Source organism: Vibrio sp. 1751 (assembly GCF_033339895.1).
GTDB classification, from domain to species: Bacteria; Pseudomonadota; Gammaproteobacteria; order Enterobacterales; family Vibrionaceae; genus Vibrio; species Vibrio alginolyticus.
Window position 1 is genome coordinate 1 of sequence record NZ_JAWOVM010000021.1, and the last position, 57671, is coordinate 57671.

Genomic DNA, 57671 nt, shown 5'->3' on the forward strand with positions numbered 1-57671 from the left:
TGCCGTAGCTTGCTTTTTGTTCTGCAGTTTCAAATTTAATTTCAGACATGAATGTCGCTCTTATTAGGAGTGATAAAAGTAACAGGATATCAGTTTCGAGCTTAGGTTTAAATGATTGCGACTGAATGCTTAATTGAGGCGGCCAGGTTGTGACTTATCTCTTACTCCAAGTGAAATTTCTGCTAATTTAATCCCAATTCCATTTTAGTTTGGTGAAAAACATATACTCTCCGCGTCGGTATTTTTATACTGACCGTAGAAGTATTAAGGGACTCATTACAATGAATCGTCGCAGAAAGAAAAAGCAGCAAGTCGACTATGTCGAATTGGTTAAACAAAAATTCGCTGCTATCGACTGGAAGCAGCCGTTCAACAAAGAGCAATGGTTGGAGCGTATACAGCCTGTTAAGCCGTTTTGGTTGCGTCTGCCTAAATTTCATCAGCGTGCTTTGATGGTCTTAGTGCCATTGATTCTGGTACTCCTTGTTATTCCTTTGCCAAATAAAACAGATCAACCAGTTGAGCAGACTGAGGTCGATCATCAACGCGTAGCGATTGAGCTGAACGCGCAGAGTTTAAGCCAGCAGAGAACCTCTCAGAACTCTGGACCGAAATCTGAAGACTGGAAAGAGTACACGGTTAAAAATGGTGATACATTAGCGCAGGTTTTCAGAAGTAATCAGCTCTCTATGGCGGATCTTAGCGCTCTGGTCAAAATAGAAGGCAGTGATAAGCCGCTAAGCCAAATAAAGCAGGGACAGTTGATTCGCTTTAAGCTTAGTGACGAAGGCGAGTTAGATATGCTACAGCTGGAAAAAAGCGGGCGGTCCGTTATGTTTTTCCGTTTGTCGGATGGGACCTTTGGGCGTAACAAGTAAACGCTTCAAATGAAAAGACGCGAATATATCGCGTCTTTTTAGTTAGTTTTTTAATTCGATTAGTTTTCATAGTAACCAATCGAATTGAAACTTATAGCGCTACGGATTCTTTCCGCATATCCACATGAGGGATACCATCTTCAAGGTAGCACTCTGAGATAACCTTGAATCCATGACTTGCATAAAACTGGATGAGGTGTTCTTGAGCACCTATATCTATTGTCTGCCCTGGCCATAATGTTTCGCATTGTGCCAATGCCTTGTCCAATAACTTATGACCTAAGCCACCGCCTCGCGCGGTCTGCTTTGTCACCACTCGACCAATACTCACATTGTCATACGTAGTGCCTGCGGGCAGTAATCGTGCGCAAGCAACCAGTTCATCACCGTGATAGCCTATTAGATGATAAACGCCTTCGAGTGTGTCCTTACCATCAAGTTCAGGATAAGGGCAGGTTTGTTCAACAACGAATACATCCACACGCAATTTCATCATTTCATACAGCTGTGTGGTTGTTAGCTGAGCAAAGGGCAAAGTAATCCAAGTGAGCATGTTGTCATCCGTAATGAGAATAGAGTGACTGACTTTACTTTGTTTTGAGCTCATACTCATTAACAAAGGTTAATTAGCACTGGTTTTCCCACCAAATCTGGTGATAATGTGCCCTCTTTCCATCTCACCTGAGGATATCCCCGTGAGCAAACAAACATTCGATCAAGTAGGGCTTAACCCAGCGTTACTTGCCACACTTGATTCCCTGAACTATACCCACATGACGCCAATTCAAGCTTTGAGCTTGCCTGCAATCCTAAAACATCGTGATGTCATCGGGCAGGGTAAAACGGGCTCAGGTAAAACCGCTGCATTTGGTTTAGGGGTTTTATCGAACCTCAACGTCAAACGCTTTCGTGTCCAGTCATTAGTATTGTGTCCAACGCGTGAGCTTGCAGACCAAGTAGCGAAGGAAATTCGTACTTTAGGTCGCGGCATTCATAATATTAAAGTGCTTACTCTCTGCGGTGGGATGCCTATGGGGCCACAAATTGGTTCGCTGGAGCATGGTGCGCATATCCTAGTTGGTACTCCTGGTCGTATTTTGGATCACCTTGAAAAAGGCCGAATTGATCTTAGCGAACTGAATACCTTGGTGCTAGATGAAGCTGATCGCATGTTGGACATGGGGTTCCAAGACGCATTAGATGCAATCATCGATGCAGCGCCAAAGCAGCGTCAAACTCTACTTTTCAGTGCTACTTTTCCAGAAAAAATTGAGCAAATTGCGCAGCGTATAATGCAGACACCGGAAGTGATTAAGGTGGAATCGACGCATGATACCTCAAGCATTGCGCAGTACTTCTATAAAGTTGAAGGCTCGGAAGCACGTGATGAAGCATTGGCGAATTTGCTGCTGACTCACCAGCCAGAGTCCGCGGTGGTTTTTTGTAATACCAAAAAAGAAGTGCAAAGTGTCGCAGATGAGTTGCATCACAAAGGATTCAGCGTTATCGATATCCATGGGGACTTAGAGCAGCGTGAACGCGACCAAGCATTGGTGCAGTTTGCTAACAAGAGTGTGTCTATCCTTGTTGCAACAGACGTTGCAGCGCGTGGTTTGGACGTTGATAATCTTGATGCTGTCTTTAACTTTGAGCTATCGCGCGATCCTGAGGTTCATGTGCACCGTATTGGTCGTACAGGTCGTGCGGGTAGTAAAGGTTTAGCGTTCAGCTTTTTTGGTGAGAAAGACGGTTTACGTGTAGCTCGTATTGAAGAATACCTAGAGATGGACGTGGTACCAGCAACATTGCCTGCCAAATCAAATCAGCAGCCATACCAAGCGAAGATGGTTACGATTAACATTGATGGCGGTAAGAAACAGAAAGTACGACCGGGTGATATTTTAGGTTGTTTGACAGGAAAAAATGGTATTCCAGGCTCTCAAGTCGGAAAGATTCACCTGTTCCCTGTACGCGCTTATGTTGCCGTCGAAAAGTCTGTGGCTAAAAAGGCTCTACAGACCATTAGTAACGGCAAGATGAAAGGGCGCCAATTCCGGGCGCGAATTCTTAAATAGCTCAAATAGCAGAGAAAAAGCTCTTCGTTTGAAGAGCTTTTTTCTTTTTTGAGTTTATTTGAGAGTGTGATCTTTGGTTAAGCGCGCTTTGATTCGGCTCAAACTGATTGGCGTAATGCCGAGGTAGGCCGCAATTTGACTATCGGTAATACGTTGCTTTAAATCTGGGTAATGAGCGCAAAATAATTGATATCGTTCTTCTGGAGAGTAGAGCAACATAAAGCGTTCTTTGTTCTCTTTATTAACCAGTTGGTTTTCGAGTAGCTTTAAGTAAATGGCGTGCTTTTCTGCTCGCCAGTGATGCAACGTTTCAATTGGCAAGCAAAATAGCTGACAAGCGCTCAGCGTTTCCAATAAGTAAGGCGAAGGTTGGTCCTTTATTATGCTCTCAAACCCGATAACCCAGTCCTTCTCCCAATAAAATTCTTTACTGAATTCTTTGCCGTGCTCAGTAAGATAGCTTGCGTGGCATAACCCCTCAATGATGAAGTAAAGGTGTGAGCTAAACTCCCCTTGGTGATTAAGAATGTGGCGTGTAGGCAGTTCGAGCAACTCACCATTTTCAATAAGTTGGTTTGCTTCTGTCTCTAAAAAGCCATGTTTGACTAAGTCTGAAAAAAGATCGCTGTGCATGTGATAACTCAGAAACGGTTTTCTTTATTTTAACGGGTTTTATTGATAACAAAAAAGCGGCTCATGAGAGCCGCTTAGTGTTGCTGTCAAATCAACCTTATTTATTCAAATCGATTTGATAAATCGCGAAACCAATGTCATCTGTTGACACGCGCTTCATTGGGTATTGTCCTTTCTCTTTGATGAACTGCGCCGCTTTATCGCTAGGGGAGGTTTCGAAACGAATATCTAGCTTGTTATCGGACTTAATCGGTGCGAAAGACCAGTTGTTGTCAGCGCTTGGTGTCACTTCTCCTTTTTCTTCACTCACGCGAGAAATATAAGTGGCGACGACAGAGCGGTTTTCATCTGGTGCGTCAAATGCAATGAAATCTGGGCCTGTACCAGGGAAAGTATTGCTATAAGCACGGTAGTTATTGGTTGCGATGATGAAATCTTGCTTCGGATTGACAGGCTTACCATTGAACGTCAGATTCACAATGCGCTGAGAATCTGGATTAATCACTTTACAATCCGCATCGTACTTCGGCGGTTGGGTAACGTCGATTTGGTAGTTAACCCCATCAATAACATCGAAGTTGTACGTACGGAAATTATCCCAATCAATCAAAGATTGCGGTTTAGGATTGTTGATGTCGATGTGGTTGAATTGACCCGCACTGCACTCTAGCCATTCGCGAACTTCTTTACCTTTCACTTTCATCGCAACCAAGGTGTTTGGATATAAGTAAAGATCGGCCGCATTACGGAAGGTGAGCTGACCGGATTCTACTTCTGTAAAGTTATTCGGATCGTTCTTACGACCGCCGACTTTAAATGGTGCTGCCGCACTCAGTACTGGAATGTCAGAAAGGTCTGGGTCGCCTTGAATAAAGCGTTCTACGTAGTCTTTCTGAGCAAGGTTAACGATTTGAATGGTGGGGTCGTCCTGCACTAATGCCAAGAAGCTGTACATGACATCATTTGCTTTGCCGATTGGTTGGTTTACAAATTCACGAGTGCCTTTGTGATCTTCTTCTAACGCTTTCACAATATCTGCATCGGCTTTAGCTAATGACTTCTTATTTACTTTATCGAAGATAGGGCGTGCTTCTGCTTGGCCTTCGACGACTTGCCATCTGCCGTCTTTCTCTTTTAGCATCAAATCCATCACACCTACGTGACTTCCCCAGCGGCCCGGCATCACGGACGTTACACCATTGATGGTCCCTTTATCTATATCAACACCAGGTAGGTTTGCGAAGTCTTTCCCTGGGAAGACTGCGTGAGAGTGGCCAAAAGCAATCGCATCAATACCTTCAACTTCTGTGAGGTAGTAAACAGAGTTTTCAGCGCCTAGTTTGTATGGATCAGTAGAAATGCCTGAGTGTGGAATCGCCACAATAACGTCTGCGCCTTCTTTCTTCATCTGAGGAACCAGCTTTTTCGCTGTCTCAGTGATGTCTTCAGCGAAGACTTTTCCTTCTAGATTCTTCTTATCCCATACCATGATTTGTGGCGGGACGAAGCCGATGTAACCCACTTTGATTTCGTGGCTTTGACCATCAGTGTCTTTGAACGTGTGCGTTTTAATTAGATAAGGTTTGAAGTAGTGCTCGCCTGTCTTCTTGTCGAAAACGTTAGCACTAACATAAGGGAAGTTCGCACCGTCGATAGAGTTTTTCAGGAACTCAAGGCCGTAGTTGAATTCGTGGTTACCAATGTTACCCACATCGTAATCCAACTGGTTCATCGCTTTGTATACCGGGTGGATTTCGCCAGCGTTAATCCCTTTCGCCGCCATGTAATCGCCCATTGGGCTGCCCTGAATTAAATCACCGTTATCTACTAGTACCGTGTTTTCTGTCTCGGACTTAGCTTGTTTCACTATTGTCGCTGCGCGACTTAAACCGATTTGCTGTGATGGTTGGTCTTTGTAGTAATCGTAATCCATCACGTTGGTGTGAATGTCGGTGGTTTCGATAATACGAAGCTTGATGGTATCGGCCATTGTTGGGCCAGCAAGCGTTAGCATGCCACTTAATACTGCGAGGGAAATAGGATGAACTGCCACTTTCATTTGGTGCTCCAATTCAATGATAAGGGGAAATCGCACTGCGTAATGTATCAAACACAGATGCAACTCGATGATAAAGATACAGAAAACTGTGAACATTAATCAGTTTACTGAACCTTATTCATATTAACCGCCGACTTTTTCACGCTTTTGAATGAGACCAAACAAAAACTTCTTAGCAGATTTTTGAATAAAAAATGAAATTTTAGAATTTCAGGTAATATAAACGCCCCGCCATAATGCTTGCATGACGATATCAATGGACGATGAGCAAGCACATGGCAACGAACGATTCAGTCACTTCTTTTCCTAAACCAAAGCCCCGGTTAGTTTCTGACAACCCAGTCGCTGGTGTTACTCGTTTTGCAAAGCAATCGCTACAGCCTGGTGAAGTCGCCTTAGTAGGTGCAGGACCAGGCGATCCTGAACTTCTGACGGTGAAAGCACTGAACTGCTTGCAGCAAGCTGACGTGGTTTTGTACGACTACTTGGTGTCTGAAGAAATCATGGCATTGATTCCAAGCGATACGATTTTGGTGTGCGTTGGGAAGCGAGCTGGGCATCACAGTGTGCCGCAGGAGAAGACGAATCAGCTTTTGGTGGATTTTGCCAAGCAGGGCTACAAAGTAGTGCGCATTAAAGGTGGGGATCCGTTTGTATTTGGTCGTGGTGGTGAAGAGTTAGAAGTGCTTGCTGATGCCGGCGTTCGTTTTCAAGTTGTCCCTGGCATTACCGCAGCAGCTGGCGCAACCGCTTATGCTGGTATTCCACTGACTCATCGTGATTATGCGCAATCGGCCATCTTTGTGACTGGCCACTTGAAAGAAGAAAGTGATGAGATGGATTGGTCCACGTTGGCGCGTGGGAATCAGACTTTAGTGATCTACATGGGGCTGATGAAATCACACTATATTCAGAATCAACTCATTAAGCATGGCCGTTCAGCGTCGACTCCGATTGCCATTATTGAGCGTGGCACGCAGATTCAACAAAAAGTATTTACGGGAGAACTCTCCCAACTCTCTGATTTATCGAAGGAAGCACAATCGCCATCTTTGATTGTTGTCGGAGAGGTAGTGCGACTGTCTCAAAAGTTAGACTGGTTTTTGTCTAGTACTGAATTCAACAAAAGTGCTATTGCCAACTCCATATAATTTCAGACCAAAGATTAGAGACGTAATGCGCCTTCAAGCTTAAAAAGGAAATACAAAACATGGACCAACAACGTTTAACTCACCTTAAACAACTCGAAGCGGAGAGTATCCATATTATCCGCGAAGTTGCGGCTGAGTTTGATAACCCAGTCATGATGTATTCGATTGGTAAAGACTCATCAGTGATGCTGCACCTAGCGCGTAAAGCTTTTTACCCAGGTAAGATTCCATTTCCATTGCTGCATGTCGACACCGATTGGAAGTTCCGCGAGATGATTGAATTTCGTGATCGCACCGCGGCCAAATACGGTTTTGAGCTTTTGGTACATAAGAATCCAGAAGGTCTAGCCATGGGCTGTAGTCCGTTTGTTCATGGTTCTTCTAAGCACACTGACATCATGAAGACTCAAGGCTTAAAACAAGCGCTGAACAAGTACGGTTTTGATGCGGCCTTTGGTGGTGCGCGCCGCGACGAAGAGAAATCACGGGCGAAAGAGCGCGTGTATTCATTCCGCGATAAGAACCATACATGGGATCCTAAAAACCAACGTCCTGAGCTATGGAAGACGTACAACGGCCAGGTCAATAAGGGTGAGAGCATTCGTGTATTCCCGCTGTCTAACTGGACTGAGCTTGATATCTGGCAATACATCTATTTAGAAAACATCGAGATCGTGCCGCTTTACCTCGCGGACAAACGCCCAGTTGTTGAACGCGATGGCATGCTGATCATGGTTGATGATGATCGTATGGAGCTTCAACCGGGTGAAGTGATTGAAGAGAAGAGTGTGCGCTTCCGTACCCTTGGTTGTTATCCATTGACCGGGGCCATCGAGTCTGAAGCAAACACTTTAACTGGCATTATTGAAGAGATGCTAGTGGCAACGTCGAGTGAGCGCCAAGGCCGAGCGATCGACCACGATCAGTCAGGATCGATGGAGCTTAAGAAACGTCAAGGTTACTTCTAAAGGATCTAAGGAAAGATAATGAACAGTGCAGTTGAAGCTCAATTAGCCGAGCTTGGTATCGAAGGCTATTTAACACAACACCAGTACAAGTCGTTACTTAGATTCTTGACTTGTGGCTCGGTGGATGACGGTAAAAGTACATTAATCGGTCGCTTACTCCATGACTCAAAACAAATTTATGAAGATCAGCTAGCGGCAGTGCATTCAGACAGCCAACGTGTGGGCACCACGGGTGAAAAACCTGACCTTGCGTTGTTGGTCGATGGCTTACAAGCTGAGCGCGAGCAGGGGATCACGATTGATGTAGCTTACCGCTATTTCTCGACGCAGAAACGTAAATTCATCATTGCAGATACTCCTGGACACGAGCAGTACACACGTAACATGGCTACAGGTGCATCGACATGTGACTTAGCTGTGATTCTGGTTGATGCACGTAAGGGCATTCTCGATCAAACTCGTCGTCACTCTTTCATTTCCAACCTGTTGGGCTTGAAGCACTTTGTTGTCGCGATCAACAAGATGGACTTAGTGGATTACTCCCAAGAGCGCTTTGAAGAGATCCGCGATGAGTATCTGAAGTTCTCTGAGAATCTGACAGGGGATATTGATATTCAAATCATCCCGATCTCAGCGCTTGAAGGGGACAATGTGGTGGATAAAGGCCAAAACCTGACTTGGTTTAAAGGCCCATCATTGCTTGAGCTTCTTGAAACGGTCGATGTGGATCAAGAAAAAGGCGCGGGTGAATTCCGCTTCCCTGTGCAATACGTTAATCGTCCTAACCTCGATTTCCGTGGTTTTGCGGGGACCATTTCTTCTGGTTCGATCAAAGTCGGTGATGCCATTAAAGCATTGCCATCGGGTAAAACGTCAACTGTGGCTCGTATTGTGACCTTTGATGGTGATATCGAAGAAGCTCGTGCCGGATTAGCTGTCACTCTGACGCTAAGCGATGAGATCGATATTAGCCGTGGCGATTTGATTGTTCTAGATAATGCTCAAGTGGAAACCACAAACCATTTGCTTGCCGATGTGGTATGGATGACAGAGCACCCCCTGCAACCGGGTCGTGACTATGACATCAAAATCGCAGGTAAGAAAACCGTAGGTCATGTTGAAGCGATTCGTCATCAATATGACATTAATAATCTCTCGACTCATAGCTCGGCAGAGCTGCCATTGAATGGTATTGGTTTGTGTGAATGGTCTCTTAATGAGTCAGTCGCGCTGGACAATTATCAAGACTGTGCAGATACCGGTGGCTTTATCATTATCGATCGTCTGACAAACGTGACGGTTGGTGCCGGCATGGTTAAAGAGAGCCTCGCCGTGGTTGAGCGCGATTTGACGGGCATCTCTGCGTTTGAAGTTGAGCTTAATGCGCTTGTCCGTAAACACTTCCCACACTGGGAAGCAAAAGACGTCAGCCAGTTTCTGAAAAAGTAACTGGCTTACCCAAGTACGATAATTTCAGGCTCTGTCTGCTGTTGTACTTGGGGCGTCGCTACCTAACTGAATTGCGAAATGTCGTTAGGTATTCTCCTAATACCAGAATGCTTCGGTGGAGCCCAAGAAAACCGAGCATTCTGATGTTCTTTTCGCTTGCGCTGATTTTTGTCTGTTTACTCGTTTGTCGGTGTTTCATGGATAAATGAGTCGTTGTTGTGCCCTTTGGGGCTATTTGGTAAGGAAAGGCTATGTGGGAACAAGGGTTTGTGTTAGCGATTTTGCTTGGCATTATCACTTGCTTGCTTGTCACGAAAATTAAGCCTAGTTACGTCTTTGCGGGTGCCGCTTTTATTGCATTCATGGCTGGGATGATGGATTCAGCCACTATCGCATCCAATTTTACCAACTCTTCATTGTTAACCCTGGTTCTATTGATTCTTGCATCCTGTGCTCTAGAAAAAACACTGCTGATCAGTTGGGTGAGCCGAAGTATCTCTGAGGGTCAGTTAGGCAGCGTGATTGCTAAGCTCGGTGTGTCGACCGCCTTGCTTTCTTCATTTACGAATAATACCGCTGTGGTTGTCTCATTGATTGGGGCGATTAAGCGTAATCAGCAGCATGCACCTTCGAAATTACTTATTCCCTTGTCTTATGCCGCCATTTTTGGTGGCACGTTAACTTTGATTGGTACGTCGACTAACTTAATCATCAACAGCTTTGTCGAAGACGCAGGCTTACCGAGCCTGAGCTTTTTTACACCTACGATGATAGGTTTGGCTGTGCTGGTGGGAGGGATGCTGATTCTTATCCCACTGAGCTACTTGCTACCGAATTATGATGATCAAAGTCAAGAAGATTTACCTTACTTTCTTGAGTCTCGCGTTGAGCCAGGCTCACCGCTAGTTGGGCGTACGATCAGCGAGAATAATTTACGTGCGCTGCGCAAACTGTTTCTTGCAGAAGTGGTGCGCGATGGTGTTACTGTTTCTTCTGTGGGACCGGATTTTGTGCTCAATGCAAAAGACCGCCTGTTATTTTGTGGCGATGTTGAGAGCGTCGCGACCCTGCAAGAAATTCCGGGCCTCAAGTTGTTTGGTCAGCAGCACTTAAATGGGCAAAACTTTATCGAAGTTGTGGTGAGCTCGTCGGCGACATTTTGCTACAAAACCCTCAAAGAGAGCCGATTCCGCGACCGATTCGATGCCGTTGTTGTGGCGATTCGCCGAGGCCACGAACGCCTAGAAGGTGGCTTGGGTAGTATTACCTTAGCGCCTGGGGACACGTTAGTTCTGGTTCCAGGAAAGCGTTTTGAGTCTGAACGCCGAGCTCATCGTAAAGAGTTTGTTTTAGTGCATGACTTGGACTCTAGCGCTCGGCTTGATACGAATAAGTCTTCCATTGTATTACTGGGCTTTGCAGCCGTAATTGGATGCGCTCTATTAGAGTTAGTACCGATTATTAAAGGTCTAGCTGCGTACCTTATCGCGCTTATTGCGTTTGGTATTGTGCAGATTTCAGAACTGCGCCGCCGTTTTCCGATCGATATCGTCGTGATTGTCGGTTCCGCTTTGTCTATTGCTCAACTGATGATCTCTTCTGGATTGTCAGAAAGAATGGGAGTGATGTTTATTGAAGCGTTTAATGGCTGGGGAGTATTTGGTGCCTTGGTGGCGACTTATATCATGACATTGGTACTCACTGAATTGGTGACAAACAATGCCGCGGCTGCGCTTTCTTTTCCTATCGGCTATAGCATGGCGGTGGGTTATGGCGTGGATCCGATGCCATTCATCATGGCGGTTTTGTTCGGCGCGAGTGCGAGCTTTATCTCTCCCTACGGTTACCAAACTAACCTGCTGGTGTACAGCGTAGGAAATTACAAATTGACCGACTACGTGAGAATTGGAGTGCCAATTTCGATTGTGTACTCTGTATTAGTACTTACTTTGATCCCGGTCTTTTTCCCGTTTTAATTCCGATATTTACAAGGATACGTTATGACTGCCGAAACGACGGTAAAAGATGAAAACATTGTTTGGCACCAGCATTCGGTTGATAAACAGTTTCGTGCTGAATTAAAGAAGCAAAAACCTGCCGTATTGTGGTTCACTGGTTTATCTGGAGCGGGTAAATCAACCGTAGCAGGGGCGTTGGAAAATCGCCTTGCAGCACTGGGTTACCACACCTATTTATTGGATGGTGACAATGTACGACATGGTTTGTGTAGCGATTTAGGTTTTTCTGAACAGGACCGTCGCGAGAACATTCGTCGTATTGGTGAACTGGCGAAGTTGATGGCAGATGCGGGTTTAATTGTTCTGTCGGCGTTTATTTCACCGCATCGTGCAGAGCGGAAGTTAGTACGCGATTTATTGCCAGAAGGCGAGTTTATCGAAGTGTATGTCAATGCATCTCTAGAGGTTTGCGAAGGTCGAGATCCTAAGGGTTTATACCGTAAAGCCCGTGCGGGAGAGATTCCTAATTTCACTGGTATTGATTCGGAATATCAAGCGCCAGAGAACCCTGAAATCGATTTGCCCGCGGGAGAAAAGAGTGTCGATGAGCTGGTGGATTTGTGCTTAATCGATCTTAAACAACGCGGTGTGATCCGATAAAAAAGCATTTAGATCATAGGTGACCTAAAGCTCTTTGAGCAGCTTGAGAAGTATTTGGATCATAGGTGATCAAATGCTTCTCAAGCTGGCTAGACGGTATGATGAACCGTACTTTTAGCTTCACTATGGACACTAAACCTATGATTTAACAGTGCAAGCATTTGATCGTAGTATTCGGCATGTGGTTTGTTTCCGAGTAAGGTACAGAGCTCATTACCTGTCGGTGTGAAGCGGTAATATAAAAGGCGGACACCTTTACTGTTTACGTTCAGTGACAAGTTTTTACCTTGGTAGGTGAGGACCAACGGTGTCTCGATACTAATTTCGCCAGATTCAAGTTCGGCACTGTGCAGCAGCCCTAATTCAATTAAGAGCAACAAGCTTGAATACGGCAGTTGAAAACTTCCCATATTTAGGCTGTTGGCGACGTCTCGCTTGCCGAAGCTAAATATGCCTCCTTGCGCTTTGTAACCAATCAGCAGTTTTCTGCTGTGATCCCCTCCAAAACTGCACGCTAAAGAGGCGGATCTTTGCAGAGTTTGTGCTTCCTTTGGTGACATATCTTTGAGGGTTTTCAACGCTTTCATGGACGTTGAGCCCGGATTTGTCACTTCACGCTTCATCACTTGAGCCCATAGCTTTTGCATCGCGCTGTTATGGATGTCTTGAGCCATCTCAAAAAATCGATGCAACCAATCTTGGTCTGGCTCTCCCGCTGTCTCATCTCGGCATGAACTGTGCGCTAATTTTAAAATCTGTTCTAAGTTTTTTTGTCGCTGTTCTTGGCGTCTTTGCTCTCGCAATTGGGCTCTTTCAAACGCAGATTTGGCTGGCGGTTCGGTTTGCAGTAAGGCGTCAAGACCGTGTATTTGGGCTATGGTTTTTACCTTACTAGCACTGTCTTTTATGTAGCCTTGTTTCTTTTCTTGTTGCGTATTTTTTTTTGTGTCTGACTGATGTTCGATGACAACAGGTTGCTTTGTCGGGTCTGCCATTCGTTTTCCTACCAAGAACTGCGCGGTTCGCACGTTTAAATTTACACCTTATCTGACCAAGCGACCAGACAGGAGTTCTCAGTTTTTGAACGAATAGGGCTATTCAAAATGATAATGAGTTGTTAAAATTGTTATCGTTATTTTGGAGGGGCTATGAAGTTCTCAGAAGCAGGTAAACTCAAAAAGCACCTGTCGATAGCGTTTCTTTTGGTTATTTATGTGGGCGTATTAGCGTATTTATCTCGTTATATCGTGTAGCACAAAGCTAAAAAAGGCGCCAGTGTGACGCCTTAGGTGTAGCGAGGCTTATCGACGACTTAAATTACATATCGTCGTAGGCTTCTATTTCTGATCCCTCAATAACGTAAGCCGTTTCTGCCAGTTCGTGGTTTATCGTCTCGGTTTTCAACGTTCCAACCACATATATGACATCCCACAACTCTTGAACAGGCGCGCCTTTCGGAAACTTCACGTAAATGATCTGGTTTGGAGGCGGTGGTGGCACGTGAATACAAGCTCCAAAATATGGCACCAATAAAAATTCGGTGACGGTATCGGCATCACCTTCAAGTGGGATAACAAACCCCGGAATTTTAACTTGGCTTCCGTTCAGTTCTGGTCGAACATTACCAATCTTGGACTGCTGCGCTGCGCCACCACTGTGATCAGATGCAGGCATGCCTATACTGTCGAACAATTTACGCTCTTTTTCTGGAACAAGGTCAATCCAGTCAAGCTTCAATGGTTCTTCGCTGGCCATAACAGGCGCTGTGAATGCGACGACCAGCAAGCAACTTGCGAGTATTTTTTTCCACATTTTATTAAATCCTTATTGTCATTCCGTCACTCAGTGACTGTCGGTAGGCGCGGAGTGCGGGAATGAAACCAATCACAATACCAGCGCATTGTACGAAACCTAATAGCATCCACTCATAAGTAGATAAGATGCTTAAGGTGAGATGTATTCCATAGTGCTGTTGGATGATCGGCTGCGCGATAGCAAGAATGGCATACAGCCCAGTAACGCCAGTAATAATACCAGCAGCAGTAAGCAAGCTGGCTTCACTAATTAAGAGTGAGAAAACATGACGAGGCCTTGCTCCCATGGCACGCAAAATCGCCATTTCACGGCGGCGTTCCTGTAGGCTAGTTAATAGACTGCTTAACATACCTAACAACCCTGCGATCACGACAAAACCAGATACTGCCATTAGGGCTTGCTCTGCAACCGACATCATTCCCCATAACTCATGCAACGCAACGCCGGGCATAATGGCGCTGAGCGGCTCTTTGGGGTAGGTGTTAATTTGTCTTTGCAGGGCGAAAGTTTGAATACGAGATTTCAAACCAACGAGCATAGCGGTAATTTGTTTGGGCTGAAAGTCTCTGTTTTTGAGATCTTGTGCCTTGGGTGTCGGGCCCAAACGCGCACCACTTTCCCATCCGACGTGAATGGCTTCGATGGCTTCCAATGATACATGGACAGTTTTGTCGACTGGTGTTCCTGTAGGTGCAAGGATACCGACAACTTTAAATGGCAGATTGTCATGACGGCTAAAGCCAACGTCGCTAATGCCGTGGGCAATGATGATTTCGCTACCGATATCATAACCAAGTTGTTTAGCGACATCAGAACCTAGCACGGTTTCAAATAAACCATGGAATTCTCTACCCTTGCTAAATGTTAGTGGTTGCTTACTTCCAAACTTGTAATGCTCAAAGTAACTGTGATTGGTTCCCATAACTCGGAAGCCTTTATGCGAGTCGCCAAGCGAGATTGGAATAGCCCAATCGACTGAACGATGATTGGCAAACTCTTGGTAGCTTTTCCAATCGATGTTGTTGGTCGCATTACCAATACGAAACACAGAATAGAGCAATAGGTTCACTTGCCCAGAGCGTCCACCAATAATGAGGTCAGTGCCTGAAATTGTATTAGCGAAGCTATCCTTGGCTTGAGTTCGGATACGCTCGACGCCCAAGAGGAGTACCACTGAAATCGCAACGGTCATGATGGTTAGAATTGCCGTCGCTTTGCGGTTCATCAAGCTTTTCCAGGCGAGCTTTACAACAGCACTCATGATATGGCTCCTAGGCTAGATACTTGATTAATGTCGGGTAGATTGAGCGTGCGATCGAATAAGGGTTCGAGTGTTGGGTCGTGGCTAACGAATACCAGTGTGGCATTGGCTTGATTCGCTTGCTCCATAAGGAGCTCAATAAATGCTTTACGATTGTCATAGTCTAAAGCTGAGGTTGGTTCGTCAGCGATCACTAACTCTGGATGTCCTATCAGAGCTCGAGCCGCAGCCACACGTTGTTGTTGACCAATACTCAATTCAGAGACAGGGCGTGTATGAAGCTCGTTTGGCAGGTGCAGTCGTTCTAGTAGGGCCTGAGCCTGTTCATTTAACGTTTGAGATGAGGCACCTAAATGGGCACGGTCACGTCGTATTTTACTGAACTGACATGGCAATAATACGTTTTCAAGTACGTTAAGGTACGGCAATAAATTGAACTGTTGAAAGATGTAGCCAATATGATTGGCGCGAAAGCGGTCTCTCTGACTGGCACTTAAACTAGCAAGGTCAGTATCGAGTACAGATAGAGAGCCTGAAGTTAATGTGTTAATCCCCGTCAACAAAGCGAGCAAGGTCGATTTACCGCAGCCACTTGGACCTTTGATAAACACATGCTCGCCTTGTGTAATGTGTAATTTAGGGATGTGGATGGTTGCGTTGATTGAACCGGGCCAGAAAAATTGGGCATCCTCTAGCTCGACAACATTTGGTGTGGTTTCAGTCATATTAAATCACCAAAGCTTTGGCGTGTAAGTAGGTACTTACACGCCACTCGTGTTATTTGATTACGATTTGGGTGTTATCTTTGCTTAATTTAATTGCTGATTGCATGGTATCAGTGAATATATTGACGCTGATGGACTCTGTAGTTGGGAACTGGTTAAACCAATCGGTTTGGATTTGGCTAAGCTGATTAACTTGTTCGCAACTGAAGCGATATTGCACCGAAAATTCACCGTGACCGCCATGATCGTGCGCCTCATCATGATCGTCATGGTGGTCATGTTTATCATGATGTTCATTATGATCATGGTGTTCGTGCCCTTCATGATCGTGATGTGCATGGTCATCATGGTCGTGCTCACTATGATCATGTTCCTCATGAGTTTCGCTTAGGTTGTGGCTCACGTAAGCTTCTTCAACATTACAATCAGCTTGTGAGTTAATAGCGAACAATGCGTTGCTGTCTTCGAGTGTAGCGACGGCTTGTTTAAGCGCTTGCTCTTGTTGCGCGTTTTTTGGAGCATGTTCGAAACCCACAACATCAGCTCCAGGAGCTGTGATCTCTACTAACAGATCTTTGCCATCTTGGGCGATATTAAACTCGACGTGACCATGCACATGAGCACCATGCTGGCGGTATTCGTTTGCATTCGCTGCTGTCGATAAAGTGAGGCCAATAGCAAGGGCTAAAACGTGTTTTGATGACATTGTATTTTTCCTAATTTTACTGGCATTAACCAAAGGCGGTATTGCTCAGATTCGAGTTTCACTAAGTTATTGTTCCCTGACACACTAGGTGCGGAAATGAACTCAATAATTTTGAGTGTGGAATAGTTTGGAAATTAAGCAAAATAAGGAGGGGCACGAGCAGCGCCAAGAATTTCTTCGCCGTACACGAGATGCAAAAAAACATGATGATGCTGGGCGCGCGTAAAAGTCGGTGTAGAGAGGGTAGGTTGTACCTTTGCTATACCGTGCTGAACACCAGAAAATAATTGGCAATGATGATGGGTATGATGGTCGGGCGTCAGATCGACTTGATGAAGTACAACCGCAAAGTTCCAAGCGATCAGCAACGCAACACTGAAAAATAAAGCAGTGCGATACCAATATCTTAGTGTTTTTTGCTGGTGGTGGTACATCTGAGCTCCTCTTACCGACTGTTATAATATAACACCCATAATGAATAAAAGTTCACTCTTTTGTTGGCTAGCAGAAAAATTTAACTCCACACATACGTGCCGAAAAATATTGGTAATACTCTCTGATGGAAGTGTCGCACTTATAAAGAGCAGAGTTATCACTGCCCATGCTTCTAATCAAATTCATATAGCTCCTTACAACAAGAGCAAGGAGCCATTCAATGAAGCTAGATGTTCTGTTTAATAAGCTCAATGACTTTTGTTATCTCATCTTGCTCAAGTGCGCCCTCTTTGACGAACAGAATTTTGCCCGTTTTGTCTTGAACAATAATGGCCGAACTTTCTTCTTTCAGGTCCCAAGTATTAGCAACTACGCCATTTTCATCAAGAACCATGGATGACCAAGGAAACTCTTTTTTACTGTCTTGAGCTGAAGACTTCACGAAAGAGCCTGTCCCCCAAATTGCATCATCTTGGTTGATGATAGTCGTCGTCTGGTAGCTTTCTTGTGGAAAATTTGCCGCTGTTATTGCTGACATTAAAGGGGCATTCATCTCTTTTGAACTGCTACGGCCTGCAATGGCTTGAATGACACGAACTTTGCCTTGCATATGTTGAGTTGCCCAGGGTTGGTATGCAACGCCTTCGCCTTGTAAAACAATCTCGCCGTAAGCGGCAACATTGACAGGAGGAACGCTTTTTCCCACGGACAAGTTGTGTGCAAAGGTCAAGCTTGGCGTTAAGGCCAGTAATAGAGGTAGGAGAGTCTTAGTTTTCATATTGTTATATTCCGTACGAGGTTTGGAAGCTTCCAGTATATATCCAGATCCTAGAAATTTGTAGGACCGTTGATAACATTTATTTAACGTATGGAGTGGTGTAATCTTGCGTTATATTTAGAATTTGCTAAAATGAGTTCCGTCGCAAATTGCGCATTAAGATTGCAGAGGAAAAATAAGCAATCCGTGTTTTCTCAAAGGAATTGAGGTGAGTTATGCTACGTGAGTTTGCTGTATATCGACCATTACAAGTGGCCCGTTTTGTTAAAACGTTGTTCAAAGGTCAATTTTTTATTGTTGGGGTTGGCTGTTTTCAGTTCGACAATGGCAAAGTGTTACTACCTGACGTCAACGATCATAAAAGGCTCACCATCTTTAAAGAAGTCAACCAAGTGATAGCATCATTATCGGCTTAGTTAGCTTGGTACCCACTTAGATTTAGAAAAGAGCGACCATATCGGTCGCTCTTTTTGTTGCTGGTTAGGTTTATCCTTGGAGGCTTGGTGGGAAGCAAACTCCCGTTCCTCCGATGCCACAGTAACCATCAGGGTTTTTCGCCAAATATTGCTGGTGGTAGGTTTCCGCAAAGTAATACGGACCTGCTGGTTGTATTTCGGTGGTGATGTTCGCGCGTTGCTCTTCTTGCAGTGCTTGTTGATACAAGAGTTTCGATTTCTCTGCGCTCTCGAGCTGCTCCGTCGAATAAGTGTAAATTGCTGAACGATATTGAGTACCTAAGTCGTTACCTTGACGCATTCCCTGAGTTGGGTCGTGTTTTTCCCAAAAAACAGCCAGTAGCTTTTCTAATGAGATGACGCGTTCATCGAAAACGACTCGTACGACTTCTGTATGACCCGTTTTACCTGTACAGACCTCTTCATAGGTGGGATTGGGTGTGTACCCCCCAGCGTAACCGACCGAAGTAGATACAACGCCGTCGAGTTGCCAAAATACGCGCTCAGCGCCCCAAAAACAGCCCATTCCGAGCAAAATCTGCTGTTGGTGTGACGCCAGAGGCGCCTTTAGGTTAGATTTATTTACAAAATGATGATCGTCAATCTGCATTGGTTGATCTCTACCTGGCAAGGCATCTTCTATACTGATCAATGTTTGTTTGTTGAGCATGGTATTTGTCCTTCAATACGTGTCTTAAATTTGCGAACTTTTTCATTTCGTCTGTATCTGATGCTGTGATGACATAGATCGCGTTAAACCTATTAATATTACAGACTTAGAATCTAATTGGCGTTATCATTATTTACGTTTACTTAACCTCATTCAGCCATAAAAGCATGATAAAAAAAGCTCTCCCCACCATTGTTGGCCTGTTTGCCTTTTCTCATGGTGCCTATGCCGATGTTTCTTTGACTTTGAAAGGCATTGATGGCGCTTTAGAAGAGAATGTCAGTGCGTATCTATCATCTATTCCAGAGAAGGATTACTCCACTTCTCTGCGTTTTCAAGCGAGATTAGATCAAAGTATCACTGAAGCGCTTAACGCGCTTGGGTATTATCATGCAAAAATTTCATACTCTATTCCTGAAGCGAATGATGAGTTAATTGTGCTCATCAAGCCGGGCTTGCCAGTGAAAGTGAAAGTCATGGATGTGGTCATCACTGGAGAGGCCAAGGACGATGAAGAGTTTGCAAAACTTATTGAGCGCTCTCCGCTCAAAGTTGGCCAAGTTTTGAATCAAGGCCAATACGACACCCTTAAGTCAGGCATTCGTAACTTGGCGCTTCAGCGTGGTTACTTCAATGGTGAGTTTACGCTAAGTCGATTAGAGGTTATCCCTGATCTGAACGAAGCTAATGTCCGTTTGCACTACAGCAGTGGAATACGTTTCAATTTTGGCGACGTTTCTTTTATTGGCAACCACATCTGGGAAGACCGTGTCGCATCACTACAACCTTTTAAAGAAGGGGACCCATACAACGTTTCGAAGCTGGGCGAGTTTAACCAGAAGCTATCAAATACGGAGTGGTTTTCCTCAGTTTTTGTTGAGCCTGAATTGGATAGGCTTGATGATGGCCGAGACTTGCCAATTAAAGTGTCTTTATCTCCTGCTTCGAAGAATCAGATCGAGACGGGTATTGGTTACTCAACGGATGTCGGCGTTCGAGGAACGTTGAAGTGGAAGAAACCTTGGGTGAGCTCCCGAGGACACAGTTTCAACACCGCTTTATCCCTATCTAAGCCAGAGCAAACCGTGACTGCTTCTTACAAAATTCCTTTAGAAGATGTCGCTAACGATTATTATCAAGTTCAATATGGGCTTAAAAACCTAGACAACCGTGACACGCAGAGTATCGAGTCTAACCTTGCAGTGGAGCGTCATTGGTTAGCAGACGGTGGTTGGCATAATACCGTTTATGTTCGTCATTTGTACGAGAGCTTTACGCAAGGTTTACAAGATGATGAATTCAACTTCGTACTTCCAGGTGCGACATTTTCTCGGACTAGGGTTCGAGGGGGCAATATGCCAATGTGGGGAGACAAGCAAAGCATCACTATTGAGTATGGTGATACCGCTATGCTTTCTGAAACTAGAGTGCTCCGCTTAATTGGCTCGACTTCTTGGATTCGTGGTATTGGAGAGAATCATCGTGGTTTGTTCCGCTTAGAAGGTGGTGCGAATATTACCGATGAACTTGAAAAACTATCACCGTCGCTGCGTTTCTTCGCTGGTGGTGACAATAATATTCGTGGTTACGGCTATGAATCTATTTCACCTGTGGATGAGAGTGGCGCCCTGACGGGGGGTAAATACATTGTTAGCAGTACATTAGAATACCAATATCGTGTTTATGGAAACTGGTGGGCTGCAACGTTTTACGATATTGGTGATGCGTTTAATGAAACACCAGATTGGAAATCAGGTGCTGGTGTTGGTATCCGCTGGGCGTCTCCGGTGGGCCCTGTTAGTTTTGATTTTGCATGGGGGTTGGATGCAAAACCAGAACGAGAGTTTCGTATCCACTTCTCATTGGGGCCTGAGCTATGATCAAAATGATGTTTAAGTGGACCAAATGGCTGTCGCTCAGTTTGATTGGTCTATTGCTGTTGCTCATCATTATTGTCGCGACAGTTTTATTTACCCACCCAGGCCTCAAATTTGCCTTGTGGGGAGCCGAAAAAGCACTACCACAATTGCAGATTGAAAAAGTGCAGGGTTCATTGTTTCCTCGCTTCGAACTGCATAACGTCAGTTTTTTCGATGAGTCTTTGAATATCGACGCCAAAGTCGAGCGTTTAGCATTGGCAGTGAACTTCCGCTGTTTCTTTGACCCTAAGGTCTGTGTCGATGAGTTAAGACTGCAGGGGCTTGACTTTAAGATGCCAGAGCTACCGCCAGCAAGCGAGGAGCAAGAGGAAACACCACCACTGCGTTCTATCAGTACGCCAGTGCCAATTTTTGTTAATAAAGTCAGCTTTAATGACATCAATGTCAATGTGCTGGGCAATCAAATTGATTGGCAAACATTCTCGACAGCTTTGTCGATGCAGGGTGATCGTTTGGTGATCGCACCTACCGCGTTGAAAGACATTAATGTGGCTTTAGCACCAAGTGAGGCTGAACCTGAAGCGGCTGCCGAGGAGCCGAAAGAAACTGACGTTACGCCGCAAGATATTGTGTTACCCGAAGTATGGATTCCACTGACGGTTGAAGCGCGTCGTCTTGATATTCACAATTTCAAACTGGCAGGTGAAACGCCAGTGATCGTCAATCATCTTGGTTTGGTTGCAAGAGCAGGCGGTGAGCGTGTTGATGTCAAAACATTAGAGCTCGACATGCCAGAAGTGGAAGGCAAGTTGAGCACACAAGTGACGCTTTCTTCTGATTACCCTATCAAAGCGCAACTGGACGCGTTAGTGAAGCAAGCGGATGCGAAGGGACAAAAACTGTCGCTTTCGGTCTCGGGTTCGGTTGGTGATTTGTCACTAAATGCTACGCTTTCTGAGCTTGTACAAGCGGAGATCAAAGGTGATATTCAACCGCTTAAAACGCAGTTACCGTTTGATGTCGCGATTAAAAATGTACAGGCGCAATGGCCGCTATTTGGACAAAGCGATTACCAGGTTTCTGTACCAAGCTTGGCGGCAAAAGGCTCACTTGATGGCTACGAAGTCGCATTAGAAACCAAAGCGTCAGGCAAAGATATTCCCGCCGTTGATGTCGCACTAAACGGCAAAGGTACGTTAGAGCAAATTGACCTCGAAAGCCTTGTAGTGAAAACCCTGGGAGGCGAACTCTCTGGGAAAGTCATGGCCAATTGGGCCGCGCCAATCAACTGGCAAGCTGACTTAAACCTGAAAAACATTCAACCAGGATTGCAGTGGAAAGAAGCCGAAGGGGATATCAGCGGTAATCTTTCGACTTCGGGGTCGTTAACAGAACAAGGCGGTTGGCAAGTCAGTTTGCCTAAGTTAGACATTGACGGCATTTTGCGAGGGTATCCGCTGAATGTTGAAGGGCAACTTGAAGCGTCTGATAAGAACGGCAAAGGCGAAGACATCCAACTTACCACTCAGGGTTTAGCGCTTTCTCATGGCCCGAACCAACTGAGTGCAAAGGGTAAGATCGATAAGCAAATTCTGATGGATGTTGAGGTTAACTTCCCTGATTTTGCAAAAAGTGTTCCGGACCTTGCAGGTAAAATGCAAGGTAAAGTCGCACTACGTGGTAGCTTGAAAGAACCAGACATCAATCTTGATCTCGCTTTAAATCAGATAAACTGGCAGCAACAGGCGAACGTAGAAACGATCACCTTAAAGGGTGATGTGAAGCCTCTGCCAGCACCAAAAGCGAACATAAGCCTAATTGCGAACAACATTACCTATGACGACATAAAAGTTGATAGTGCTGACCTTGAAGTCTCTGGGGATGAAAAACTGCATCAACTGACACTCGATGTAGTGTCTGACCTGGTGTCGACCAGTTTAGAAATTGAAGGGACATTCCAGCAGAAACCAGAAATGATTTGGGATGGGGCGCTGCGCCGCTTGACGCTGAGCTCGCAACAAGGCCCGTGGGCGTTGCAAAAATCGACCGCGGTGAAGGTCAATATCGACAAACAGATCGCGAACGTTCAAGCGCATTGTTGGTTGCAAGCGGAGTCGAGCGTATGTCTAACCGAAGACATTAGTGTTGGTAAGAGTGGCCAGGCGAAGCTAGCCATCAATGATTTTGATTTTGACCAAATCAAGCAATTCCTGCCGCCAGAAACCAAGCTGCAAGGCTCGGTTAATGCACAGGTTTTTGCTAAATGGGCACCAGAGAAAAAGCCCGAAGTAACCTTAAGTGTCAATATGCCAAAAGGCCAAGTTGAACAAGCACTTGAGCAGCCAATTAAAGTCGGTTGGGAAAGCTTCAACTTTAAAGCGGCATTAGCGAAAGACAAGCTTGATGCCGAGTGGCTATTTGATGTGAAAGATAACGGTGACTTGTCTGGTAAGGTTTCTTTACTGAATGTCTCGTCTGAAAAGCCCACTATTGATGGTAAGGTTTCACTCTCTACGTTCCACTTGGACTTCTTGGCACCGTTGATTGGTGAGTACAGCTTGTTTAAAGCAAACATGAATACTGACCTAGCGATATCAGGTGACGTTATGCATCCGAAGGTGAACGGTCAGTTCTTGATTGACCAAATGAAGCTACAGGGTGAAGTCACACCGATAGATATAAACTCAGGACAGGTCGTCATCAACTTTAAAGGTCATCAAGCGGACTTGGATGCTGGAATTTTAACCCCGGATGGTGAGTTGAACGTTACCGGTGATGCCGACTGGCAGGACTTACAGAACTGGCGCACTAAAGCGCGTGTATTTGCTAAAGAGCTCAATGTTGATTTGCCTCCAATGGTAAAAATCAAAGTTGAGCCTGACATGACAATAGATGTGACTCCTCAGCTTGCGAAAATTGAGGGTGATATTAATTTGCCATGGGGCAGAATTGTCGTCGAAGAGCTTCCACCAAGTGCGGTAGGCGTATCGAGTGATACCGTTATTCTCGATAAAAACTTGCAGCCAGTGGACGATGTGGCTGCGATGCCGTTTGATGTGGAAACGAACATCAACATTAAAATTGGTGATGACTTCCAACTTGCCGCTTTTGGTTTAAAAGGTGGGTTGAAAGGGAACCTAAACGTGACACAAAAAGACAAAGGTCCTTTCATCGTTGGTGAAGTGAATGTTGTCGACGGTTCTTATCGTTCGTTTGGTCAGGACTTATTGATTAAAGAAGGTAAGATTCTGATGAATGGTCCACCAGATCAACCTTACTTGTCTATCAAAGCGATTCGTAATCCAGACAATACCCAAGATGATGTCATTGCGGGGGTACAAGTGTCGGGCCCAGCATCTGATCCGAGTATAGAAATTTTCTCAGAGCCCGCGATGAACCAAGCCAATGCACTTTCTTATCTACTTCGTGGTCAAGATATTGATGGTGAAGCTGGTGGTAATGCAATGACGACTACCTTAATTGGTTTAAGCTTGGCGAAGAGTGGGCGTGTGGTTGGTGAAATCGGTGAAGCCTTTGGCGTACAGGATTTACAGCTGGACACTGCTGGGTCGGGCGATGACTCGCAAGTGACGGTGAGTGGTTATATTCTGCCAGGTTTGCAGGTGAAATATGGTGTCGGCATCTTTAACTCCCTAGGTGAGTTCACTGTGCGTTACCGATTGATGCAAGACTTGTATTTAGAAGCGGTATCTGGTGTAGATAGCGCCGTTGACCTACTCTATCAGTTTGAGTTCGATTAAAGTGCTTTAACCTAAGCATACACAGTCATGACTAAGGAGTGGTTATGCAGCATTTGATTTTTGTCTACGGCACGTTACGCAAGGGAGAGTACAACCATCAGTATTTGCGCTCGGCGCAGTTTCTTGGTTTACATGAAACGGATGCTCAATTTGCAATGTATGACTTAGGCCCTTATCCAGCGTTGTCTGATGGGCAACGCTCGATTCAAGGTGAAGTGTATCTGATTGATGATGAAACCTTATCCGAGCTAGATAGGTTAGAAGATGTGCCAGTGGAATATCGCCGAGAGAGCATCGTTACGCCGTTTGGCCAAGCTTGGATCTACTTATATCAAGATACTGAGCAATTAACCGAAGAAATCGCTTCCGGAGATTGGTGTCAAAAGGTGTGAGCTATACTGACATTATCAATAGCAACGAGCTAAACACTAAGGAGTCACGATGAAAACATTCGTAATTGGATCAATGGCGTTGCTTCTTGCTGCATGCGCACAAACAACACTACCGACTTCGAATAATGTGACCGATTGGCAAGTGTTTGGTAAGCAGTCAGCTTTAGATGGATTACGGGAGTTATCTGAGGAGCGAATTGCGAAGCTGGATGATGTTAACCATGCGACGGCAGAACTGATAATGGCTTATCAAGCGGGTTACCAGCAAGGCAAGCAAGAGTATTGCGAGCAAAGTGCTTATATGCTCGGTGTTATCGGGCGGCCGTATTTTGGCATTTGTGATGATGTTGACCCCTTCTTTCAACATGACTACGACGCTGGACGAATGTCTTCAGCAGGCGCACCTATCTAGTTGACACAGGTAAGATGAAAGCAAAAGAGCTGCCCTAGAGCAGCTCTTTTTAATTTTGTATCAGCAGTGATGCTTATTTTTTCTGAGCTCGCTCGTAAGATTCTAGGATTTCAGCTTTGGCGGCAGCAACATCTGCCCAACCATCCACTTTCACCCATTTGCCTGCTTCAAGCTCTTTGTAACGCTCAAAGAATTGCGTGATCTGCGCTTTCAGTAGTTCTGGGATATCGTCCACATCTTGGATGTGCTCGTACTCTTTCGAGATTTTTGAGTGGGGAACCGCAAACACTTTTGCATCTTCACCCGATTCATCTGTCATCTTCAAAACGCCAACAGGACGGCAGCGAATGACTGAACCTGGCATGAGTGGGTATGGTGTTGGTACCAATACGTCGACTGGGTCGCCATCAAGAGACAGGGTATTGTTCACGTAGCCATAGTTGCATGGGTAGAACATTGGTGCAGACATGAAACGGTCGACAAATACAGCACCAGAGTCTTTATCTACTTCGTACTTGATTGGATCTGCATTTGCAGGAATTTCGATCACGACATAGATATCTTCAGGCAGCGACTTGCCTGCTGGTACATGGTTTAAGCTCATTAGAATATTCCTTTTCATTAACGATGAGTCACACAAAAGCGGCTTCATCTGATGATAAATTCGCGTTTCACTTTAGCGACAAAAACGCGGCAGGTAAACACCTGCCGCGTTGGACAAAGGTCTGAAATTATTCTTCGTCGCGGTGCAGTTCAAGGAACTCTTCAACTTTGCGAACCATGTTCTTCGAACCCACAAAGAAAGGTACACGCTGGTGCAACTCAGTAGGCTTGATGTCCATAATGCGATTCACGCCGTCCGATGCAATGCCGCCAGCTTGCTCAATGAGGAATGCCATAGGGTTACATTCGTAAAGCAGGCGTAGCTTGCCTTGTGGGTGGCTTTGTGTGCTTGGGTAAAGGTAGATACCGCCTTTCAGTAGGTTGCGGTGGAAATCAGCAACCAGCGAGCCAATGTAGCGAGAAGTGTATGGGCGACCGTCTTCTGGCACGTTTTCTTGGCAGTACTTGATGTACTTCTTCACCCCTTGAGGGAAACGAATGTAATTACCTTCGTTGATGGAGTAGATCTTACCATCATCAGGAATCATCATGTTTTCATGAGAAAGACAGAAGCTGCCGATAGATGGGTCGTAAGTAAAGCCGTTTACGCCGTTACCAGTTGTGTATACCAACATGGTGGAGGAGCCGTAAATCACGTAGCCCGCAGCCACTTGCTTGTGACCAGGTTGTAGGAAGTCTTCTTCAGTTGGTGGAGTACCGATTGGAGAAACACGACGGTAAATCGAGAAGATAGTACCAACAGAGACGTTCACATCGATGTTAGAAGAACCATCAAGTGGGTCCATCAGTACTACATATTTGGCGTTTTGGTTGAGTTCTTTATTGAACGCAACTGCTTCGTCTTCTTCTTCACTGGCAACGCCACACACTTGATCACGAGCTTCAAGCGCGGCTTTGAACTTATCGTTCGCGTAAACATCGAGCTTTTGCTGATCTTCACCTTGGACATTTTCCGTGCCTACAGCACCAGTGATATCACCGAGACCCGCTGCGTTGATTTCGCGGTTAACGATTTTTGCAGCTAAACGAATGGAGGCTAAAAGGGATGATAGATCACCGCTAGCGTGGGGGAAATCCGCTTGTTTTTCGACAATGAACTCGCCTAGGGTGCGCAGTCCTGACATGGTTAATCCTTACATTTTCATTTCATTGGGGGTAGTGCGCAAGTGAGCATCTCTTTATGGATGTTAAACGATTGCGCTGGATGTAAGTTTAAGTCGCAGATCTTTTTAATGGTAATGAAGTAACTGTTTGAGATCTCAATTTATTTGTAGACTTGTTTGAGGGATTCATCAGTAAGCAAGAGGTTGTACAGTCTGTGTTCAACCTTGTCATATTTGTGAAAGGGACTGCAAGAAGAAGGCTAAAGTCACTCGCTTTTCAGGCGGTAATCGCGATAATGAAAGCATTAAAAAACGCATTACAAGGTTTAGTTTATGCACATTCATATCTTGGGTATCTGTGGCACATTTATGGGCGGCGCAGCGATTCTAGCGCGCCAATTAGGACATAAAGTCACTGGTTCTGATGCCAACGTTTATCCGCCAATGAGCACACTGCTTGAGTCTCAAGGTATTGAAATTATTGAAGGCTTTGACCCGTCTCAACTCGACCCCCAACCAGATCTTGTGGTGATTGGTAACGCGATGAGCCGTGGCAACCCGTGTGTCGAGCATGTGCTCAACACTAACATGCGTTACACCTCTGGCCCGCAGTGGCTCAACGAGTTTTTGCTGCATGATCGTTGGGTATTGGCGGTATCGGGTACACATGGGAAAACGACCACGTCGAGCATGCTTGCTTGGATACTTGAAGATTGTGGTTATCAACCGGGTTTCTTAGTCGGTGGGGTACTCGGTAACTTCGGAGTGTCTGCTCGTTTGGGTGAAAGTATGTTTTTTGTCGTTGAAGCGGACGAATATGACAGTGCTTTTTTCGATAAGCGTTCTAAGTTTGTGCATTACCATCCTCGCACTTTAATCATGAACAATCTTGAGTTTGATCATGCTGATATCTTCGATGATCTAGAAGCGATCAAGCGCCAATTCCATCATTTAGTGCGAACTGTACCGGGCAATGGATTGATCTTAGCGCCGAGAAAAGATCAGGCGTTAGCGGATGTATTAGAGCGTGGCTGCTGGACTGAAAAACAGTTCTCTGGTGAGAATGGTGACTGGCAAGCGCACAAATTAGTGCTTGATGGCTCAAAATTTGACGTTGCGTTGCAAGGCGAGAAGGTTGGTACCGTCGAATGGAATTTGGTGGGTGACCACAATGTGGATAATGCGCTGATGGCAATCGCTGCTGCACGACATGTTGGAGTCACTCCGGATCTTGCTTGCCAAGCATTAGGGCGTTTCATCAATACCAAGCGCCGTTTAGAGCTGAAAGGTGAAGAACAAGGTGTGACGGTTTACGATGATTTTGCGCATCACCCAACGGCAATTGAACTTACTGTCGGTGGTTTGCGTAACAAGGTAGGTGAAAAACGCATCCTAGCTGTGTTAGAGCCGCGTTCTGCCACCATGAAGCGTGGCGTACACAAAAACACACTTGCAGAGTCACTACACAGTGCAGATGAAGTCTTCTTGTTCCAGCCAGATAATATCGAGTGGTCTGTGCAAGACATTGCCGACCAATGCACACAGCCAGCGTTTGTCGATGCGGATATAGATAACTTTGTAGCCAAGATCGTCGAACGTGCGCGACCAGGTGACCAAATTCTAGTCATGAGCAACGGTGGCTTTGGTGGTATTCACGGAAAACTTCTTGAGCAGTTAAAACAAAAAGCCTGATTGATATGCAAAACAAAACACAACCCTCTCATAAAAAAGCCATCACGTTGGCATTAACGGGTGCTTCTGGTGCTCCCTACGGCCTTCGTCTTTTAGAATGCTTGGTTGCGGCGGATTATCATGTCTACGTTCTGATTTCTTCGGCGGCTCGTGTTGTGATGGCAACCGAGCATAATCTTAAGCTACCAAGTGGCCCAGAAGCGGCGCAGCAAGCATTGGTAGAGCACCTGAACTGCAATCGAAATAACATCACCGTTTGCGGTAAAGATGACTGGTTCTCACCGGTTGCGTCTGGTTCTGCTGCACCAAAGCAAATGGTGGTTTGCCCATGTTCTGCGGGAAGCGTTGCAGCGATTGCGCATGGTATGTCAGATAACTTGATCGAGCGGGCCGCTGATGTGGTAATGAAAGAGCGCGGGCAGCTGTTGCTCGTGGTTCGCGAAACACCATTTTCAACGCTACATCTGGAGAACATGCACAAACTGTCGCAAATGGGCGTCACCATCATGCCAGCAGCTCCAGGCTTCTATCATCAGCCAAAGAGTATTGAAGACTTAGTGGATTTTATGGTGGCGAGAATTCTTGACCACTTAGGTATTGAGCAAGGTTTGGTGCCTCGTTGGGGTTATGACCAGCGCTCGTGAGCTGATTGTGTAACCACTCAAATACCTTTACAATCCATCCAACTCATCGGGGAGCAAACCCATTTAGCATTGAGTCAATCAATGCATTGGGGCGCTGAGACCTAAGTGTTTAACTAGGGACCCGTATTACCTGAACCAGATAATGCTGGCGTAGGAATTGAGTCTGGATATTGGAAGTCCTTAATAGCCGCCTCAAACCCTGTGCCGCTCAACTTATTTCTCTGAAATACTCATGGAGAGCGAGCAGTGAAACCCACTCTAAATCTGATTGCCCTAGCTGCAATCACCTCTACTTCAGCGTTTGCCGCTGAAAACACATTAACCATCTATACCTACGACTCTTTTGCCGCAGATTGGGGGCCGGGTCCTAAAATCGAGCAAGCTTTTGAAGCAAAATGTGGCTGTGACGTTAACTTCGTAGCGTTGGACGATGGTGTGTCGATTCTGAATCGTCTTCGTCTTGAAGGCGGTAATAGCAAAGCGGACATCGTATTAGGTTTGGATAACAATCTGATGGCAGAAGCGAAGAAAACCGATCTGCTTGCCGAGCACAATGTGGATACGGCTAACACAGTGTTACCAAACGGTTGGAGTGACACGACGTTTGTACCGTACGATTACGGCTACTTCGCGTTTGTGTACAACAAAGAGAAACTGGCTAATCCGCCGAAAAGCATGAAAGAGCTGGTGGAAACGCGCGACGATCTGAAAGTGATTTACCAAGATCCGCGGACTTCAACGCCGGGCCAAGGCTTAATGCTATGGATGAAATCTATTTATGGCGACGATGTGACGCAAGCGTGGCAGAAGCTAGCGAGCAAAACCGTAACGGTCACGAAAGGTTGGTCTGAGGCGTATTCTATGTTCCTCAATGGTGAGTCCGATTTAGTGCTTTCTTACACCACTTCACCTGCGTACCACTTAATTGCGGAAAACGATTCGAAGTTTGCTACGGCGAATTTTGCTGAAGGCCACTACATGCAAGTTGAAGTAGCCGCCAAAGTGAAAGGGGCAAAAAATTCAGAACTTGCTGATCAATTTATGAGTTTCATTTTAAGTGATGAGTTCCAATCGGCGATGCCAACGGGTAACTGGATGTACCCAGTCACTGACGTTGAGTTACCTAAAGGTTTTGAAACTTTGAGTGTTCCAAGCAAGTCGTTGAGCTTTAGTGCTGATGAAGTGGCAAAAATGCGTAAGTCTTGGATTCGCGAATGGCAAAGCGCATTGACGTTTTAGCTGACGTTTCCATCCTCATCTGAATGAGATAGGTTTTACCTTTGAATTCTGTTCCAAAAATAGGTTTAGGGGTCGCGATGATCATCGCGACCTTTGTTATTTCTGCCCTAGGTGCTTTGATTGTTCAAGCCCCTTCACTTGATGTGTCTGTGGTATGGGGCGACCCGTACTATCAACATGTCACCAAGTTCAGTTTCTACCAAGCGTTTCTTTCCACATTGCTCAGTGTTGGCTTTGCCATTCCAGTAGCGCACGCACTTTCGCGTCGCCAATTTATTGGCAAATCATTACTGCTTAAGCTGTTTGCATCGACACTGGTTTTGCCGGTTTTGGTTGGTGTTTTTGGGCTGTTAGCGATTTATGGCAACAGTGGTTTGTTGGCGCAGTGGTTGCAAAGTTTCGACACTAAACTGCCATTCTCTATTTACGGTTTGAACGGCATTTTACTCGCCCATGTGTTCTTTAATTTACCTTACGCGGCACGATTGCTTCTGCAAGCCTTGGAGTCTATTCCTGCCGAGCAGCATAAGCTTTGCGCGCATCTTGGGATGAGCCATTGGGATAAGTTTCGCTGGGTAGAATGGCCGCGTTTAAGGCAGCAGCTTCCCCACGTTTGTGGGTTGGTGTTTATGTTGTGCTTTACCAGTTTTGCCACTGTAATGGCGTTGGGGGGCGGGCCAAAATCCACCACCATTGAATTGGCCATTTACCAAGCGATTAAGTTTGATTTTGATTTACAAGCTGGGGCGTTATTGGCGCTGTGGCAGATGCTGTTATGTGGACTGCTTGCTATTGGAGTGCAGAAGTTAACAAGGCCTGTTTCTATCAGTGCTGGAAGCACATCGGTACAGCAATATTTAACGAAGGATCATGGGTGGTCAAAAGCTTGGGATAGCTTTTGGATCATAGGTGCCTTTTTACTGGTAATACCGCCGTTATTGATGGTGTTACTGAGTGGCATCAACCAACAAGTTTGGACAGTATTAACCGATGAGCGTTTTTGGTCTGCGCTATTGAACTCCCTCAAAGTCGCCTGTGTCGCTAGCGCGCTTGCGGTCGCTGCAGGGGTGTCCATACTATTGACCAGTCGCCGTTGGCGGTTGCAGTACAAAAACACGCGAGCCGATCAGATTGAGTTAATCGGCACCGTTATTTTGGTGACTCCAGGTCTGGTGATCAGCACCGGTTTATTCTTACTACTGCGCGCATTTACCGATGTTTTTAGCTTGGCATTTTTTGTCGTGATTTTGGTGAACGGTTTGATGGCTTTGCCTTACGTGATCAAAACGCTAGCGCAGCCAATGCTGCACATTGAACAACAGTATCAGTATGTATGTGCCAGCTTAGGCATGCGTGGCTGGCAACGGTTTAAAGTGGTGGAGTGGCAGGCGCTACGCAAGCCGTTTGCACATGCGTTTGCGATCAGCTTTATGTTTGCGATTGGCGATTTAAGTGCTATTGCGTTGTTTGGCGGACAAGAGTTCCGCACTTTACCTCTGTATTTATTCCAGCTGCTTGGCAGCTATCAGATGGACGCGGCTGCGGTGGTATCGGTGACCCTATTGTTGTTGAGTGTGGGCTGTTTTGCCTTGATTGAGAAAGTATTGAAAACGAAGGAGAGATCGTAATGTTAGTGTTGGATGATGTGCAGTACACCTACCAACGTGAACTGTTTCGTTTTGACTTAACGATTGAGCAAGGACAGATTGTGTCGCTGATGGGACCAAGTGGGGCAGGGAAGTCAACCTTGCTGGCGTTGGTGGCAGGATTTATCCATCCTGACCGTGGTGATATTTGTGTTGATGGTGAGTCCATTGTGCGTAAAGAGCCTTATCTGCGTCCGTTCTCTATGTTGTTCCAAGAGCACAATTTGTTTGCTCACTTATCGGTGCGTGACAACATCGGTTTGGGCTTACACCCAGGGCTAAAGCTTACGGTGGACCAAAATCGTCAGATTGAACAAGCCGCGCAGCAAGTTGGTGTTGCAGAGTACCTCGACCGTTTGCCAGAGCATCTTTCTGGTGGCCAGCGTCAACGTGTTGCCTTAGCGCGTTGTTTTGTTCAGCCTCATCCCATGTGGCTATTGGATGAGCCGTTTTCGGCGCTTGATCCGGTGTTGCGTGAAGAGATGCTGAGCTTGGTAAAAAAACTCGCAGCAGAGCGGGGAATAACTGTATTGATGGTCACGCACCATTTAAGCGATGCCAAAGCGATTGCCAGCCACTTTGTGTTTGTGGCAGATGGTAAAGTGGAAGCCGCGGGTGATATGTCTGCATTGAGTGAACAGCATGCTAGTGAGAAGCTTGCGGCATTTATCCGAGCAGCATGCTAGTGCCTGATAGTTGCTAGGTTATGCTTCTCCGCAACACAAACCATGCCGAGGGCCAAATTCAAATTGAGATCTTAAGCTCATGATATGGTCAATCATTGCTTGTACACGCCGTGGGCGGTTTGCTCCAGGACGATAGACTAAATAAATAGGCATTGGTACCGTGTGCCATTGCGGTAACACTCTGACTAAGGTGCCACTTTCTAGCTCTTGCGTCATGTTCTGCACAGGTAAGTTAGCGATGCCTAGTCCTTTAAGTGCGCCTTTCAATATTGCTTCTACAGTTGTACTTGAGAAGTTACTGGTTATTGAAACATTGACGGTATTATCGTGTGAGATCAGCGTCCAAGGCCCTATTTCTGAAACATATTGATACCTCAAACAGTTGTGTTTTGTCAGGTCTTCTGGCGTTTCAGGTACGCCGAACTCAGCTAAATACTCAGGGCTAGCAGCCAGAACTCGAGTGGTATAGCCTAATTTTTTTGCGATCAATCGATCATCAACTATCTGACCGACTCGAATTGCCATATCAAAGCCGTGTGAAAAGAGATCAACAAAATCGTTCGATGCTTCTAACGCAATTTGTACTTTTGGCCATTGTTTTAAAAATGGCAAAAAGATGTGTTCCGCCATATACGCATCCAACGCTGGTGGCGCGGAAATACGCAGCCGGCCTTGGATCTGTTGTTCCATCTCCTGTACGTCATGGCCAATTGAGTGGAATTCCTCAACTAAGCTTGCAGCACGCTCTAAAACCATTTGGCCAGCTTCGGTGATCACTAACTTTCGGGTTGTGCGCTCTAGGAGTTTGGCTTCAAAGTGTTGTTCGAGTTTGGTTATGGCTTTACTAACAGTAGATTTCGGTAGGTTTAACTCCAGCGCGCACTTGGTTAAGCTCAGTAGTCGACAGCTTGTGACAAAGATAGAAAGCGTTCTAAAGTCAATTGTTTCTAAATTGCGAACAATCACTTTCAATTATCCATATTGTTTCAATATTAATCTGATTATAGTCTGGCACCTCATCCTTAGCCATCAAGTTATTGTCATTTGAGGTAAACAACATGTCCAACTCTGTAGACTTATTTTCTCCTATCGAACTCGGTCAATTAGCATTAGATAACCGTGCCATTATGGCGCCTTTAACGCGAGCTCGTGCTGGCGCAGACCATATTCCTAATGACCTTATGGTTGAATACTACGCTCAACGTGCGAGTGCCGGACTTATCATTGCTGAATGCACCATGGTGATGGAAGGTACGTCTGCTTTCATGGCAGAGCCGGGTATTTACAACGAAGAGCAAATCGCAGCTTGGAAAAAGGTAACGGATGCGGTTCATGAGAGAGGCGGTAAGATTGTACTGCAAATTTGGCATGCGGGACGAGCTTGTCATCCTGATCTGAATGAAGGAAAAACACCTGTAGCGGCGAGCGCATTGGCCATTCGTGATGAATTAGTCCATACCCCTTCGGGTAAGCAAGCATATACGGTACCACGAGCACTCGAAGTGGATGAGATAGCTTCCATTGTTGCGGCGTTTAAACAAGGTGCAGAAAACGCCAAGAAAGCAGGCTTTGATGGGGTCGAGATACATGGCGCCAATGGTTATCTTATTGATAACTTCCTTCGTGACGGTTCAAATTTACGTACCGATGAATACGGTGGTTCGGTTGAAAATCGTGCTCGATTTTTACTTGAGATAGTGAAAGAAGTCGTTGAGGTGTGGGGACCTGGAAGAGTCGGTCTACGTACATCTCCGCTAAATGGATTTAATGACATGAAAGACAGTGATCCAGTTGGCTTGGTGCGTTACTTAGCAGAGCAACTTAATTCTTTCGATCTTGCTTATTGGCACGTGATGCGTGCGGATCTGAAAGGCGTACAAAAAGCAGATGTTCTCAAGCCAGCACGCGAAAACTATCAAGGTCACTTAATGGCGAACGTGGGCTACAGTGCACAAGAAGCGGCAACAGCAATTGCAGAAAACAAAGTTGATGTGGTCGCATTTGGCGTTCCCTTTATCGCAAACCCAGATTTAGTCGAGCGATTTAAGAAAAATGCACCTCTTAATGAGGCGAAACCAGAACACTTTTATTTGGGTGGAGCAGAAGGTTATACCGATTACCCAGTGATGGCATAACCCTTACTTGTTTAATATAAAAAGGACGCTAATGTTAGCGTCCTTTTTCGTTTTTGTATTTACTTAGCCTTGCGGTTTTACGACCATCACATTGATTGGAGAATATTCCACAACCTTACTCGCGACGGAGCCAAGCATTACTTTATTGATTTTAGAGCGCTTGTGACTTGGCATAATGATGAGATCAGCGCCTAAGCGTTCTGCATAATCAAGAATGGTCGCGTAGGCCTTGCCTTCAGCAACATGCACTTGGTAAACCACATCTTCAGCAATATGCTCATTAGCGAAAGTTTTTAGTTGCTGCTTCACGTCTTGCTTCATTTTGGCCGCAGCATCTTTCGGAAAGTATGTGGCAACCATCGACATGTGAATACCAGGTAGTACCGTCAGAAGATGGATTTGAGCATTTGCTTGCTTTGCCTGCCAAACCGCTAGTTCAACCGCTCGGTCTGAAAAGCCTTGGTCATTTAGATCAACCGGAACAAGAATTTGTTTGTACATTCAATGTCTCTCATTAAGGCCCCTTTATCCTCGGGGCCAAATCGGTTATGCGCTCAATTGTTCCTTACGAGCACGACGTTTTTGGTTCATTGCAAGCACCAGCAAAATCATTAAGCATGGTACAAACACCCACTCTTTCATCGGACGGTCTGCATCCTGGATAACCCACTTGATTTCCCAATCAAAGTCGATACCTGCGGACTCTGCTGGACTACCAAATTCAACCATATCGACAATCATTTTGTTGTCACTTTCGGTCAGCATCAGACCCATAGATGAAATACGTGCGTCTGCTGTTGTCGCACTGTCTTCGAATGGAAGACGAACCGTTTTCTCAATGTAGTCGCCCTCAAGGTTTTCACCGGCAACACGTAACTCCAATGATTCTCCTACATTTAGTGTTTCCGTGATTTGAGCTACCTCAACGCCAGGAGAAAGAACTTTCGCTGGGTACAGCATGTCCCACCAAAAACCTGGACGGAAAAACGAAAACGTCAGTACTAATAATAGGACTGTTTCCCACCACTTGTTACGCGTGAACCACCACCCTTGAGTTGCCGCAGAGAAAATCAGCATTGCAATGATCGATGAGATGACCGTGAGTGCCAAATGCCACCAAGAGTCGATCCCCATTAACAATAGCTGGGTATTGAACACAAACATGAACGGCAAAATAGCGGTTCGAATATCGTAAGTAAAACCTTGGATACCAGTACGAATTGGATCTGATTTCGCAATTGCTGCTGCTGCAAAAGCCGCAAGGCCTACAGGTGGGGTATCGTCGGCCAAAATACCAAAGTAGAAAACGAACAAGTGCACCGCTATCAACGGAATAATCAAGCCATGCGCCGCGCCGAGCGTAACAATAACCGGCGCCATTAGCGTAGAGACCACGATGTAGTTCGCCGTGGTTGGCAGACCCATCCCCAGAACCAAGCTAATGATGGCGGTAAACAGCAGCATAAGAATGATGCTGCCACCAGAGATAAACTCGACGAAGTCGGTCATCACTAGGCCGATACCCGTTAGTGTAACAACACCAACAACGGTGCCCGCTGCCGCGGTTGCAACGCCGATACCAATCATATTGCGCGCACCAGAAACTAAGCTCTCGGCAAGATCGACAAAGCCATCTTTGGTTTGCTGAAGCATGTCACCTTGCTTTGACAGCAGTGCAATCAACGGACGTTGAGTCAGCAAAATGAAAATCATGAACACCGTTGCCCAGAATGCCGAAAGGCCAGGTGAGAAACGTTCGACAGTCAAACACCAAACCAATACGACGATAGGGAGTAGGTAGTGCAAGCCTGACTTAACGGTTGGGCCAGGATCAGGTACTTCTGTTAATTCTGCATCAATCTCAATTGCGCCATCTTGCACGTGATTTGCTGAGACTTTCACCAACCCAACGTACGCGATTAATAGTGCGACGGTAACAATTGGTGTCGCGGCATCACCAAAGACGTCCTTTGTCCAACCCACTCCGTAGTAAACCAATGCGCTGATCACACACAATCCTAAGATTGTGCCAGTAAAGGACAGCAGACTTTGTACGAGTGTTGGGTTGTGGCGACGAGGAAGCCCTGTCATGCCTGCTTTACACGCTTCAAGGTGAACAATGTAAATTAAAGCAATATAAGAGATTAGCGCTGGAAGTAGGGCGGCTTTAATCACCTCAACGTAGGAGATACCGACGTATTCCACCATCAAAAATGCTGCTGCACCCATGATTGGCGGTGTTAACTGACCATTGGTTGAAGCCGCTACCTCTACCGCACCCGCTTTTGTGCCGGGAAAGCCAACACGCTTCATCAGTGGAATCGTAAAGGTGCCAGTTGTTACTACGTTTGCGATTGAAGAACCAGAAACCAGACCAGATAAACCTGATGCAACAACGGCCGCTTTAGCTGGACCACCTTTCATATGGCCAAGTAACGAGAAGGCAACTTTAATGAAGTAAGCACCAGCACCAGCGCGTTCCAGCATTGCTCCAAACAATACAAACAAGAAGACAAAAGAGGTAGAAACACCTAGCGCAACCCCAAATACGCCTTCTGTTGTTAGCCACAAGTGAGACATGGCCTTGTTCAAGCTTGCCCCTTTGTGCGCGATAACGTCAGGCATGTAAGGGCCTGCAAAGGTGTAAGTAAGGAAAACAGCAGCCACGACCATTAATGGTGGACCAAGAGCTCGGCGTGTTGCTTCTAAAAGGAGGATCATACCGATAACAGCAACAACGATATCAACCGTTGTCGGTGCGCCTGAGCGTCCTGCTAGCTCGGTATAAAAAAGGTATATATAGGCTGCTGAAAAGCTGCCAGCCAACGCGAGTATCCAATCAACAAGAGGGATATGATCGCGAGGAGAATTCTTCATCGCTGGATAAGCAGTGAAAGCCAAAAAGATCGCGAAAGTAAGGTGGATAGATCGCGCTTCCGTGTCGTTCAGTACGCCAAAATTGAAAATAAATGGTAACGGGGATGCGTACCATAATTGAAATAGTGACCAACACAGAGGAACAAACCAAAGGATTCGTCCTTGCATTCCTGAAGGGCTACGTGCACCTGTGTCTGCCTGAGCCACCATTTCTTGCACATCTTGTGACGGAGCTTGATTCGTCGCCATGTACTTTTTCCTTATTATTGATGGTCCTGTCTGATTTTTATCGAGAACCACACTTCGCCTCTATCAGTGTAGTGAATGGAGCGAAGTTTGCTTTCGAGTATTTTGCTGCCTGAACTCAAAGTGTTGATTGTTGGATACTCTGTTAGGCGGCGTTTAAGTTTTCTTGGGTATGAGCTCGCAGTTTTCAGAAGAAAACTGGCGAATGAAGCATACAGTTAGAACGTGCTACAACCTGTATGCTCAAACAGGCAGAAAATATTCTTTCCTGCCTGTATGTAGAGTCTGAGGAAATTACTTAATTAGACCCATTTCTTTGTAGTATTTTTCTGCACCTGGGTGAAGAGGAATAGAAAGACCAGCTTTCACCATGTCTTCTTTCTTCAAGTTTGCGAATGCAGGGTGTAGACGTTTGAAGGTATCAAAGTTTTCAAACACAGCTTTTGCCACGTTGTAAGCGACATCGTCTGAAACATCAGAGGTCGTTACCATTGTTGCTGCAACACCAAAGCTGTTTACGTCTTTGTCTGTACCGCGGTACATACCAGCCGGTACTGAGCTAAAGGCGTAGTATGGGTTGTCGGCAACAATTTTATCGATTTTAGGGCCTGTTGCTGAAACTAGCTTCGCATCACATGATGTGGTTGCTTCTTTGATTGAACCGTTCGGGTGGCCGACCATGTAAATGAAGGCGTCAATTTTGTTATCGCAAAGTGCCTGAGAGCGTTCAGAGCCTTTTAGCTCAGACGCCAGTTTGAAGCTGTCGTTTGTCCAACCCATCGCTTCCATGACAACGCCCATCGTTGCACGGTCACCAGAGCCTGGGTTACCGATGTTTACGCGCTTACCTTTCAGGTCTTCAACGTTTTCAATACCTGAATCTGCACGCGCAATGATGTTGAAAGGTTCTGTATGAAGAGAGAACATTGCGCGTAGCTTTTTGTACGGGCCTTGTTCTTCAAACTTGCTCGTACCGTTGTAGCCGTGGTACTGCCAATCCGATTGCACGATACCAAAATCTAATTCGCCTGCACGGATAGTGTTAACGTTGTAAATTGAGCCACCAGTCGATTCTACTGAACAACGGATGTTGTGGTCTTTACGACCTTTATTTACCAACTTACAGATAGCACCACCAGTTGGGTAGTAAACACCTGTCACAGAGCCAGTACCGATGGTAATAAACTCTTGAGCGTTAACTGCGCCTGCGCCCATTACGGCTGCAGCGATAGCGCCTACTTTGAGAAGTTTGTTAAATGCCATGAATTTCCCTTCCTTATATTCATTATTTACCCGGAAATAACCATAAATCACTTCTGGAGTTTCCTATTTGGAAACGGCACCTTTTTCAATCCAATCGTTTGAAAAAGCGAGCGAATCATAACAAAAAATTGGCAGAAAATTATCCAATTGTTAAATGTTATAGTTGATAAGTCTGAATTTTGTATCAGGGGATAGGATTCAATTTATGATTTAATTCTTTTTATAACAATTACTTAATTAACGTTTAGTGACTGAAATGAAAAAGATCAATTGCGTGATGTTAATCACAAAATAGGTGGTTAAAGAATGAGCGGAGTAAGCAAGAAATTTACATAAATTATGGGCTACAAAATGAGACTTCTTTTATAACCCACAATGAGTTAGCTGATTGAAGCTTTATAGAACTTAACCAGTATATTCGAACAGCTCGCACACTGATTTGAAGAGTTGCTCAGTCGTAATTGCCATGGTTGGCGTAATGAAAATGGTATCGTCACCTGCGACAACACCAAGAATACCTTCGGATTTACCGAGTGAATCAAGCAAGCGAGCAATCAACTGTGCTGCACCTGGGCCGGTGTGAATTACCACTAACGCTGCATTACGATCGATGTCTAGTACCAGTTCACGCAGAGAGCTGCTGACTGTTGGGACACCTAGCTCAGCAGGAAGACAGTAAACCATTTCCATTTTTGCATTGCGCGTACGGACGGCGCCAAATTTAGTCAGCATACGTGAGACTTTAGATTGGTTGATACTCTCAAACCCTTGCTGTTTGAGTGCGTCAACAATCTCGCCCTGTGAGCCAAAGCTTTCTTCTTTTAACAGGGCTTTAAAGGCGCGAACTAAGTTGTCTTGTTTTTCTGAATTGCGCATAGTCATTACAAATCTCTTATTACGGGTCAGCAATTTTGCATATTCTCGCATATATATTCAGGCGGTGCCAAAGAGTCCCAGGATTATGTTAGATACGTCACTGTAAACTATATACCACATAGAATTCTTTAGCGCGCTGAAGTAGGGCTGTATCTGTTTTCTTGAATTCCTTGTCATTTCAACAGAATAAAAGAATAATCCAAGCCCCATTTGTAGCACGGTAACAGCGAGTTGCGCGAGGTCGCAAAGCTAGCGTTAATTGATTGTAATCAAGTTGTGATTCCGATAGCTTTATTTAAGTTGGTTACAAACTACCCTACGAATACGTTTATAAGAGAAATACTCTCAAGGAGAACTACATGAAAGTAGCCGTTATTGGTGCCGCAGGTGGCATCGGTCAAGCCCTGGCCCTTCTACTTAAGAACCGTCTTCCTGCTGGTTCTGATCTAGCCCTATATGATATTGCTCCAGTAACTCCTGGTGTGGCCGCTGATCTTAGCCACATCCCTACGCCAGTTTCTATCAAAGGTTACGCTGGTGAAGATCCTACTCCAGCACTAGAAGGCGCGGATGTTGTGCTAATTTCTGCTGGTGTTGCGCGTAAGCCAGGTATGGATCGTGCGGATCTATTTAATGTAAACGCTGGTATCGTTAAATCGCTAGCGGAGAAGATTGCGGTTGTTTGTCCGAAAGCTTGTGTTGGTATCATCACAAACCCTGTAAATACAACAGTGCCAATTGCTGCTGAAGTTCTTAAAAAAGCGGGTGTTTATGATAAGCGTCGTCTATTTGGTGTAACAACGTTGGATGTTATCCGTTCAGAAACGTTTGTTGCTGAGCTAAAAGACAAAGATCCAGGTGACGTTCGCGTGCCAGTTATTGGTGGTCACTCTGGCGTAACGATCTTACCTCTACTGTCTCAAGTAGAAGGTGTTGAGTTTACAGCTGAAGAAGTAGAAGCATTAACGAAACGTATTCAAAATGCAGGTACTGAAGTTGTAGAAGCGAAAGCGGGTGGTGGTAGTGCAACACTATCAATGGGCCAAGCTGCATGTCGCTTTGGTCTGTCTCTGGTTCGTGCTCTTCAAGGTGAAGAAGGCGTAGTTGAGTGCGCTTACGTTGAAGGCGACGGCGAACACGCGACTTACTTCGCGCAACCTGTGAAACTGGGTAAAGAAGGCGTTGAAGAAGTACTAAACTACGGCAAACTCAGCGATTACGAAAAGTCTGCATTAGACGGTATGCTAGAAACACTAAATGGCGACATCAACATTGGTGTTGAATTCGCAAAGTAATCTAGAAAGCCTATATAAGAAGAAAGCCGATCATTTTGATCGGCTTTTTTGATCCTTGATTTCTCAACTTCGTAAAAATGGTCGAATAAAACCACGTAGTGAAGGAGAAGATGATGGAAGCGAGTCGAATCCGTAAAGGCATGGTTGTTGAGTGCCAACAAGGCGTCGGTACGATATTAGTGGTCGACCATGAAGCAGAGACGGTATTGTTGTCCAAACAAGGGACTGAACAGCAGCTCGCCGTTAGCTTTGATGAAATAGAAGATGATCCACAACTGCATGGCGGTAGTGACAGATATTACTAGCGCCTCCGGCGTCGTCATTAGGTATCAAACGTAAAAAAGGAAGAGCATGCTCTTCCTTTTTGCTATAAGTCTTGCGTTATGGGTAGCTATTGATTACTTCGTGCGTTGTACTGCGACATGAGCCAGAGTAACAAGCGCTTGTTTGTATTCAGACTCTGGCAACACTGATAGTTCTGCGATTGCTTTGTCTGCTTCTTCTAGAGCTTTTTGCGTTGTGTATTCCAGAGAGCCTGCTTCTTTCATGACCGCAAGAATTTCTTCTAAGCGATCCATGCCATTCGCTTTCTCAATCGCTTCACGAATCATGATGGCGTTTTCTGGTGTGGTATTACGCATAGCATGGAGTAGAGGTAAAGTTGGCTTGCCTTCGGCCAAGTCATCACCCACATTTTTACCCATGTCTTCGCCATCAGAAGTGTAATCCATGACGTCATCAATGAGCTGAAACGCAGTGCCTAGATACTTACCGTAATTTTGCATTGCGATTTCAACATGCTCAGGAGCATCATTTAAGATTGCACCGATTTGAGTTGCGGATTCAAATAAGCGCGCAGTCTTAGAGTAGATGACTTGCATGTAGCTTTCTTCTGTCGTGTCAGGGTCGTTACAGTTCATCAACTGCTGTACTTCACCTTCGGCGATCACGTTTACGGCATTGCTCATTAGTTTAAGGATCTTCATGGATCCTAGTTCTGTCATCATCTGAAATGAGCGTGTATAGATAAAGTCCCCAACTAATACGCTAGCCGCATTGCCAAATGCTGCATTCGCAGTGGCTTTACCACGGCGCATGTCTGATTCATCTACCACGTCATCATGCAGCAAAGTCGCTGTATGGATGAACTCAATAAACGCAGCTGCCATTGTATGACCATTGCCTTGGTAACCAAGTGCACGGGCTGACAGTATCGCTAAAAGCGGTCTTAGACGTTTGCCTCCACCACTCACGATATAAAAACCGAGCTGGTTGATTAAAGAGACATCAGAATTAAGTTGGGCTTGAATTGTTTCATTCACTTTTGCCATGTCATCGGCAGTAAGCGCTTGGATAGTTTTAAAATCCATCGTATATCCGGCTGAAGTTAGACCCTGCAAGGCTTATTCGATTTATATAATTGTCGAATAATACACTAAAAAACGTTGATTAATACATTACTAAAGGGCATGATTGCCGCACTTTTCTTTGGCGATTAGCTTTTCGCCAATTTTTTCAAAATATGGCTTGTCATAGGAGCATCTATTCTGTAGAATCTGCGCCCTATTGATGATTAGTTTAGCGCACACCCTCAAGAAAGGCTGTGCGGAAAAAGCGGAGTAAAATATGTACGCTGTTTTCCAATCTGGTGGTAAACAACACCGTGTAAGCGAAGGTCAAACTCTTCGTTTAGAGAAATTAGACGTTGAAACTGGTGCAACTGTAGAATTTGATAAAGTTCTTCTTGTTGCTAACGGCGAAGACATCAAAGTTGGTGCTCCTCTTGTAGAGGGCGGCAAAATTGTTGCTGAAGTTGTACAACACGGTCGTGGCGATAAAGTTAAAATCGTTAAGTTCCGTCGTCGTAAGCACTCTCGTAAGCAACAGGGTCACCGTCAGTGGTTCACTGAAGTGAAGATCACTGGTATCAACGCTTAATCTATTAGGAGAGTTTAACAATGGCACACAAAAAAGCTGGTGGTTCTACTCGTAACGGCCGCGATTCAGAAAGCAAACGTCTAGGTGTTAAGCGTTTCGGTGGTGAATCTGTACTTGCAGGTAACATCATCGTTCGTCAACGTGGTACTAAGTTCCACGCTGGTAACAACGTAGGTATCGGTAAAGACCACACTCTATTCGCTCTTACTGAAGGTAAAGTGAAGTTCGAAGTGAAAGGTCCTAAGAACCGTAAGTTTGTAAGCATCGAAGCTGAGTAATTAGGTTTTTAACCAAATTACTTAATAGCTTTAAGCTGAATTCAAAAGCCCTGCCGAATCGGCGGGGTTTTTTATTTGTGGCAGTCGACATATCGAAGTTTCTCGCTAAGATCCTAAGCGATTTGAATCTGGGAGCTTAGATCTGTCATCTGCTAAAATTGTCGGATGACATAGTAAGATTTAATCCACGCACGAAGTAGTCGGAGTAAAAGATGAAGTTCGTAGATGAAGCGGTAGTAAAAGTTCAGGCTGGTGATGGCGGTAGTGGCGTTGTCAGTTTCTGGCGTGAAAAATTCATCACTAAAGGTGGCCCTGATGGCGGTGATGGCGGTGACGGTGGTGATGTTTATATCCAAGCCGATGAAAACCTAAATACCCTGATTGATTACCGTTTCCAGCGCTTCTACGAAGCTGAGCGTGGTGAAAACGGTCGCGGTGGTAACTGTACAGGTAAGCGTGGTAAAGACATCGTTCTTCGTGTACCTGTGGGTACGCGCGCTGTGGATATCCACACAAATGAAATCGTGGCGGAAGTTGCTGAACACGGTAAGAAAGTGATGATCGCAAAAGGCGGTTGGCACGGTCTAGGTAACACGCGTTTCAAATCTTCAGTAAACCGCGCGCCTCGTCAGAGAACATTGGGTACAAAAGGTGAAGTACGCGAAATTCGCCTTGAGCTATTGCTTCTTGCTGATGTGGGTATGCTTGGTCTACCTAATGCCGGTAAATCAACCTTTATCCGCGCAGTATCAGCAGCAAAACCGAAAGTCGCTGATTACCCATTCACGACTTTGATCCCAAGCTTGGGTGTCGTAAGTGTCGTACCAGAGAAAAGTTTTGTTGTTGCAGACATCCCTGGTTTGATCGAGGGTGCAGCAGATGGCGCTGGCCTTGGTATTCGATTCTTGAAGCACTTAGAGCGTTGTCGAGTGTTGCTGCACATGATCGATATTATGCCAATTGATCAGTCCGATCCGGTGCAAAATGCATTGACGATCATTGATGAACTAGAACAATACAGCGAGAAACTGGCAAGTAAGCCGCGCTGGTTAGTGTTCAACAAAGTTGATCTAATGCCTGAAGAAGAAGCGAATGAGAAGATCCAAGAAATCTTAGACGCACTAGGTTGGGAAGACGAGTACTTTAAGATCTCGGCGATCAATCGTAACGGTACTAAAGAGCTTTGTTACAAACTGGCTGACTTTATGGATAACCTACCTCGCGAAGAGGAAGAAGTGGCTGAAGAAGATAAAGTTAACTTCATGTGGGATGATTACCATAAAGATGCGATGGCGGGTAAAGACGTTATCACTGAAGATGACGACGACGATTGGGATGACTGGGACGATGAAGAAGATGACGGTCACGTTGTCTACGTTCGTGACTAATCAGAACGGTCAAACAATGCCTGTTTGCCTATAATTCATTAAGCCGCAATTATTTATTGCGGCTTTTTTTGTATCTAAATCATATTTAGGTGATGTGATTTACGGCACAATAACCGATACGTCGTGTTTTTTGAGGGTTAGTTTGGCCCTCGCGCGTATGAATGAGTAACACCCTAAAAGGAATTAGACTTATTTATGACTCTAGAAACCATACCGCCTAGAGAGTTGGCGGTATCTACTCAACGATCGATTTCTCGTCTTGTCGCCCAAGCCGGACAAATGCTACTTGCTCATGGTGCTGAAAGTACTCTTGTGAGCGATATTATGCGTCGTATTGGCCTTGCTTGTGGGGTGAATGAAGTTGCGGTAGCACTATCAGCTAATGCATTGGTTGTGACGACGGTAATGGATGGGCATTGCATCACCACCACCCGAAGCTGCGCTGATCGTGGCATCAATATGCGCGTTATTACGCAAATTCAACGAATCTGTATCATGATGGAACGTGGTTTGCTCGATGCAACCATGGCGCAGAAAAAGCTGAACGCTATCAGTCCAGAGCGTTATAACCGCTGGTTGGTGGTGTTTATGATTGGCTTGTCTTGTGCGGCATTCAGTCATCTAGCTGGTGGTGATTGGGGAGTCTTCATCATGACCTTTTTAGCTTCAGCTGGTGGCATGATCGTTCGCCAAGAAATTGGTCATCGTCATTTCAACCCTCTATTGAACTTTGCTGCGACCGCTTTTGTGACTACCTTAATTTCAGCACAGGCGGAAATTTACCAAATCGGTAATCTACCTACCGTAGCAATGGCATCGTCAGTATTAATGCTTGTACCTGGTTTCCCACTCATTAACTCTGTCGCAGATATGTTGAAAGGCCACATTAATATGGGGATTGCTCGATTTGTGATGGCTAGTTTACTAACGTTGGCGACATGTTTGGGGATCGTTGCTGCGATGAGTGTAACTGGAATTTGGGGGTGGGCTATCTAATGAGTTTATTTGATTTGATGTTTGGCCTGTTGAATGACATGTTTTTTGCGGCGATTCCCGCCGTAGGATTTGCATTGGTTTTTAACGTGCCACAAAGAGCTTTAGTGTATTGCGCTGTTGGTGGTGCGATTGGTCATGGTAGCCGCTACTTGATGATGCAGTTTGGCATTCCTATTGAGTGGGCAACCTTTTTTGCCGCGACGTTAGTTGGGATGATTGGTGTGTACTGGTCTCACCGTTTTCTCGCGCATCCAAAAGTGTTTACTGTGGCTGCTTTGATCCCGATGGTGCCGGGTGTGTTTGCGTACAAAGCAATGATCGCTATGGTAGAGATCAATCATGTTGGCTACTCACCCGAGCTTGTCGCAACCTGTATGGAAAACTTTCTTAAGGCCATGTTTATTATTGCAGGTTTAGCTGTTGGTCTTGCGGTTCCAGGGTTACTTTTTTATCGAAGAAGACCAATTGTTTAGGCGATCGTTTGTTCTAAAGTGTTATTTAGGTATAATTTGCGCTCAAATTTCTTCAAGGTAAAGTATTTCTATGATTAGCATGATTGCGGCAATGGCACATAACGGTGCTATTGATAAAGAAAAGCCAATGATCATCGGTAACAATAACTCAATGCCTTGGCACCTTCCTGCAGACTTTGCTTGGTTCAAAGAACATACACTAGGTAAGCCTGTGGTCATGGGGCGTAAGACTTTTGAGTCAATTGGTAAAGCTCTACCAAATAGACTCAATATAGTCATTACCAGAGACCGATCTTATGCAGCAGAAGACGTAATAGTAGTGAGCTCTACTTTAGAGGCGCTAGAAGCTGCCAAAGGTCATAATGAGGTTATGATTATCGGCGGTGGTAGTATCTATGAAGCATTTCTTGATAAAGCTGATAAGTTGTATCTAACTTTTATTGATGCTGATGTTGAGGGAGATACTCAATTTCCTCAATGGGATGATGAATTCCAAGAAACGTACACTAGAGAATATCAAGCTGATGAGAAAAACGCTTATAACATGCGTTTTACGATTTTAGAAAAATAATCAAATTGAGCCGAATAAGAAAAGCACCGCAAATGCGGTGCTTTTTGTTTTCTAGTCCGGCAATCAGAGCCGTTAACTGAGTGCATCCTGAGTAAAAATTTTCTTATCTTCCCAACGGATCATGGTCAGGCTTCCGCCCCAAACGCAGCCAGTATCTAGCCCGATGACTTCGTTGTTCATATAGCCTTGTAGTGCAGCCCAGTGCCCAAAGAGCACCGCTTTATTTAAGTGAATACGTTTAGGCACATCAAACCATGGAATAAGTTCGTTACCGGAAACTTGTTGCGGTGGCAATTTACAATCCATATCCAAACGACCATCAGGGAAACAAAAGCGCATCCGCGTAAAAGCATTGATAATATAGCGGTATCGGTCCAAACCCTGTAGAGAGTCATCCCAGGAATCCGGTTGATTGCTGTACATGTTTTTTAATAGCCAAGGCAGCTCTTCACTTTGGATGATGCGCTCAACTTCACGGGCACACTTTCTCGCTGTTTTTAGATTCCACTGCGGTGATATGCCAGCGTGACACATCACGAACTCGTCATGCTCGGCCAATAGAGGTTGCTGAGCTAGCCATGTCAGTAATTCCTCTTTGTCAGGGGCCGTGAAAATAGGTGCGGTTCTATCTTTGTCTTTGACCTTTTTTATCCCGTGAGCCACTGCGAGAAGGTGAAGGTCGTGATTACCAAGCACCACGATTGCGCTTGCGCCAAGTGACTTCACAAAGCGTAACGTTTCTAGTGATTTAGGCCCTCTGGCGACCAAATCACCAGCAAGCCAAAGTTGGTCTTTTTTCGCAGAGAAAGATACTTTTTCTAGTAGTCGCTGCAATTCATCAAAACAGCCTTGGATGTCACCAACAATATAGGTAGCCACTGAATCTCCAATTTACTAATTTAAAACATTTGGAACAGCCAAGCGAAATGGTTCGATTTCGGTGATGAACTCTTGCCCTTTCTCATCCAGCATTTTGTAGTGTCCTTGCATAACGCCGACAGGGGTTTCTAACGCGGTTCCGCTACTGTACGTGTATTCATCATTGCTTGGAATAAAGGGCTGCTGGCCTACCACTCCGTCACCTTCAACCGTCATTTGCTTGCCATTCGAGTCTGTGATTAGCCAGCGGCGGCTCACTAACTGTACGGTTTGCTGGCTAAGGTTTTTGATGGTGATGATATAAGCGAAAACGTAGCGTTGTAGCTCTGGGTTGGACTGTTCTTCGATGTATTTGGTGTGAACTTGAATTTTGATGCAAGGTTGAATGACGTCCATGTGCACTCCTCAGAAACGTAATATCCCAATAATAATAAGCCAAACCTACAAGGGTTTGGCTCATTGTTTGAGTTCTTAGTGCTGCGGGTTATCCGCAAGCCAGTTCGCCATTGCGACGAATTGTTCTAGCGTCAGGTTCTCTGGACGCATGCTTGGATTAACACCTAGTTCTTCTAGTACTTCTGTGCTTAACAACGATTTGTAGCAGTTACGAACTGTTTTACGACGTTGGTTAAAGCCTTCACGACAAACGCGATCGAGCAAACGCAGATCTTTCGCCGGGCATGGCAGCTCTTCGTAAGGTACTAAACGAACAACGGCAGAATCCACTTTCGGTGGTGGAACGAATGCCGTTGGCGGTACTTCCAGTACCGGTACCACTTTACAGTAGTACTGAGCCATTACCGTTAAACGGCCGTAAGCTTTGCTGCCAGGGCCGGCGGCTAAGCGGTTTACCACTTCTTTTTGCAGCATAAAGTGCATGTCTTGAATGTCTTTATGGAACTCAAAAAGGTGGAACATCAATGGTGTAGAGATGTTGTATGGCAAGTTACCAAAAATGCGCAGCTTGTTGTTTGGCTTCACTAGTTGAGTGAAGTCAAAACGCATAGCGTCACCCTCATGGATGGTCAACTTATCTGCCAGTTCAGGGTGAGTACGTAGGCGTTCCGCCAGATCGCGGTCTAATTCGATAACTGTGAACTTATCCACTTCACGACCTACTGGCTCAGTGATTGCACCAAGACCAGGACCGATTTCAACCAGGTTTTGACCTGGTTTTGGGTTAATCGCTGATACGATTCCATCAATAATGTATGGATCGTTCAGGAAGTTTTGACCAAAACGTTTACGCGCTTTGTGTCCTAAATGGACATCATTTCTCATTGTTTCTTCTCTACCAAATCTATCGCATGCGTGAGCGCTGTTCGGAAACTCCCTGTATCCGCTTGACCTGTCCCTGCCAGATCTAATGCAGTACCGTGGTCCACCGATGTTCTAATAAAAGGTAGACCAAGAGTAATATTTACTGAACGACCAAAGCCTTTGTATTTTAATACTGGCAATACTTGATCATGGTACATGCCTAAAACAGCATCAGCATCATTTAAATATTTTTCATTGAAAATGGTATCAGCCGGAAGAGGGCCGATCAGGTTGATACCTTTTTCTTGTCGAATTTTTTCCAGTGTCGGAGTGATGGTCTCGATCTCTTCACGACCTAAGCAGCCATCTTCGCCAGCATGAGGGTTAAGCCCGCAAACGTAGATGTTTGGTTGTGCGATAGCAAACTTTTCTACAAGGTCTTTATGAAGAATATCGATGATTTTTTCTAATCGCTCTTCGGTGACAGCTTTGGACACATAAGCTAAAGGAATATGTGTTGTAACCAGCGCCACGCGTAGTCCTTCCGTTGCTAGCATCATTACGACTAGCGGCGTTTGTGACTTCTCGGCGAAAAATTCAGTATGACCACTGAATGCAACACCTGCGCGATTAATCACCCCCTTATGAACAGGGCCGGTGACAATAGCATCAAATTCATCATTCATACAGCCTAAAGCCGCTCTTTCTAGCGTTTTTAGTACATAGTGGCCATTCGCTTCATTGAGCTCGCCTGCGACCGCAGGTTCCGATATTTGGATATGGTCAACGATAAGCGTGCCCGCTTTTTGTGCTTTAGGTGCTTCTTCTGGATTGTAATCAGACAGTTGGACTTCGATGCCAAGCTGCTTGGCTCGCTCCGTCAGCATATTCTTATCGGCACAGACGACAATTTGGTGCGCCCAATCTTCTTTCGATAGGGCAAGCACTAAGTCTGGGCCGATACCCGCAGGTTCCCCTGCGGTTACGACAATTCTACGAATTGTATTAGTTGTCATTGTTGTCATCCACGATTTCAACAAACGCACTTGCGCGTAGCTCTTGCATCCATGCGCCCGCTTCTTCATTAAATTTACGGTTAAATAGAATACGGTAAGCTTTGTTCTTCATCGCTGAGTCAGTACGGTCAACTTGGCGACGATCCAACACTTCAACGATATGCCAGCCGTGAACGGTTTTGAACGGTTCGCTGATTGAGCCAACTGGCAGAGTTTCTACTTGGTGCTTGAATTCTGGCACGTAAAGATCTGGTGTTTGATAACCTAGTTCACCGTCTTGTGCTGCCGAGCCAGGATCTTGACTGTATTGTGTTGCCAATTGAGCGAACGTTGCTTCACCGGCTTTGATGCGGCGTACAAATTCATTCAGTTGCTTCTTCGCCCCTTCGTCGCTCAGAATCACTGTTGGTTTAATCAAAATATGACGCGCATTTACTTCCGTTACCGCAACCGTTTCTAGGCCTTTTACATCCTCTATTTTTAGGATGTGGAAACCAACGCCACTACGGAATGGACCAATAATGCTGCCTTTGTTTTGCATCTTGATCTGATCAGCAAAGATGGTTGGCATCTCTTCTTTACGCATCCAGCCCCAGTCACCACCTTGTAAAGCTTTAGGACCTTTAGAGTAGGTGTAGGCCATCTCCGTAAAGTCTGCACCTTCGTTTAGCTTTTTCGCGAGCGCTTTAGCTTCTGCTTCTACAGCAGATTTTTCTTTATCGTCAGAGAAGCGCAGTTGAATGTGTCCAATTTTGTATTGAACAGTCGCATTGGTTTCTTGTGATAGTTGCTCAGCAAGGCTATCGACCTCTGCTGGAAGGATATTAATACGGCGACGAACCAGTGCATTGCGAGCTTCTGATGCGGCGATTTCCTTACGAATTTGTTCGCGGAATTCTGGGTAACTTAAACCTTCACTTTCTACAGAAGCAGCGAGTTGTTCTACCGATTGCTCATTATTACGTGCGATCTCTGCAATCGCTTGGTTTAAACGGTTGTCGTCAATACGTACACCAATACGGTCAGCTTCTTGGCCTTGCAACGTGTCAATGATAAGTTTTTCAACAACTTGTTCTTTTAATACGCTGGTAGAAGGTAAGCTCTTTCCACTTTGACGAGCGTTGGCTTGCAGCGTTTTCATCGCTGTTTCGATGTCGCTTTGTAGAACTACACCGTCGTTCACGATGACCGCAACCTTATCGATCTCTACTGGTGCTGCAACCGCTCCGCAAGAGAGTAGGGTCGTGAATAAGATTGATTTCCAAATTTTCATTTAAAATTCCGTCAGTATTTTTGAATAGGCGTCTTATTCATTTAAGACGCCTATTTTGATTAATTGTTCAGATAGAATGGGCGGCCGTACTTAATCGCGTTGTCAGAACCATCCAGCTCTTTGACAGCAGTGTCTTCACGCTGGTTGGTCGCAAAGCCTTGAATACCGAAGTTAACGCTGAAGTTATTTTCGTATTCAGGTGATGCCCCGGTGCTGCCGATAGCTTGGTCTTCCCAACCAAGCAATTGGTTTGAGTAAGTGACGCCAATGTACCAACAGTCAGATTGGTAACGTAGGCTCGCTAACCATTCTAGGTCCGCATTTTCATTGAGGTCGTAGTAGTATTGACCACTCGCAGACCAGTTCGGGTTGAACTCGTAGGCCGCTACAATACCTGCTTGAGAAATACCTTTACGAGTAATTGTGTCTAGGTTTTCGAGAATGATCGTATCTTCGATGTATTCACGCGTAACGTAGCGATAGTTACCCTGAATAAAGCCGCCGTTGAATTGGTATTCCAAGGTACTGTTTGCCAACTGCATGGAGCTCAAATCAATATCGTATTGAATTCCACCGTGATAGAACAGGTAATCGTTGTAGTTGAAATCAGCTTCAATCGCCCATGATGAGTAATTGGTTGTCTCATCCGGAAGATTTGGGCTGTTGCTCAGTTTGGTCTTTTTATCGAAGTAGTAAATCTGACCAAATGAAACGTTAAGACGCTCTTTATAGTCATCATCAAAGAAGCGAGTACTCGCACCGTAGCTTAACTGGTTCGCCGAGGCGATTTTATCAATGCCACTGTACTTACGACTGCGGAATAGCCCGTAGTAGTCGGTTTGTAGCAAGGTGGTATCGTAGTTGTAGATGTTGGTTTGATCTTCTTCAGGTACGTACAAGTACTGCAGCTGAGGCTCCAGTGTTTGGGTGTAGCCCTTGATCCAGCTTGTATCTCGCTCTAAGTAAAGTTGCGCATGCGTACGGAACTCAGGAATAACACGAGAAACTTCATCATCCAACTGGTTTTGCAAGTTTACATCTGTCAAACCCGTTAAGTCTTGAGAGTAATACGTAGAGAGCACACGCGCTTCTGTTGTCCACGTTGCCCATGAGTTTGAGAGTGGTAATGTAAGCCCTGGTTCAATGTGAACACGGGTCGCATTTGGTCGCGCAGCATCGCTCGTATCGAAGCGGCTGACTTGGCTCTTCACGTCAAAGTTAAGGTAATCTCCCCACAACGGCGTGTAGTAGTTCAAGTCTAACTGAGGAAGCAGGCGATAAGGGCGGTTCTCTTCTTTCAATAAGATTTGGAAGTCACGAACGGTTAACGAGGCATCCCAGAAGTCAGAACGATATTGTACTTGTCCTTCTTGAACCAGTTGACCATCTTCACGGTTACCAATGTCGGAGTCGAGATCGAGGAAGTAATCAATATCACTCACTTTTGAGTAATCGACTTTGACTATCCACTGTTTATTGATGATACCGTCGTGTTTAACTTGGTAGCCCCAACGAGACTCGTCCTGATATTTGCGATCACTATTGAGGTATTCGCCTTTGATTTCCCCATTTCCCCAACCATCTGTTAGATAGCGGAAATCAGTATCGAGTTTTGTACCACGTTGCTGCATATAGAGCGTGGTGAGTGTCATGTCATATTGAGGCGCGATGTTCCAATAGAATGGCACCTCGACTTCCATACCATCACTAGAACCGTACGATAAAGAAGGGAAGAGGAAACCCGTTTTGCGCGTATCTCCAATTGGCATGGTTAGATACGGCACATAGAAAACAGGCACATCTAACACTTCAAATCGAGGATGATGCAGCGTCGCTGTCTCTTCATCTTGGTCAACATCGATGCCTGACGCAACCAATCGCCATGAATTATCGCCTTGAGGGCACGATGTGATAGAGCCGTCTTCGAGTTCATAAACCGACTGACCTGTGCGAGCGATATAGGCTGCAGTGCCTCGGCCTTGTTGGCAAAGGAACTGATAATCGGTGTTCTCAAGCGAAAACGTATCTTGATTAATGTCGTTAGTAACACGATCAGATCGAGCTTTGACTTGGCCGTCATTGAAAGTCACGTTGCCTTCGGCAACCACGACGTTGTCTTGTTGGTGCAGCGTTACGCTATCTGCGGTAATTTTCTTCTGGCCTTGGGTGACTTGTACATTACCTGAGTACTGAGCTTTGTCACCATTGATGGCTTGCAGGGTGTCAGCTTCTACCACTACTGGGGTATTAAGAGCGTCCTCCTCGCCACTTGTATCGACCAAACATTGATCTGTGGCGGGCATTTCCTGCACACTATCATGGATATTCGCTTCAGCTTGAGTGGTGGGTACAAACAAGGCGGTGCTGATAGAGGCCGCTAAAAATGTGCGGGAGAAATGTTGCATTGAATTGAACTTTCCTGTGTCACTACTACTCGATGGCTATAGGGCTTGTTGTACCCTAGCGTAATAGCCAAATGAATCAACTATAGTCGCATTTATCCCAGCGTATTGATTCACTGTGGCATAATGACGACAAAATAGCTGCAAAGATAAGCAGGCGAAATGGCCTAGCCGAAATAAAACTAATTCCATTATCATAAAGGAAATCGTTGCATCCGGCACTATAAGACCGCCGTCGTCGATAAAAATTCATTGATAGAGAACACATAATGCATATTTTTGGCAAAATTCTGGGTGCCTTTTTTGGCTTGTTACTTGGCGGGCCGCTAGGTTTACTCTTTGGCTTATTTATTGGCCATCAATTCGATAAAGCACGTCGCTTGAGTCAAGCCGGGTTCTCTACTGGCGGCTTTGGAAAAGGGCCAAGTCAAGCTCAGCGCCAAGAAGAGTTTTTTAAAGCGGCGTTTGCGGTAATGGGACATGTGGCAAAAGCGAAAGGCCAAGTCACCAAAGAGGAAATCCAACTGGCTTCAGCCATGATGGACCGCATGAATTTGCATGGCGAACAGCGTCGCGCAGCGCAAGACGCGTTTCGTGAAGGTAAAGACAGCGACTTTCCGTTAGAAGATGTTCTTGTTCGTGTGAAAATTTCGACAGCTGGTCGCTTTGACTTGTTGCAATTTTTCTTAGAGCTGCAAATCTCGGCGGCCTTTGCAGATGGCTCGATCCACCCGAGTGAACGAAATGTACTACACAAGATTGCACGTGGTTTGGGTTTCTCTTCTGAGCAATTAGAGCGTCGTTTGCAAATGCAAGAAGCCGCATTTCGTTTCCAAAGCCAGGGCGGTTTTCATGGTCAGCATCAAGGCCAATCTTCAGGTGGTAGCTGGCAACAAGCTTCACAAGCGGATCAGTTGGCCGACGCGTACAAAATTCTGGATGTGTCTTCAGATGCAGACAGTAAAACCGTTAAGCGTGCTTATCGTAAACTGATGAACGAGCATCACCCGGACAAATTGATGGCTAAAGGCTTACCACCAGAGATGATGAACGTCGCGAAAGAGAAATCTCAAGAGATTCAAAACGCTTACGATCTTATTAAGAAGGTTAAAGGCTTTAAGTAGTCGGACGTTTTCTATCAAACATTTGGATGTAAAAAAGGGCACTCAGTGCCCTTTTTTTTCATGTCTTAGTCTTTGAGTTGCCGGTGTCTTTAGCTTTTGGCCTATTATGTCCCTAATGCTAATTGACCTCACATCCCCCAGTTTAGTTGGCTTGATTCAAGTCCCAATCGTATTCGTATTTCACTTTGCCAGAGAAGTTTTTGTATTGCGGTGCGTACTTTGCGATGTGTTTGAAGATTTGTTTTTCTCCACCAAAGTCCGTTGCAAACCAATCATAAATAGAAGACAGCTGTGCCGTGTTACCTTGGATAGATACGCCTTTGCTGCTGTTGATAAATGTTTTGGCGGCACTATCCAGTAGAGCTTGCGTGTTGTCAGCAGTGAATGCTTGAGATTGCAGATTAGGGCATCCTAGGCTGGCACAGTTAACCGCGTAATGCGTTCTTGGGTCATTCCAAATTGGACGCAAAATTCGATGTTCAATATCGTTTAAAGTTAGATCCTTCCCATTGACCACGACCACATCGTCTCCCCAAGGACCAAAGCTAAATAAACCACCTAGCTTGGTGATTGATTCGACTGGATAGTTATCCAAAATAAGATCTACCGTGATGGCGTTGTAAAGGTTTACCCAATAGGCATATTGCTCTGCTTGGTTGTATTGTAGAGGGTCTAGTTTTGCCAAACGCTGGATGTATTGTTTCAGCTTAGTTTTATCGACAGAGGAGACTTGGCTATAACGAAACAAGGTATTCTCGCCTTGTTCAACTAAATAAGTATCGAGCAGTTGTTGCCATTCTTGATGAGAAATTTGGGTTTGGTTGGCTTGATTCGATTGTTTCCAATATGGCCATAAGTCGGATTTAGGCGCGGACAATGTCGAGAAAGAAACCAGAGCACACAACAGCAATAACAGACGCTTCATAGAGATACCTTTGAATGAGATATTGTTGATAGTGTAGACCAGTTTAGTGCTTGTTTTCTTTCAGTAATCAGTGGCCTTTATTCGCTGTCATTCCGAGGAGCATAAGCGATATCAGGAATCTAATACCCACAAACTCTTGAGTAAAGACAGTATGAATCTGTACAGTGCGCTCTGGTAGTCGATCCTGAATCACGCTCCTTCGTCGCTGTTCAGGATGACGAATTTCAACAGAGGCGTTCGGTATTCTGTAAGCAAAGCGATATGAGATCAGTCACCCAAAACAAATCAAGGGCCGACAATTGCCAGCCCTTGATTTGTGTATTTACTAACGCGTCTTAACGCAAGAAGCTTGGAATATTCGCTTCGTACTTAGCAATCTTATCTTCGTGTTGAAGGGTTAGGCCAATGTTGTCCAAACCGTTTAGCAAGCAATGACGACGGAACGAATCGATTTCAAAACCATATTCTTTGCCGTTGGCACGAACGACATTCGCTTCTAGGTCGACCTCGACTTCTGCACCTTCATTTGCCTCAACAAACTGGAAGATTTCATCCACTTCTTGTTCAGTCAAACGAACTGGCACCATTTGGTTGTTGATCGAGTTGCCGTAAAAAATATCGGCAAAGCTTGGTGCGATCATCGCTTTGATGCCGTAATCCGCTAGTGCCCACGGTGCGTGCTCACGAGATGAGCCACAGCCGAAGTTTTCACGAGCCAGCAAGATAGACGCGCCTTGGTAGCGAGGTGCGTTCATCACGAACTCTGGATTTGGCTGTTCGCCAGCATCGTCTAGGAAGCGCCAGTCATGGAATAGGTGCTTACCAAACCCTAGGCGGGAGACCTTTTGTAGGAACTGCTTTGGAATGATGGCATCAGTATCAACGTTCGCTGCATCTAGAGGAACAACTAAGCCTGTGTGTTGTTTAAAGCCTGACATTGGTTTGCTCCTTAGTCTAGTTCACGAATGTCTACAAAGTGACCAGCAATTGCTGCTGCCGCTGCCATCGCAGGGCTCACTAGGTGGGTACGGCCATCACGACCTTGGCGGCCTTCAAAGTTACGGTTTGAAGTAGACGCACAACGTTCATGTGGGCCCAAACGGTCATTGTTCATTGCTAGACACATCGAGCAACCTGGTAGGCGCCACTCAAAGCCCGCTTCTTTAAAGATAACGTCCAAGCCTTCCGCTTCTGCTTGCGCTTTTACTTGCTCAGAGCCAGGAACGATCAGCGCTTGAACGTGAGGCGCGACTTTGCGACCTTTCGCTACTTCAGCGGCTGCGCGCATGTCTTCGATACGTGAGTTAGTACAAGAACCAACGAAGACTTTATCGACGTTGTAATCAGACAATGACTTGCCTGCCTCTAGGCCCATGTAAGCCAATGCTTTTTCTGCCGATGCCTTTTCTACTGGGTCGGCAAAGCTTTCTGGTGCTGGGATAGGTTGATCTACCGCGATCACTTGGCCTGGGTTAGTACCCCAAGTGACTTGTGGTTTAATGTCTGCTGCGTTTAGCGTCACGACTGCATCAAACTGAGCATCATCGTCAGTTTTTAATGTCTTCCAGTATTCTACTGCTGCATCAAAGTCGGCACCTTGAGGTGAGAATTTACGGCCTTTGATGTATTCGAACGTGGTTTCATCTGGCGCAATCAAACCGGCTTTCGCACCTAGCTCTATCGCCATGTTACATACGGTCA

The 57671-nt window shown here is 45.4% G+C and carries 55 protein-coding genes and 1 riboswitch (1 of these 56 running past the window's edge); of the genes, 27 read left to right on the forward strand and 28 right to left on the reverse strand.

What is annotated here, in order from left to right:
• Nucleotides 1-281: 281 nt before the first annotated feature.
• Complete coding sequence (locus R7041_RS09515; protein WP_206949310.1) at nucleotides 282-878, forward strand: LysM-like peptidoglycan-binding domain-containing protein; 597 nt, start codon at nucleotides 282-284, stop codon at nucleotides 876-878.
• Between the two features lie 91 nt (nucleotides 879-969).
• Here R7041_RS09515 and R7041_RS09520 read toward each other — a convergent pair whose 3' ends face one another.
• Nucleotides 970-1431, reverse strand: coding sequence for a GNAT family N-acetyltransferase (locus R7041_RS09520; RefSeq protein ID WP_017820295.1), 462 nt, complete (start codon nucleotides 1429-1431; stop codon nucleotides 970-972).
• 142 nt (nucleotides 1432-1573) lie between these two features.
• Here R7041_RS09520 and dbpA point away from each other — a divergent pair, with 142 nt between their 5' ends.
• A complete protein-coding gene (dbpA, locus tag R7041_RS09525) occupies nucleotides 1574-2953 on the forward strand; it encodes an ATP-dependent RNA helicase DbpA (protein ID WP_005379583.1) in 1380 nt (459 codons plus the stop codon).
• Nucleotides 2954-3007: 54 nt separating this feature from the next.
• On the opposite strand, the gene R7041_RS09530 is transcribed toward dbpA, so the two are convergent.
• Together R7041_RS09530 and cpdB are read right to left on the reverse strand one after the other, a co-directional pair.
• Complete coding sequence (locus R7041_RS09530) at nucleotides 3008-3586, reverse strand: Crp/Fnr family transcriptional regulator (protein WP_017820293.1); 579 nt, start codon at nucleotides 3584-3586, stop codon at nucleotides 3008-3010.
• A gap of 97 nt (nucleotides 3587-3683) precedes the next feature.
• Nucleotides 3684-5645: a 2',3'-cyclic-nucleotide 2'-phosphodiesterase gene (cpdB, locus tag R7041_RS09535; protein WP_047101902.1), complete on the reverse strand. Its 1962-nt coding sequence runs from the start codon at nucleotides 5643-5645 to the stop codon at nucleotides 3684-3686.
• A 275-nt stretch (nucleotides 5646-5920) separates the two neighbouring features.
• Between cpdB and cobA the strand changes: the two genes are divergently transcribed.
• The 5 genes from cobA to cysC all read left to right on the forward strand — a co-directional run bounded on the left by cobA (nucleotide 5921) and on the right by cysC (nucleotide 11831).
• Nucleotides 5921-6796 (forward strand): uroporphyrinogen-III C-methyltransferase, encoded by an 876-nt coding sequence (gene cobA, locus R7041_RS09540; protein ID WP_031780800.1) that lies wholly within the window; start codon nucleotides 5921-5923, stop codon nucleotides 6794-6796.
• A gap of 59 nt (nucleotides 6797-6855) precedes the next feature.
• Nucleotides 6856-7764, forward strand: a complete 909-nt coding sequence (cysD, locus tag R7041_RS09545; protein ID WP_005379592.1) for a sulfate adenylyltransferase subunit CysD — start codon at nucleotides 6856-6858, stop codon at nucleotides 7762-7764.
• Nucleotides 7765-7782: 18 nt separating this feature from the next.
• On the forward strand, nucleotides 7783-9213 hold the full coding sequence (cysN, locus tag R7041_RS09550) for a sulfate adenylyltransferase subunit CysN (protein ID WP_047101905.1): 1431 nt from the start codon (nucleotides 7783-7785) through the stop codon (nucleotides 9211-9213).
• A gap of 251 nt (nucleotides 9214-9464) precedes the next feature.
• Nucleotides 9465-11189 carry an SLC13 family permease gene (locus R7041_RS09555; RefSeq protein WP_047101907.1) on the forward strand — a complete coding sequence of 575 codons (1725 nt, stop codon included), beginning with the start codon at nucleotides 9465-9467 and terminating at the stop codon, nucleotides 11187-11189.
• Between the two features lie 24 nt (nucleotides 11190-11213).
• A complete protein-coding gene (gene cysC, locus R7041_RS09560; protein ID WP_005379598.1) occupies nucleotides 11214-11831 on the forward strand; it encodes an adenylyl-sulfate kinase in 618 nt (205 codons plus the stop codon).
• A gap of 89 nt (nucleotides 11832-11920) precedes the next feature.
• On the opposite strand, the gene R7041_RS09565 is transcribed toward cysC, so the two are convergent.
• From R7041_RS09565 to R7041_RS09595, 7 genes are all read right to left on the reverse strand, one after another.
• Nucleotides 11921-12826 carry a TIGR03899 family protein gene (locus R7041_RS09565; RefSeq protein WP_206949309.1) on the reverse strand — a complete coding sequence of 302 codons (906 nt, stop codon included), beginning with the start codon at nucleotides 12824-12826 and terminating at the stop codon, nucleotides 11921-11923.
• Between the two features lie 322 nt (nucleotides 12827-13148).
• On the reverse strand, nucleotides 13149-13643 hold the full coding sequence (locus tag R7041_RS09570; protein WP_005379600.1) for a DUF3299 domain-containing protein: 495 nt from the start codon (nucleotides 13641-13643) through the stop codon (nucleotides 13149-13151).
• 4 nt (nucleotides 13644-13647) lie between these two features.
• Entirely contained in the window at nucleotides 13648-14907 is a 1260-nt protein-coding gene (locus tag R7041_RS09575; protein WP_017820287.1) for an ABC transporter permease, read from the reverse strand.
• Nucleotides 14904-15632, reverse strand: a complete 729-nt coding sequence (locus tag R7041_RS09580) for an ABC transporter ATP-binding protein (protein WP_017820286.1) — start codon at nucleotides 15630-15632, stop codon at nucleotides 14904-14906. Before R7041_RS09580 ends, R7041_RS09575 begins: the two co-directional genes overlap by 4 nt.
• Before the next feature lie 52 nt (nucleotides 15633-15684).
• Nucleotides 15685-16338, reverse strand: a complete 654-nt coding sequence (zrgA, locus tag R7041_RS09585) for a zinc uptake protein ZrgA (RefSeq protein WP_158173619.1) — start codon at nucleotides 16336-16338, stop codon at nucleotides 15685-15687.
• Nucleotides 16339-16472: 134 nt separating this feature from the next.
• Entirely contained in the window at nucleotides 16473-16772 is a 300-nt protein-coding gene (locus R7041_RS09590) for a DUF2607 family protein (protein ID WP_158173620.1), read from the reverse strand.
• A gap of 227 nt (nucleotides 16773-16999) precedes the next feature.
• Nucleotides 17000-17551: a YtfJ family protein gene (locus R7041_RS09595; RefSeq protein WP_005379610.1), complete on the reverse strand. Its 552-nt coding sequence runs from the start codon at nucleotides 17549-17551 to the stop codon at nucleotides 17000-17002.
• Nucleotides 17552-17766: 215 nt separating this feature from the next.
• On the opposite strand from R7041_RS09595, the gene R7041_RS09600 reads away from it, so the two are divergent.
• The gene (locus R7041_RS09600) at nucleotides 17767-17967 is read left to right on the forward strand and encodes a DUF1107 domain-containing protein (RefSeq protein WP_005379612.1); all 201 of its coding nucleotides are present in this window, start codon (nucleotides 17767-17769) and stop codon (nucleotides 17965-17967) included.
• Nucleotides 17968-18037: 70 nt separating this feature from the next.
• On the opposite strand, the gene msrA is transcribed toward R7041_RS09600, so the two are convergent.
• Entirely contained in the window at nucleotides 18038-18676 is a 639-nt protein-coding gene (gene msrA, locus R7041_RS09605) for a peptide-methionine (S)-S-oxide reductase MsrA (protein WP_005379620.1), read from the reverse strand.
• Between the two features lie 167 nt (nucleotides 18677-18843).
• Here msrA and R7041_RS09610 point away from each other — a divergent pair, with 167 nt between their 5' ends.
• From R7041_RS09610 to R7041_RS09625, 4 genes are read left to right on the forward strand one after another with little or no spacing between them, the layout of a single operon-like run.
• On the forward strand, nucleotides 18844-20556 hold the full coding sequence (locus R7041_RS09610) for an autotransporter assembly complex protein TamA (protein ID WP_005379622.1): 1713 nt from the start codon (nucleotides 18844-18846) through the stop codon (nucleotides 20554-20556).
• A complete protein-coding gene (locus R7041_RS09615) occupies nucleotides 20553-24317 on the forward strand; it encodes a translocation/assembly module TamB domain-containing protein (RefSeq protein WP_206949308.1) in 3765 nt (1254 codons plus the stop codon). Before R7041_RS09610 ends, R7041_RS09615 begins: the two co-directional genes overlap by 4 nt.
• A 44-nt stretch (nucleotides 24318-24361) precedes the next feature.
• Entirely contained in the window at nucleotides 24362-24709 is a 348-nt protein-coding gene (locus R7041_RS09620) for a gamma-glutamylcyclotransferase (RefSeq protein WP_033906019.1), read from the forward strand.
• A 49-nt stretch (nucleotides 24710-24758) separates the two neighbouring features.
• Nucleotides 24759-25121, forward strand: a complete 363-nt coding sequence (locus tag R7041_RS09625) for a DUF2799 domain-containing protein (RefSeq protein ID WP_005379633.1) — start codon at nucleotides 24759-24761, stop codon at nucleotides 25119-25121.
• Between the two features lie 73 nt (nucleotides 25122-25194).
• On the opposite strand, the gene ppa is transcribed toward R7041_RS09625, so the two are convergent.
• A complete protein-coding gene (ppa, locus tag R7041_RS09630) occupies nucleotides 25195-25725 on the reverse strand; it encodes an inorganic diphosphatase (protein WP_005379635.1) in 531 nt (176 codons plus the stop codon).
• Nucleotides 25726-25852: 127 nt separating this feature from the next.
• Entirely contained in the window at nucleotides 25853-26869 is a 1017-nt protein-coding gene (fbp, locus tag R7041_RS09635; RefSeq protein ID WP_005383114.1) for a class 1 fructose-bisphosphatase, read from the reverse strand.
• 312 nt (nucleotides 26870-27181) lie between these two features.
• On the opposite strand from fbp, the gene mpl reads away from it, so the two are divergent.
• The 5 genes from mpl to thiQ all read left to right on the forward strand — a co-directional run bounded on the left by mpl (nucleotide 27182) and on the right by thiQ (nucleotide 32755).
• Complete coding sequence (mpl, locus tag R7041_RS09640) at nucleotides 27182-28540, forward strand: UDP-N-acetylmuramate:L-alanyl-gamma-D-glutamyl-meso-diaminopimelate ligase (protein WP_033906021.1); 1359 nt, start codon at nucleotides 27182-27184, stop codon at nucleotides 28538-28540.
• Between the two features lie 5 nt (nucleotides 28541-28545).
• Nucleotides 28546-29184, forward strand: a complete 639-nt coding sequence (locus R7041_RS09645) for a flavin prenyltransferase UbiX (protein WP_005379640.1) — start codon at nucleotides 28546-28548, stop codon at nucleotides 29182-29184.
• A 37-nt stretch (nucleotides 29185-29221) separates the two neighbouring features.
• Nucleotides 29222-29358: riboswitch (TPP riboswitch) on the forward strand.
• A 72-nt stretch (nucleotides 29359-29430) separates the two neighbouring features.
• Nucleotides 29431-30423, forward strand: coding sequence for a thiamine ABC transporter substrate binding subunit (thiB, locus tag R7041_RS09650; protein ID WP_005379642.1), 993 nt, complete (start codon nucleotides 29431-29433; stop codon nucleotides 30421-30423).
• Nucleotides 30424-30464: 41 nt separating this feature from the next.
• Nucleotides 30465-32051, forward strand: a complete 1587-nt coding sequence (thiP, locus tag R7041_RS09655) for a thiamine/thiamine pyrophosphate ABC transporter permease ThiP (protein WP_081048910.1) — start codon at nucleotides 30465-30467, stop codon at nucleotides 32049-32051.
• Nucleotides 32051-32755, forward strand: a complete 705-nt coding sequence (gene thiQ, locus R7041_RS09660) for a thiamine ABC transporter ATP-binding protein (protein WP_005379648.1) — start codon at nucleotides 32051-32053, stop codon at nucleotides 32753-32755. Before thiP ends, thiQ begins: the two co-directional genes overlap by 1 nt.
• A gap of 18 nt (nucleotides 32756-32773) precedes the next feature.
• On the opposite strand, the gene R7041_RS09665 is transcribed toward thiQ, so the two are convergent.
• Nucleotides 32774-33721: a LysR family transcriptional regulator gene (locus R7041_RS09665; RefSeq protein WP_005379650.1), complete on the reverse strand. Its 948-nt coding sequence runs from the start codon at nucleotides 33719-33721 to the stop codon at nucleotides 32774-32776.
• 92 nt (nucleotides 33722-33813) lie between these two features.
• On the opposite strand from R7041_RS09665, the gene R7041_RS09670 reads away from it, so the two are divergent.
• Entirely contained in the window at nucleotides 33814-34890 is a 1077-nt protein-coding gene (locus R7041_RS09670; RefSeq protein ID WP_025768366.1) for an alkene reductase, read from the forward strand.
• 63 nt (nucleotides 34891-34953) lie between these two features.
• Here the strand turns inward: R7041_RS09670 and R7041_RS09675 are convergent, their stop codons facing one another.
• The 4 genes from R7041_RS09675 to argR form a co-directional block, all read right to left on the reverse strand.
• Nucleotides 34954-35391 (reverse strand): universal stress protein, encoded by a 438-nt coding sequence (locus R7041_RS09675; RefSeq protein WP_005379654.1) that lies wholly within the window; start codon nucleotides 35389-35391, stop codon nucleotides 34954-34956.
• Between the two features lie 45 nt (nucleotides 35392-35436).
• Nucleotides 35437-38016, reverse strand: a complete 2580-nt coding sequence (locus R7041_RS09680) for a TRAP transporter permease (RefSeq protein ID WP_005383099.1) — start codon at nucleotides 38014-38016, stop codon at nucleotides 35437-35439.
• Nucleotides 38017-38307: 291 nt separating this feature from the next.
• Complete coding sequence (locus R7041_RS09685) at nucleotides 38308-39276, reverse strand: TAXI family TRAP transporter solute-binding subunit (RefSeq protein ID WP_005379657.1); 969 nt, start codon at nucleotides 39274-39276, stop codon at nucleotides 38308-38310.
• Nucleotides 39277-39681: 405 nt separating this feature from the next.
• A complete protein-coding gene (argR, locus tag R7041_RS09690; RefSeq protein WP_005379659.1) occupies nucleotides 39682-40152 on the reverse strand; it encodes a transcriptional regulator ArgR in 471 nt (156 codons plus the stop codon).
• A 359-nt stretch (nucleotides 40153-40511) separates the two neighbouring features.
• Between argR and mdh the strand changes: the two genes are divergently transcribed.
• Both mdh and R7041_RS09700 read left to right on the forward strand, forming a co-directional pair.
• On the forward strand, nucleotides 40512-41447 hold the full coding sequence (gene mdh, locus R7041_RS09695; RefSeq protein WP_064368962.1) for a malate dehydrogenase: 936 nt from the start codon (nucleotides 40512-40514) through the stop codon (nucleotides 41445-41447).
• A gap of 113 nt (nucleotides 41448-41560) precedes the next feature.
• Complete coding sequence (locus R7041_RS09700) at nucleotides 41561-41752, forward strand: hypothetical protein (RefSeq protein ID WP_005379661.1); 192 nt, start codon at nucleotides 41561-41563, stop codon at nucleotides 41750-41752.
• 93 nt (nucleotides 41753-41845) lie between these two features.
• On the opposite strand, the gene ispB is transcribed toward R7041_RS09700, so the two are convergent.
• Nucleotides 41846-42817 carry an octaprenyl diphosphate synthase gene (ispB, locus tag R7041_RS09705; protein ID WP_005383097.1) on the reverse strand — a complete coding sequence of 324 codons (972 nt, stop codon included), beginning with the start codon at nucleotides 42815-42817 and terminating at the stop codon, nucleotides 41846-41848.
• 256 nt (nucleotides 42818-43073) lie between these two features.
• On the opposite strand from ispB, the gene rplU reads away from it, so the two are divergent.
• From rplU to folA, 6 genes are all read left to right on the forward strand, one after another.
• Complete coding sequence (rplU, locus tag R7041_RS09710) at nucleotides 43074-43385, forward strand: 50S ribosomal protein L21 (protein WP_005383096.1); 312 nt, start codon at nucleotides 43074-43076, stop codon at nucleotides 43383-43385.
• A 20-nt stretch (nucleotides 43386-43405) separates the two neighbouring features.
• Entirely contained in the window at nucleotides 43406-43663 is a 258-nt protein-coding gene (gene rpmA / locus R7041_RS09715; RefSeq protein WP_005383095.1) for a 50S ribosomal protein L27, read from the forward strand.
• 212 nt (nucleotides 43664-43875) lie between these two features.
• Nucleotides 43876-45051, forward strand: coding sequence for an Obg family GTPase CgtA (cgtA, locus tag R7041_RS09720; protein WP_005383091.1), 1176 nt, complete (start codon nucleotides 43876-43878; stop codon nucleotides 45049-45051).
• 195 nt (nucleotides 45052-45246) lie between these two features.
• Nucleotides 45247-46047 (forward strand): threonine/serine exporter family protein, encoded by an 801-nt coding sequence (locus R7041_RS09725; protein ID WP_005383089.1) that lies wholly within the window; start codon nucleotides 45247-45249, stop codon nucleotides 46045-46047.
• Nucleotides 46047-46520, forward strand: coding sequence for a threonine/serine exporter family protein (locus R7041_RS09730; RefSeq protein ID WP_005379665.1), 474 nt, complete (start codon nucleotides 46047-46049; stop codon nucleotides 46518-46520). The genes R7041_RS09725 and R7041_RS09730 overlap by 1 nt, the downstream gene beginning before the upstream one ends.
• A 70-nt stretch (nucleotides 46521-46590) precedes the next feature.
• Nucleotides 46591-47091: a type 3 dihydrofolate reductase gene (gene folA / locus R7041_RS09735; RefSeq protein WP_017633464.1), complete on the forward strand. Its 501-nt coding sequence runs from the start codon at nucleotides 46591-46593 to the stop codon at nucleotides 47089-47091.
• 72 nt (nucleotides 47092-47163) lie between these two features.
• On the opposite strand, the gene apaH is transcribed toward folA, so the two are convergent.
• From apaH to lptD, 6 genes are all read right to left on the reverse strand, one after another.
• Nucleotides 47164-47970 (reverse strand): bis(5'-nucleosyl)-tetraphosphatase (symmetrical) ApaH, encoded by an 807-nt coding sequence (gene apaH / locus R7041_RS09740; protein ID WP_017820271.1) that lies wholly within the window; start codon nucleotides 47968-47970, stop codon nucleotides 47164-47166.
• Nucleotides 47971-47985: 15 nt separating this feature from the next.
• On the reverse strand, nucleotides 47986-48366 hold the full coding sequence (gene apaG, locus R7041_RS09745; RefSeq protein WP_005379668.1) for a Co2+/Mg2+ efflux protein ApaG: 381 nt from the start codon (nucleotides 48364-48366) through the stop codon (nucleotides 47986-47988).
• A gap of 75 nt (nucleotides 48367-48441) precedes the next feature.
• On the reverse strand, nucleotides 48442-49251 hold the full coding sequence (gene rsmA, locus R7041_RS09750) for a 16S rRNA (adenine(1518)-N(6)/adenine(1519)-N(6))-dimethyltransferase RsmA (protein WP_005379669.1): 810 nt from the start codon (nucleotides 49249-49251) through the stop codon (nucleotides 48442-48444).
• Nucleotides 49248-50246: a 4-hydroxythreonine-4-phosphate dehydrogenase PdxA gene (gene pdxA / locus R7041_RS09755; protein ID WP_005383085.1), complete on the reverse strand. Its 999-nt coding sequence runs from the start codon at nucleotides 50244-50246 to the stop codon at nucleotides 49248-49250. Before pdxA ends, rsmA begins: the two co-directional genes overlap by 4 nt.
• The gene (gene surA, locus R7041_RS09760) at nucleotides 50236-51519 is read right to left on the reverse strand and encodes a peptidylprolyl isomerase SurA (RefSeq protein WP_005379672.1); all 1284 of its coding nucleotides are present in this window, start codon (nucleotides 51517-51519) and stop codon (nucleotides 50236-50238) included. The genes pdxA and surA overlap by 11 nt, the downstream gene beginning before the upstream one ends.
• Nucleotides 51520-51578: 59 nt before the next feature.
• Nucleotides 51579-53924 carry an LPS assembly protein LptD gene (gene lptD / locus R7041_RS09765; protein ID WP_005379673.1) on the reverse strand — a complete coding sequence of 782 codons (2346 nt, stop codon included), beginning with the start codon at nucleotides 53922-53924 and terminating at the stop codon, nucleotides 51579-51581.
• Nucleotides 53925-54190: 266 nt separating this feature from the next.
• Between lptD and djlA the strand changes: the two genes are divergently transcribed.
• Complete coding sequence (gene djlA / locus R7041_RS09770) at nucleotides 54191-55045, forward strand: co-chaperone DjlA (RefSeq protein WP_005383076.1); 855 nt, start codon at nucleotides 54191-54193, stop codon at nucleotides 55043-55045.
• A gap of 142 nt (nucleotides 55046-55187) precedes the next feature.
• Here the strand turns inward: djlA and R7041_RS09775 are convergent, their stop codons facing one another.
• The 3 genes from R7041_RS09775 to leuC all read right to left on the reverse strand — a co-directional run.
• Entirely contained in the window at nucleotides 55188-55970 is a 783-nt protein-coding gene (locus R7041_RS09775) for a DUF547 domain-containing protein (protein WP_005383074.1), read from the reverse strand.
• Between the two features lie 335 nt (nucleotides 55971-56305).
• A complete protein-coding gene (leuD, locus tag R7041_RS09780; RefSeq protein ID WP_064368963.1) occupies nucleotides 56306-56908 on the reverse strand; it encodes a 3-isopropylmalate dehydratase small subunit in 603 nt (200 codons plus the stop codon).
• Between the two features lie 11 nt (nucleotides 56909-56919).
• A protein-coding gene (leuC, locus tag R7041_RS09785; RefSeq protein ID WP_005379681.1) for a 3-isopropylmalate dehydratase large subunit crosses the window boundary here: on the reverse strand, nucleotides 56920-57671 show its 3' portion. Its footprint extends 649 nt past the window's final position; only the last 752 of its 1401 coding nucleotides appear in the window; its start codon lies beyond the right edge, outside the window — the gene reads right to left on this strand; its stop codon occupies nucleotides 56920-56922.

Coding starts and splice junctions, on each gene's coding strand:
- rpmA (WP_005383095.1), top strand. CDS start 43,406: ATGGCACACAAAAAAGCTGGTGGTTCTACTCGTAACGGCCGCGATTCA.
- R7041_RS09555 (WP_047101907.1), top strand. CDS start 9,465: ATGTGGGAACAAGGGTTTGTGTTAGCGATTTTGCTTGGCATTATCACT.
- R7041_RS09680 (WP_005383099.1), bottom strand. CDS start 38,016: ATGGCGACGAATCAAGCTCCGTCACAAGATGTGCAAGAAATGGTGGCT.
- R7041_RS09625 (WP_005379633.1), top strand. CDS start 24,759: ATGAAAACATTCGTAATTGGATCAATGGCGTTGCTTCTTGCTGCATGC.
- R7041_RS09730 (WP_005379665.1), top strand. CDS start 46,047: ATGAGTTTATTTGATTTGATGTTTGGCCTGTTGAATGACATGTTTTTT.
- R7041_RS09520 (WP_017820295.1), bottom strand. CDS start 1,431: ATGCTCACTTGGATTACTTTGCCCTTTGCTCAGCTAACAACCACACAG.
- argR (WP_005379659.1), bottom strand. CDS start 40,152: ATGCGCAATTCAGAAAAACAAGACAACTTAGTTCGCGCCTTTAAAGCC.
- cpdB (WP_047101902.1), bottom strand. CDS start 5,645: ATGAAAGTGGCAGTTCATCCTATTTCCCTCGCAGTATTAAGTGGCATG.
- rsmA (WP_005379669.1), bottom strand. CDS start 49,251: ATGAGAAATGATGTCCATTTAGGACACAAAGCGCGTAAACGTTTTGGT.
- R7041_RS09575 (WP_017820287.1), bottom strand. CDS start 14,907: ATGAGTGCTGTTGTAAAGCTCGCCTGGAAAAGCTTGATGAACCGCAAA.
- R7041_RS09670 (WP_025768366.1), top strand. CDS start 33,814: ATGTCCAACTCTGTAGACTTATTTTCTCCTATCGAACTCGGTCAATTA.
- R7041_RS09565 (WP_206949309.1), bottom strand. CDS start 12,826: ATGGCAGACCCGACAAAGCAACCTGTTGTCATCGAACATCAGTCAGAC.
- R7041_RS09645 (WP_005379640.1), top strand. CDS start 28,546: ATGCAAAACAAAACACAACCCTCTCATAAAAAAGCCATCACGTTGGCA.
- R7041_RS09595 (WP_005379610.1), bottom strand. CDS start 17,551: ATGAAAACTAAGACTCTCCTACCTCTATTACTGGCCTTAACGCCAAGC.
- R7041_RS09530 (WP_017820293.1), bottom strand. CDS start 3,586: ATGCACAGCGATCTTTTTTCAGACTTAGTCAAACATGGCTTTTTAGAG.
- ispB (WP_005383097.1), bottom strand. CDS start 42,817: ATGGATTTTAAAACTATCCAAGCGCTTACTGCCGATGACATGGCAAAA.
- R7041_RS09620 (WP_033906019.1), top strand. CDS start 24,362: ATGCAGCATTTGATTTTTGTCTACGGCACGTTACGCAAGGGAGAGTAC.
- R7041_RS09610 (WP_005379622.1), top strand. CDS start 18,844: ATGATAAAAAAAGCTCTCCCCACCATTGTTGGCCTGTTTGCCTTTTCT.
- cgtA (WP_005383091.1), top strand. CDS start 43,876: ATGAAGTTCGTAGATGAAGCGGTAGTAAAAGTTCAGGCTGGTGATGGC.
- R7041_RS09775 (WP_005383074.1), bottom strand. CDS start 55,970: ATGAAGCGTCTGTTATTGCTGTTGTGTGCTCTGGTTTCTTTCTCGACA.
- zrgA (WP_158173619.1), bottom strand. CDS start 16,338: ATGTCATCAAAACACGTTTTAGCCCTTGCTATTGGCCTCACTTTATCG.
- folA (WP_017633464.1), top strand. CDS start 46,591: ATGATTAGCATGATTGCGGCAATGGCACATAACGGTGCTATTGATAAA.
- apaG (WP_005379668.1), bottom strand. CDS start 48,366: ATGGACGTCATTCAACCTTGCATCAAAATTCAAGTTCACACCAAATAC.
- surA (WP_005379672.1), bottom strand. CDS start 51,519: ATGAAAATTTGGAAATCAATCTTATTCACGACCCTACTCTCTTGCGGA.
- R7041_RS09590 (WP_158173620.1), bottom strand. CDS start 16,772: ATGTACCACCACCAGCAAAAAACACTAAGATATTGGTATCGCACTGCT.
- djlA (WP_005383076.1), top strand. CDS start 54,191: ATGCATATTTTTGGCAAAATTCTGGGTGCCTTTTTTGGCTTGTTACTT.
- lptD (WP_005379673.1), bottom strand. CDS start 53,924: ATGCAACATTTCTCCCGCACATTTTTAGCGGCCTCTATCAGCACCGCC.
- R7041_RS09725 (WP_005383089.1), top strand. CDS start 45,247: ATGACTCTAGAAACCATACCGCCTAGAGAGTTGGCGGTATCTACTCAA.
- R7041_RS09685 (WP_005379657.1), bottom strand. CDS start 39,276: ATGGCATTTAACAAACTTCTCAAAGTAGGCGCTATCGCTGCAGCCGTA.
- thiQ (WP_005379648.1), top strand. CDS start 32,051: ATGTTAGTGTTGGATGATGTGCAGTACACCTACCAACGTGAACTGTTT.
- msrA (WP_005379620.1), bottom strand. CDS start 18,676: ATGCTCAACAAACAAACATTGATCAGTATAGAAGATGCCTTGCCAGGT.
- mdh (WP_064368962.1), top strand. CDS start 40,512: ATGAAAGTAGCCGTTATTGGTGCCGCAGGTGGCATCGGTCAAGCCCTG.
- R7041_RS09515 (WP_206949310.1), top strand. CDS start 282: ATGAATCGTCGCAGAAAGAAAAAGCAGCAAGTCGACTATGTCGAATTG.
- R7041_RS09570 (WP_005379600.1), bottom strand. CDS start 13,643: ATGTGGAAAAAAATACTCGCAAGTTGCTTGCTGGTCGTCGCATTCACA.
- mpl (WP_033906021.1), top strand. CDS start 27,182: ATGCACATTCATATCTTGGGTATCTGTGGCACATTTATGGGCGGCGCA.
- R7041_RS09675 (WP_005379654.1), bottom strand. CDS start 35,391: ATGTACAAACAAATTCTTGTTCCGGTTGATCTAAATGACCAAGGCTTT.
- fbp (WP_005383114.1), bottom strand. CDS start 26,869: ATGTCAGGACTGCGCACCCTAGGCGAGTTCATTGTCGAAAAACAAGCG.
- R7041_RS09580 (WP_017820286.1), bottom strand. CDS start 15,632: ATGACTGAAACCACACCAAATGTTGTCGAGCTAGAGGATGCCCAATTT.
- ppa (WP_005379635.1), bottom strand. CDS start 25,725: ATGAGCTTAAACCATGTACCAGCAGGCAAGTCGCTGCCTGAAGATATC.
- rplU (WP_005383096.1), top strand. CDS start 43,074: ATGTACGCTGTTTTCCAATCTGGTGGTAAACAACACCGTGTAAGCGAA.
- R7041_RS09615 (WP_206949308.1), top strand. CDS start 20,553: ATGATCAAAATGATGTTTAAGTGGACCAAATGGCTGTCGCTCAGTTTG.
- pdxA (WP_005383085.1), bottom strand. CDS start 50,246: ATGACAACTAATACAATTCGTAGAATTGTCGTAACCGCAGGGGAACCT.
- cysN (WP_047101905.1), top strand. CDS start 7,783: ATGAACAGTGCAGTTGAAGCTCAATTAGCCGAGCTTGGTATCGAAGGC.
- cobA (WP_031780800.1), top strand. CDS start 5,921: ATGGCAACGAACGATTCAGTCACTTCTTTTCCTAAACCAAAGCCCCGG.
- leuD (WP_064368963.1), bottom strand. CDS start 56,908: ATGTCAGGCTTTAAACAACACACAGGCTTAGTTGTTCCTCTAGATGCA.
- R7041_RS09600 (WP_005379612.1), top strand. CDS start 17,767: ATGCTACGTGAGTTTGCTGTATATCGACCATTACAAGTGGCCCGTTTT.
- R7041_RS09700 (WP_005379661.1), top strand. CDS start 41,561: ATGGAAGCGAGTCGAATCCGTAAAGGCATGGTTGTTGAGTGCCAACAA.
- cysC (WP_005379598.1), top strand. CDS start 11,214: ATGACTGCCGAAACGACGGTAAAAGATGAAAACATTGTTTGGCACCAG.
- cysD (WP_005379592.1), top strand. CDS start 6,856: ATGGACCAACAACGTTTAACTCACCTTAAACAACTCGAAGCGGAGAGT.